The sequence below is a fragment of the Candidatus Eisenbacteria bacterium genome (genome assembly GCA_018831195.1).
Lineage (GTDB): Bacteria > Eisenbacteria > RBG-16-71-46 > CAIMUX01 > JAHJDP01 > JAHJDP01.
Genome location: JAHJDP010000099.1, coordinates 57672 through 115342 on the forward strand (window position 1 = coordinate 57672; position 57671 = coordinate 115342).

Consider the following 57671-nt stretch of genomic DNA (forward strand, 5'->3'; position numbering starts at 1 on the left):
TTACAAAGAAGGCCGGGATCGCCACACTCGCCTATTTTATCATCGGTTCCCCCACCGAAACCTACGAAGATATCAAGGCGACGATGAAGCTGGCGCGGGACCTGAACCCCGATTATGTCCATATCACGATCATGACGCCCTTCCCCGGAACAGCGCTTTACATTCAGGGGCTGGAAGAGGGTGTGATTGAGCGCGATTTCTGGCGAGAGTTTGCGGCGAACCCGGCACCTGATTTCAAGCCCCCTTATTGGGAAGAGAATTTCACCCGTGATGAATTACTGAAAATGATCGATGAAGCCTACCACAACTTTTATATCCGCCCGATCTACATTATGAAAAGGGTGATGCAGGTGCGCTCATGGGGGCAATTCAAACGGCATGCGCGGGCCGGCTTGAAGGTGCTCAAGCTGTAGCTTGTCCTGTAACCCTCAGGCATTCAACATGTTGCGAGCGCGGCGCTCGGCCGCACCTCACAGAAACCTCTGTATTTTTGCCTCAAGGTGTTATATAATTAGGTGTTAGGTGGATTTGAGCTTCAACATGGGTCGGCATGACGCCTTGGGAGACAGATAATGCCACAACCTGTTGCTGTACAGCACGCCAAAGGTCTTTTCCCAACGCGATATTCTGGCAGTCGATTGATAATGCAGCTCTTGCTCTCCCTCGTGATCCTCCTTGCCGGTTCCCTCGCGGTCGAGGCCGATCCCGACACGCTTTGGGTTAATACGACCTGGGTGGCCCACAGCGATGTTGAGCTTATCAATTCACTCGTCGTCGCACCAAACGCCACCCTGACGATTGAACGGGGCAGCACGATTCGTTTGGGAAACAGCACCGAAATCCTTGTCCTGGGGGGCCTGATGGCCCTGGGCACGGCCGGTGAGCCGATCGAGTTTACACGGCTCTACTCTCATTTACCCTGGCAGACCATTGCGGCGGACGATCCGACCGGCGACTTTGTTTTTGATCACTGCATCATCCACGGCGGGCAGGGAATTGATTGGGGCTGGGTCGATCGGGGGATGCTCGGTATTCGTTATGGATCTATAACAATAATAAATTGTGAAATATATGACGGCTTGCAGTGCGCTCTTCTCGCGGTGGGCGCAGGTTTATCACTGCAGAATAATCATATTCATAACATCGGGGATGTCGGCTGCAGCATCCGGTATTGGTGCTACGGCTACATCGTGGGAAATACGATCCATGATATGATCGATGACGGCCTCAATATCGACGGATCGGACATCCACGTTCTCGATAATCGCGTCTACAACACCTATGATGACGGCATCGATTGCGACGGATCGACCGGGCTTGTCGCCCGGAATATTGTAAGCGGGGCGGGGGATTGCGGCATGACCTTTGCCGGGGATGAATCGGGTCTGCGTCTTGAGAACAACCTGATCTACGATTCCACCAAGGGCATGGAAATCAAACAGAGCTCCAACATCACTATTATCAACACGACGATCGCCGACAATGGCATCGGCATCAGGCTTTATGAAAACGCCCCCGGCAACGGCGGAGGCATCGGTGTTCTGCGGAACACGATTCTCTGGGGCAATACGACAAGTTATACATTAGATGAATATAGCGATTTATTCGCGGTCTTTTGCGACATTCAAGGGGATACCCTGCAGGCCGGAGCGGGCAATATCAACGCCGACCCGCTCTTTGCCAACCCCGAGTCGGGGGTGTTTAAACTGCTGAATTATTCGCCTTGCATTGATGCCGGTGTGTCGGGTGATTCACCCGTGACCGATATCGAAGGGCATGCCCGCTGGGATAATCCCAATGTCCCGAACACCGGCTCCGGAACCTATACATACTATGACATCGGGTGTCATGAGTTCCAGCCCGGCTCATCGGATGCGCCGGCGCCGGAAGGGCGGCAGACGCGCCTGCATTTAGGACATCCGTCACCGAATCCGTTCCATCGCCAGGCGCTTGTATCCCTGGACCTGCCGGTCGGTATGCGCCTCGACGCCTTCATCGTCGACCCCTCGGGGCGGAGAATCCGTTCGTTGGGATCAGAATTGTATCCCGCCGGGTCGGTGCGCTGGGTTTGGGATGGGCGCAACGCATCCGGCGCCCGCGTCTCTTCAGGGCGGTATCATCTCGTCGTCAGAACGGAAGATGGGATTTCCTTATCCAGGTCTTTGCTCTATCTGCGCTGATCAGGATAACCGGTTAGCGAACCTTTTTTACTTCGGCGATCTTCCCTGTCATCTCCGGCATTCCCGTCATGCCTACCAGGGGATGATGCTTGTCTCCAAGGCGAATTGTATATATCCGACGGGTGGGAATAGATCGTTGTCGAATCCTTCCTGTGTTACGCCGTTACCCAGACGGAAGCCTCCGGTGATATTGGCGCCGAGATGTATAAATCTGGTCTGCAGGAAAGTCGCGCCCATTCCCGCGCAGAGGGTATAAATTTGAAGCCGGTCGCCCTTGATTTTTCTGGAGTCTCCGCCTTCGATAACCGTAATCGGGTTGGTGAAGGAAAATGTCATCAATCCCCACCGAAAACCGACGAGACAGTACAACCCCATAAAGGTATGATCCTCAGTTAAATAGAAGCGCCCGGTCGCATCCAAACCGAATTCGCTTGGGGAGCTGATCCCATCCGCATGCCCCAACATCGTTCCCTTTGTATGATCCCCGTAGTAAAAACCGCCGGCCGCCCTGATTCGGGGCTGGGGGCGGGCGCTGTAGCGGATATAAAGACCGTGAAATCCATCACTCTGGTGGCCTGAGGGATTTGTATAGAAGAATCCGAAGTCGATGCCATTCCGATCCGGACCTGAGTTTCTATGGAGTTCGCCCGAGAGGCTGAGATCACCACGCATCATTGCGGCTGAATCACCGCCGGCTGCGGACTCCCCGGCGCTTATGGACTCGGCGCCGGCGTCTGCACCCAAGAAATCGCCGAGGATCGCCTCGTCCTCATCTTCATCCTCATCGGATTCATCGGCCGTGATTTGACGGATAGCTCTTTGCTTCTCCGGTTTCTTCGCAGCCTGATCCGCAGCGTCGGATAAGCTTCCTCCACGCCGCTGTGGACCCGCACATCCGCCGGCGAAAATCAGAATAAGGATAGCGAAAAGAATGAGAAATAGGGCAGAGCTTGCTTTGTGCAACATGTCCACGTCTTCCTCATACCAAATCGTGGTTCCGCTGCCCCTCTGCGTCACTGTCTCTTGCCGGCCGGTCCGGGGAGCCCTCTAAGCTCCTGCGTCAGGCCTCCTTGCTCACATCAGTGGAAGGAGGGACCCCTTCGCTGCGCCACCCACCCGGACCCGACCGGCTTAGATATAAGAACGGATCCAGGCGTTCATTTCAACGATTGACTTCATGCCGGATGGCATTTCTTCCAAAGACCGGCTAACGAGTCTTCCTAAAAACAGCTAACGAATCCTCCAAAGAAAGGCGCCCTCGAGAATGGCGGGATCGACCCATTCGACCTGTCCGCTCCGCGTCATCAGGGGCAGCGATCTATTTGGCGTCGCATCACCGGTGAGGAACCCGGCCGCTATTTTCAGCAGCGCAGGAACAGCACCTGCAGCCATATCGCCTTCCTCGAGGATCCTTTCGATGAACGATTTTGGTTTTGGAAAATGCTCGATCTTGACCTCTTCGTTGACCGGTATACCGGCCTTTTCTTTAACGAGGGCCAGGGCGACATCCAATCCGCCAAGATGGTCAACCAGCTTGCGATCGAGCGCTTGCTTTCCAGTCCAGACGCGTCCTTTGCAAAGGGTGTCCATCACGGCGAAATCAAGATTCCGGGCCGCGGCGATCCGCCGGACCCAATCCTCATATGATTTGTAGTGGTGTGACCGGATGATCTCCCATTCTTCCTCAGAAAAATCACGGTAATCGGAAAAGAGATCGGCCATGGGCCCGATCGTCAAAAAATCTTTTGTGATGCCGAGCTTGTTATACAGACCACGGACATTGAATTTTCCGGTGATGGAGCCGATGGAACCGGTGATCGTGTGCGGCATCGCAACGACGGTGCTGCACTGGTAAGCAATCATATAGCCGCCGGATGCGGCGACATCGACCATCGAGACGACCGAGGGCTTCTTCTCATCCAGACGAAAGAGGGCATGGCCGATATCATCGCTGGCGATTGATTCCCCGCCGCCGCTGTCGATGCGGAGAATGACGCCGGCGATTCCCCTGTCTTCCTGGATGCTCTTGAGGACCTTTGTTACCGATGCGGCGCCCATTTTCAGACCGAACGGAAGGACATACCCATCCTCCCCACCGGCGATCACGCCCTGGGCGTGGACGACGGCGATGCGCTTCTTGCCGGTGAGGCCCAGTTCGGAGCGCTTTACGGTTGCGTAGTCGTCGCCTGAGATGGTTTTCCATTTGCCGTCATCGCCCAGGATCTCCTCCAGATCGTCCCAATAAACGACCGCGTCGAGCAGCCCATCTTCATAGGCCTGAGGCGCGTTAAACAATGCTGTACTCATGAGCTCCAGAACGCGGTTCCTGGTGACGCCGCGGTTATCGGCGATCGTGCCGACCATGTCATTGAACAATGCCTCGAGCAGCCAGGTGAGATTCTCGCGGTAGGCATCCGACATCTTATCCATGAGGAAAGGTTCCGCCGCGGCCTTATACTCCGCTATCCGATCCAGATTGGCCTTAACGCCGATGGCATCGAGGGTGCCCTTGAAATGCATCGCTTCGGCGGCCAGGCCCTTGATCTCCAACACACCTTCCGGGGGTAAGAGGATCGAATCGCAACCGGAGATCATATAGTAGTTCCCTGATGTGAGGAACCGGGAATAGGCATAGACCGGCTTTCCCGCCTCCTGAAGCTGTTTGATGCGCAGTCTTATTTCGTCTTTCTTGGCGAATCCGAGATCCGATCCGCCCACCTGCAGAATGACGCCCCGGATTCGATCATCAACCCGCGCTTTTTCGAGGTTCTCCAGAATCGCGGTCAGATGATTGTGCTTGTCTCCAATAATCGGCAGCGCCGTCGATGGGTAATATTCGGGAATCTCACCGGAAAGAGTCTGGATCAGATAGGTGTTTTTGTGCACCTGCACCGTTTCCGATGTGATCATCGCCGCAAAGATGAAGAGGAGGACGATGCCCCAAAAGGTGAGAAACAACGATGCAAGGATAACCGCAAAGAACGTGCGGAAGAATGACTTCATGAGAACCCCCTTCTCAATTCCCAGAATGTTGGCCGTTGCCGGAAAGCGCTGGAATCTTCCTTATTCTAAGAAACGATGCGACTCCCAATAGACAGAGAAGCCCTCCCCGAAGGAAATGTCCATAGAGGATATGCCCCAAGCCGAACAGCGCGCCATAGATGAGAATCAGGGCCAATAAGACCCCTTCCCATCTCTGTCGGGTCGGGAAATGGCGTACATTGGTATACGAATCCGATGAATCGTCTGTTTCAGCTTTCCTAAAACGCCCTCTCACAGGTCGCCAGAGCCCGGGCGGCCGGGTCCGCTTGTAGAAAGCCTCCAGCACAGGCCATGGGGTCGGTTTGGTCAGATACGAGACAGTCAGCCAAACAAGCCCCGAGAGAAAGACGTTGATCGCCATGATTTCGTGCGAAGCGAAGGTGTGGCCGATCCATCCCCAGCGATTGGATAGATTCAGCAACGTGGCGACGGTGAGACTCGAGATCATCGCCGACAGCTCACTCCAGGCATTCAGACGCCACCAGAACCATCTGAAGAGAAAGACCGCCCCGGCGCCCGAGACGAGCTGGAGCAGAAACTCAAAGAGACCGCGGATCGAGGTGTTAAAAAGAGCGATCAGCGATCCAATGATAAGAAATCCCAAACCGGATGCCCTGCTGATCCAGAGGTAATGGCGTTCCGAGGCGTTTCGCTTCATGAAACGGCGGTAGATGTCGTTCACGAAATAGGACGAGGCCAGATTCATATGGGTGTCGATCGTCGACATGAAGGCGGCCAGCATCGCGGCGAACATCAGCCCCAGCCAACCCGGACCGAGGAAGGTTGACATCATCTTGGGGTAAGCCGCCTTGTGATCGGTCAGATCGGGAAAGACGGCGATGGAAACGAGCGCGACGACAAACCAGGGCCATGGTCGCACCGCATAATTGAGGAATGAGAACCAGAGCATGGATAGGGTTGCGTGGCGCTCATTTTTGGAGGCCGACATCCTCTGAATCAGCACGCCACCTCCATCGGAATACTTCCAGGACCACCACTGGATTGATATCGCCACGATAAATCCCCAAAAAACGCCTTTCGCCGCGCCGGGGCCGCGGAAGACCGGGGGCATCATCCGCATAGCCGGTTCGCCCGATGAATCCATCAGTGAGGGAATGAGTTTGGCGAAACCGCTGAGTCCCCCGACATGATCGATGGCGAGAACCATCAGGAGGATCGATCCCAGCATCGCGGTGCAGAACTGGAAGAGATCGGTCATCACGACCCCCCACAAGCCCGAGAGGGAGGCGTAGACCGTTGCGAGGAGGATGCAGGCGCCGATCGTTAGGAGTTTTGGGAATCCCAGCACCTCTTCGGAAATGGTCGCCATGGCGAGAATCACCCAGCCAAGGACGACGCTGTTGGTCACAAAGGAGTAGAAGCCCCCCTTGAAGCCGCGGAGAAAAGCCCCCTCGCCGGAGCCATAACGGAGTTCACAGAACTCCACATCGGTTACAACCCGTGCGCGGCGCCAGAGGGCGGCGAGGAAGAAGGTCGTGAGGGCGTGGCTGATGGCGAAATTGAACCAGATCCAGTTGGCGGTCACGCCACCGGACCGGACATAGGCTGTCACGACGAGGGGGGTATCGGCGGCGAAGGTTGTCGCCACCATCGAGGTCCCGGCAATCCACCAGGGAAGCTGCCGGCCTGAGAGAAAGAACTCCTCGGTGTTTCTCGAGGCCCTGCGTGAGTAGAAGATCCCAATGCCCAAAACGAGGATGGCGTAGAGGGCCAGGATGAGCCAATCCAGGGTAACAAGATTCATGATGGCATTAAATAACGGCGGGAGGATCTGATAAAGGGAAACCTCTTGCCGGATACAGAGGAGCGCGCTTCATGGATCCCTCCTGTCGCTAGAAGATTGTCCGAATCAGCATCTCCACCACAAAGAAGAATCCCGCTGTTATTCCCAGCAAGAAGCCCAGCCAGACAAAATAGGCCAGTATGGCCAGAAAGTTCTTCTTCCAATCGGGCCAAGGATTGAAATCCTTGTCCGGCAGGTTTTCCGCACCATAGGTGCGGCCGAGGATGAAACGAAGGGAGCGGCTGTCTTTCCAATAGGCGAGATGGGCCAAACCCGGTATCCAACATGACCGAATATGGAAGTTCGCCGGTGGGTCGTTATGGCTGATCAGGTCCGAAGAGAGAACGCCGGATACGGGATCCAGCACATGGTAGAAATTGATCCACCATTCATCATCCGATCCGTTTCGTTGCTCCTTCGGCCAGGGACGCAGGGTCTTTCGGCCGAATAGAAAGGCGATCTTATCAAGCGGGCTCCCAAGGGTGACGAACCGGCGCAGCGAGTCATGCAAGCGATCCACGCCGCGGATCTGCTCGTCATCTCCATTTACTTTGATGTTCTTCGCGTGCAGAAAAAGATCCGACAGAACATTGTAGCTGATCACCGTTCCCAAGCTGTGGGCGACCCAGATGATCCGGTTGAAGTCCACCAGCTTCCCGGAACGGGAAATGCGTTCCGGCCACGGGAGTTCACGAAATTCCCAGTCGAGATTGAGCATTTTTAGAAACTCAGAACCGACCCTGCGATCGATCCGTTGTACAATCGCTTTTTCAATTTCTCCCTGGGGATCGCAGTAGAGCCGGACATCGGCCAAGAATCCCTTGATAATCGCCGGCCGGCGCAGCCAGGCGAAGAACAGGGTCACGGTGGCGACAATCTGCAGCGGGATGTAGAGCAGATAGGCCGCTCCAACCTTCGGTATATTGCGAGGATGCAGAAGTGAGAATTGCCGGCGCAGAAACCAGATCAAAGTTCGCGAGGAAGAGACGGGGCGTTTGCCCCAGAGTTGTTCGAAAAAATCGCGCTCTTTATCGCTCATATCCCGGCATTCCGTAGGGAATGTCGCTTTGAGGTCGGCATAATCAGCCCAGTAGCCCTCATAGATATAGGGTGAGGGAAGTTTTTTTATCTGATTGAGGTCATAGGGAAGAGCCGCGGTCCTTAATGTTGCATCCTTCCTTGCGCTTTCACCCTTCGCGGCCTTTGCGTTCTCACCCTCCTGCCACTTGTATATTTCTTCAAGGGCGTCTTCAAAGCCCGCGCGGAGGCCGGCGGCGGTTTCAGCCCAGTGTTGCTGTCCGATTCCATGAACTGTAAAGATAGCGCAGCGGTGTGCGGGATGGAGTTCCTGCATCCCATCTTTCTCCCACATCCTCGGCGCACGGCTGCTATCCCAGATGATCGGCTCTTCGAAGGCGCGCGGGCGGCGGGTTTCAAAATCTGGTGATTTCACGATAGCAACCCTCCCTGGTGGATTTCGTGCGAGTTTCAATCTGTCTCAATCGAATTTCAAGAGTTTTAGAGGCCGCGGATCGGGTCAGCGGATATACCCCAGAGACCTCAATTGCTCGCGGGTTTGGGGATCGAGCTGCAGCTCTTCTTCATGGATCTCCTCACGCTTTGCGGATTCGGCCTTTTGGAGGATATTGGCGAGGAGCCGGACGGAGCCGGGTTGCGATCCGGCGAGATTGTTCTTCTGCCCGGGGTCGCTTTCGAGATTGTGCAACAGGATGGTTCCGTCGCTACCCGCGGTCAGCCGCAGATTTCCAACACGGACCGTTCTCCAGGCGGGCGTGAACCGCCGCATATCAAGCGAGGGGTTTAGATCCTGCAACATTTTTAAAAGAACACGGCTGGGATCGGAATAGTCGGCGAAGAGGGGGCGTTCTTCTGTTCGGGAGGCATGATCTTTCAGCAAAGACAATCCCTGGGATGGGAGCGACGCGTAGGAGATACCGGCGAGATCCAAGATCGTCGGATAGAGATCGGTGAGCATGACCGGCTCAAGCCGAATCCCATGCGGCAGGGTCGATTCCGGGGCATGAATGACAAGGGGAACGGCCAGCAGCGTTTCATGGATTGAAAATTGGTGCTCCACCAATCGATGCTCACCGAGATTTTCGCCATGGTCCGAGGTGATGATGAGAACGGTCTCTTCATACAAGTTCATCTGCTTGAGGATATTGATCAATTCGCCCAACAACCAATCGGCATAGTTGACATCGCCGGCATAAAGGTCCCAAATGGCCTGCCAGTCAACCGTATCATCAGGATGCAGCTCGGCGTTGTACTCATGGGCCCAGGCGATGGGTACACCCGCATCCTCGGGAAGATGCGGCAGATATCTCTTGCGATAATCAGCCGGCGGATCGTAGGGCATATGCGCTTCGAGAATGTTAACAAAAACAAAGAACGGCTCACTCTTATTTCGATTGTGCAGCCAATGGGCCGCATTGCGGATGATTTGGCGTCCGCCCTGATCCCCTTCGTCGCCGGTTAACTTCGTCAATCCTCCGATGGGGGTTTCCTGCCGTAACTCGAATCCCCGAAGCAGGCCCGTCGTGCGGTCGGTAAGCCAGGGGTTGCTGAAGAAGGCGGCGGTCGCATATCCGGCATCCGCCAATAACTCGGCCGATGTCGGGCCGACCTTGCCGAGCTGGGGATGCTTGGCGATACAACCGTGTGTCAGAGGGAGGAGCCCGGTAAAGATGGAGGCATGGGAGGGAACGGTCCAAGGGGCCGTGGCCCATGCATGGGGATAGGCCGTGCCCTCAGCCGCCAGGCGATCGAGATGGGGGGTGAGGTTTTGCCAGCGGCTATTCTCAGAACCAAGACCGGTGGCGTCCCGCCGGACGGTATCGAGGACAAAGAGGATAATATTCGGTCTTGAGGATTTTTGGCCGCAGCCCAGCAATGTCGAAGAGAGGATGCAGCACACACAGGCCAGCAAGAGGTATTGCAGTGTACGATGGCGGCGAAGATTAAACTGTGGGTGACGAAACGAATGTGTAAGGGAATATCTCATCGGATCGAATTCTCCTGCGGACCGGCCCTTAATCCATTTAAGCATAACTCTCAGACTGGAATTTTGCGAGGCCAACCTCAAATAGGGTATTTTCATGGCCGCGCCTGCGAATCTTGATCCTACCTCTCTTGAATCTATCGGGTCGATCTGATAGCGTCCGCCGATCCCCAGGCGAATCCATCGCTGGGGACTCAACAATCTTTTTTGAGTCCTGATCGCGGTTTTTAGAGCAGCAAGGAATCCCGAATGCCCTTTATAGACACCCTACCGGTGTGGGTCTTGGCCCTCAGCATTTTTTGCCTGCGGATCACTGATGTCTCCATCGGAACACTCCGAACGATCTTTGTTGTACAAGGACGGATACGCTTTTCGGTTCTTCTTGGATTCTTCGAAGTTCTTATCTGGATCACGGCGATATCGCAGGTTTTTTCCCATGTCAGGCAGCAACCCTATCTGCTCTTGGCCTATGCGGGGGGATTCGCCGTGGGAAACGCCGTTGGGATCTTCATTGAAAGGAAGATGGCCTTGGGCACCTGCGAATTGCGAATTATTTCTGTGAATCGGGGGGGGGAGATCGCCGAAAAGCTCAGATCTATTGGACATACCCTGACCACATTCAATGGCGAAGGGCGGGACGGCCCCAGGGTGTTGCTTAATATCATCTGCTCCCGCCGGGAGGTCGGCTCCATCCTTAGGGCTGCCAGGGAGATAGATATGGAGATGAATTATATCGTGGAACGGGTTAGCGACAGCAGCAGCGTTCTGCCGATACCTCATATGACTGGCTGGCGTGCCGTTTTTAAGAAGAAATAACGCGCGATAAAATTTATTTTTATATCTTTTTCCTCTCCGCTCTGTCATCTGATCCCAAAAATTTCCGCAATCCCTTGTTAGATAATCGAATAGGAGATCTTGGGTCTGCATTGCCCCCCCGGCCGCGGTGAAAAAAAATACTTGACCATTTGGGCGAAACTGACGATAGTGTCAATATCGTCGCTTGAATCAGTTTGATTGACTTCAGGCAAGGAACTCTAATCGGCGACGGAATCAGATGGCAATCCAGCTGGAACCTCACGGTTCAGCTGGATTTCTGACAGGTGGGTCATTCATAGGACCAAATCACTCATTCTGGCTGTTTTGGCCTTGAAGAGGAGAAATTGGAATGAGAAAAAAGACGGCATTGAATCAAGCGCTACGATCCAGAACTCGTCGTATCGTTCATTCTGCCCTCGATCCAATAAGTGCGAACACCACTCCTGAAGAGGGGCCTTCCCCTAGCTGGGGATTGGCCACGAGCATAGATATCTATAATTGCGATCCTTCGACAATCCGCAATGCAGAAGAAATCCGCCGATTCGTCGTGGAGCTGTGCGAACTGATCGAGATGCGCCGGTTTGGCGAGACTCTGGTCGTTCATTTCGGCGAAGACGAAAGAGTCGCTGGATATTCAATGGTGCAGTTGATAGAAACGTCCTTAATTTCGGCCCACTTTGCGAATCAAACGAATGCCGTTTATTTAGATGTCTTTAGCTGCAAACTCTATGACCCGGACATTGTTGCAGAATTCGCCACGAATTTCTTCAAGGGCGAGCGATGCATCACTCATTCAACGGAGAGGCTTTAGGCCGTGCCATCAATCCACAAAACAACGGATATTGGGGAGTGCCGCCGGTTGTGGGATGCATTGATTCCCCGGGAGTCAATATGGGATCTATGGGAAGTGAGACATTGTTTTCATTCTCACTTTCAGAGGCCTCTCCACTTTTTCGCTGAAAAAAAGGGAAAACGGGTCGTCTCTCTTCTTCCACTCTGCTGGGTGGAGGAAAACCAATCCTATGCCTATTTCCCGGGGGAGGCATGGGAAGGGAGAACCTGGCTCGAGGGAAACCGATTACCTCGAATGCATCCCTTTCTTCCAGAAATCTCACAGGCCTCCTTCGGCGCCTGTGATATCCGCTACCTGGTTCCCGGTGGCATGGGATTCGATGAGCCCATGGAGATTGATGACCATGGGTACCATTTCGTCCCTGAAAAGTATGGATATAACCTGGATAACTATCTCCAGGAGTTCTCCCACAAATCGATGAAGCGTCTCGCGAAAGAGCTGGCGAATTTTGATGAGCGTGGGTTCAGTTTGCGGGTGAACCACCTGGCTGATTTTGATCATCTGATTGGGATGAATATCTCAAGATATGGGTCCTCATCCTATTTTTATGATGTTAGATTTTCAAACAGCTTCGCCGATCTGTTGGATCTGTTGAATCGGAACGGCTGGCTTCGCCTCACAACGGTCATAATGGATAACCAGCCGGTGGCTATTGATCTCGGCTGCATTTATAATGGAACATATACATTGCTGGCCGGGGGGACGCATCAGGATTATCCGGGAATCGCAAAGGTCATCAACATGCATCATATCCGAACGGCGTGTGAAGAACGCATGCGCGATGTTGATTTTCTTTGCGGAGCATTCTCCTGGAAGACTCTTTTCCATCTTGAACCGCGTCCTCTTTATCGATTCGCAAATCAAGCTTCGATGTCATTGAAAGGATCGGCTCGTCCTGTTGAAAAGGAGTCGTGGATTGTCAGCGCATAAACGGCTCTTGGTTGTCGGTACGACGACTGACTATATAAAATATATCGAGAAGATCCGGCCGGGTGAGTGTCTTTTTTTGACGGATGTTCGGGAAAGGCAAAAGAACCGGGAGCCTTTGCCCCTCGGCGCCCAAGAGCTCGTTTGCGATCTTCTCGATGTTGAAAAAGTCATTCTGTCCCTAAACAAGTATCTCGACAATCCCAAGATGATTTTGTCAGGGGTTGTTTGTTTCGATTGCGAGTCCATGCACGTCGCGGCGAGAATCGCCCAAAGCTGTGAGCTTCCATTTCCTGGAATCCAAGCTGTCGCATCTTGCCGCAGCAAGACAAAAACGAAACAGCTCTGGCGGGATGCCGGCGTGTCAGGTCCGAAGGCCGGCCTTATCCGATCGGCCATGGGGGCGGTTTCCTTTTACCGAGGTGTTGGAGGAGCGGTGGTTTTAAAGCCCCTGACCGGCAGCGGGAGCGAATTGACATTTCTGTGCCACAATGAAAAAGACTGCCGGCGCAATTTCAATTTATTAAAGGAGTCCTTAAAAAGCCATCATGATGTCAGGATGTATGCGCCTATCTTAATAGGGGGCGTATTGCACAATCCGAGAGAAATCTTCTCTGTTGAAGAATTCATACAGGGAGAGGAATACAGCTGTGATTTCATTCTGGATAATGGCGATGTCGATATTATACGTATAGCAAAAAAGATAAAGTATCCTGGAAAAGTATTCGGTATCACCCAATCCTACATTATCCCCGCTGATTTGCCGGAGGGGATATCACTAAAGACCTTTAAAAACGAGATCGCGAATGCGGCGCATGCTCTTGACTTAAACAGGACGATGGGCATGATCGATTTCTTTTTTAAAGACGGCAAGATTTGTTTTCTTGAGATGACGCCGCGTCCAGGCGGCGATTGCCTGCCGCAATTGATTTTTAGGAGCAGCGGTTTCGATATGGTCGCCGCCGCTCTTGATTTTTCACGCGGGCGCAGGCCCGCGATCCCTCCACTCAGTGAGTGGAAGAGGATGGTGGCCGTTCGAATTTTCTCTTCAACTCCGGGCTGTCTGCGCCGTTTAGATGCAAGCCGGATTCAAGCGGACCCCCGGGTTCGTGAAGTTTCGTTTCGTTTCAATCCCGGGCATCTCATTGTTCTTCCACCGGAGAACCTCGATTCATGGCTCTTGGGATATGTTATATTTGAACCTGGGAGTCAAAATATCGAAGAAGAATGCCGGGAGTTGTCATCCAAGGTTATAGTTGAGGTGGAGGCGCCCCAATGCCCGCCGATTCTGAGTTCCTAGCACAGATTGATAGAATCGCTGCTGAGAAACCGCCTCTACTTCAACAAAGGCGCTTAGAGGCGCATATTGCGCCCTTTGTCGAACTCAATGAGTTATTCCTAGAAGCTGCCGGCCGGCATGGATCGCCTTTGTACATTATTGATGAGGATATGCTCCTAAAGCGGGTTCATGAATTTAAAAGCGCGTTCGAGTCGTTTCTTAATGATGTCAAGATATTTTATGCCCTGAAGAGCAATAATCATCCAAGTATAATGCAGTCACTGGTTCGAAATGGGCTGGGAATGGATGTATCAAGTGGTTCGGAAATGCTTCAGGCGCTGGTTTGCGGCTCAGACCGGATAATGTTCAGTGGTCCCGGAAAGACCCGGGAGGAATTAGCGCAGGCGGTATCACGATTTGAAAAAGTCACAGTCCTGTTGGATAGTTTTGGGGAACTCGATCGTCTTCAGCAGGAGGCCGCCAGGGCGGATATAAAAGTAGTCGCCGGCGTACGGATCGCCGTCGGGAGCAACGGTCCCTGGCGGAAATTCGGCATTCCCATGGAGCGATTGCCTGATTTTCTAAACAAGGCGCGAAAATTGAGCAATGTATCCATCCGCGGCCTGCAATTCCACTCCAGCTGGAATCTCATGCCGGATAACCAAGTTAAATTTCTTCAGCGTTTGGGGGCCGTGCTCCATCATCTCGACCCCGCCCTGCGCCGGGGCTTGGACTTCTTAGATATTGGCGGGGGGTTCTGGCCGGCGAAAGGGGACTGGAATCAAAGCCGGGGTACGTCCGCCGGAGAATTATCGCATCACCTTCGACTGGAAACGGAATCTCCGAAGGTTCACTATAATTACCCCGCCGCACCGATCGGCCATTTCGCGGAGGAGATCGCATCGGTGCTGGAACGCGAAATATTTCCGCTGATTCAATGCAGCATTCACCTCGAACCCGGGCGGTGGCTGTGCCAGGACGCCATGCACATTCTCATGAGAGTCGTGGATGTAAAAACTCCGGATCTCATCATCACCGATTGTGGTACAAATGCCATAGGCCGTGAGCGATGTGACTTCGACTATGCTCCCATTATAAACATGTCCCGACCGAGTTTAAATGAACAGATCTGCTGGATTATGGGGTCATTATGCAGCCCCCATGACATTTGGGGAGAGACCTATTTCGGCGATGGTATCCAAGAAGGAGATTTGTTATTAATACCGGCGCATGGCGCCTATACTTACAGTCTGCGCCAGAATTTTATTAAACCACTTCCGCGATCGGTGATTTTCCGAAAAGGGCGGATTGAGGGGGCTGATGCCGTAAAACCCCGAGAAGAAGAACGGTAATGATTGCGCTCAAGAAATCCCGCCAACAAAGGCGGACACAGGTAACTCGCAAGAAGCTTATGGAAGCGGCCCGGCAGGTTTTTGCCGAAAAAGGCCTGGATCTCACTAATGTCGGAGATATTACGGAGCGGGCTGATGTGGGCAAGGGGACCTTCTATTATCATTTCCAAACAAAAGAGAAGTTGATCCGTGAACTCATCCGGATCCTGCTGGCCCAGCTGAGCAGCGACTTGCGGCGGGAGTGTGAAGATATTACGGATCTTGGACTCCTTCTGAATCGTCTCATCAGCGTTCATATTGCTTTTTTCAGCAACCGCTGGGAAGACTTTGTCCTATTTTATCAGGGTCGAGCCGATCTCACATTAGAACAAGGATATGCGGGTATTGAGACGACATTTATCGAGTATTTGAAAACCATCGAAAATCTCATTGCGGAGGTCATCCATCAGCCTTTATCCGATGCCGCGCTGAGGCGGATCGCCTGCGCCGTGGCCGGGTTTGTATCGGGTTACTACTCATTTGCCGTCATTGCCGCCCCTGAAGACGAGGTGGGAAACGCATTGGTGCCGATGCAACAAGCCCTTGTCACCGGTTTGGTTCGGTTCATTGCGACGGCGACACAGCAAGAAATCTCAAGCGGTGGGAATGGGTGATGAGTTTCGCCCTCGGATGCGACTGAGCCGGCTCCCGGGGGAATCGGGCTTGAGTCGTTCCGAGACCGGTTTTTATTGATTCCTGCGCCTATGCTGACGATAATTTTGATATTGCTGAGCGGTGACAATGCCGGGTCCGGCTTCAAGGAATTTCAAACAGTTTGAAATTATATCTGGGGTGACACCGATGAATACTCAATTTCAGTATCAGATCTCAGAATATGATTGCGTTCCGATAACTTTCATCAATGCCATAGTGCAGCTATTCGATCGAAAGGAAGTCCCACCCATCGTCCTCCAACATATCTATCTGTACAGCCTTGATACCGTAACCAGAGGAAATCGCTTGGGAAGAGCGGGAACCAGCAAGTTTGCCGTGCAACTCCTCGGGAATTGGCTTGCATCCTATAGAACGAAAAATTTCTCCGTGGCGACCAAATTTCTCCGACAGGATACGATCCACATGAAGCCCAAGAGCCGGATCATCAGGGCGTTGCAAACGGATGGGGTTGCCTTGTGTAATATCCATTTGGGACGTGGTGAATGGCATTTCATTCTGGCGTTGGAAATCAAAGGAAACCGAGTCCTCTTCTTTGATCCCTATTATCGAACCTCCGTTCGGGGGCTTCGTGGAGTGGTCGAGGTACTGGCCGAAAACGGGAAGCCTAGATCTCCCAATTTGGCCATTGATATCGATTGGTTTGATCGAACGGATGAGAGATCCCGCTTCTGCATGGGACCGGTTGATATGCGGGAATGCCTCCTGATGTGGAAGAATCGGTAGGGCCGTTCAACAAGAAAGATCTTTCCAGCGAATTGTTGGCGCATGCGTTTCCGGGGTCATCATTCGGGCAATGCCCGGATAGTTCCTTTTCGGTGGGGGCGGAGCTCTGTTATGAGAACACCCACCAATACAATAAGCCCTCCAATAACAAAGGGAATACCGAGGGGTTCGCCGAGAATGAAATAGGCGGCTGACGCCGCGATGATCGGTTGTACATTATGATAGGCCGCGACACGCGAGGCTTCCGTTTGCTTGAGAACCCAATACCATAGAAGATATGAAATCACGGATGTCCCCAGAGCGACCCAAAGCAGGGCGATCCAGGCTTTCATCGGAACGGGCGTGTAATCGAAGGTGATGGCTCGATAGAGGCCAAAGGGCAAATAGCTGATCGCTCCAAATGTCAGGGCATAGGCCGTGACCCGTATGGCTCCATATTTCATGACCAGAGGCTTACCGAGAACAGAGTAGGCGGCCCATGCGAGGACCGATTCGAAAATAATCAAATCCCCCAGCAGGTGCTCCGGTCCAAATCCAACCGCGCCCCGCAAAATAATAATGACAACACCGCAAATGGCGATTCCGATACCCAGGCTTCTCCGCCAAGTCAGCTTTTCCTTGAGGTAGATTCTGGCCAGGACGCAGATCCAAATTGGGGTTGTGGCGAAGAGGAGGGCTCCGTCACCGGCTGTTGTCATCGATTGGCCGACAAGATAGGTTGTCTGGTTTAAGAGGATGATCAATATTCCCAATCCGGCGATCCGCCATAGATCTGTTCTTGTAACGGGAATGTCAAAACGCCGGAATTGTACAATAGTCAAGAGAATGACCGAGGCGATCATAAACCGGTAGAAAGCGAAAGTAAAAGGTTCGATCGCCGCCAAGCCGATCTTGGCGGCGGGAAAGGTGAGGGCGCCGAAGGTCTGCTGGATCAGGAGAACGCCGATGATCCATCCCATACGGATATTGCTCTTTGTCATCAGCTTGCGGGTGATCAGGTTTTAGGCCGTTCTTCCCGCTGTCCCCCCGCTTTCTTCCTCCGCTCATCGACAGCGCGTTGAAGCAGAAATTCGATCTGTCCATTAACGCTGCGAAATTCCTGCGCCGCCCACCGGTTCAGCTCTTCCCACAGGGCAGGGCTCATCCGTAGTAGGATTTTTTTCCGCTGAGCCATGATCCTGCGGCTACTGGTAAAGCGTACCCGTGTTCACGACCGGAGTGGCGGATGACTCACTGCAGAGTACAACAAGCAGGTTGCTGACCATAGCCGCTTTCCTCTCTTCATCCATCTCCACTACCTTCTTTTCCGATAGTTTCTCGAGGGCAAGCTCGACCATACTCACAGCGCCCTCGACAATCTGGGTCCGCGCGGCAACCACCGCGACAGCCTGCTGACGGCGCAGCATCGCTTCAGCGATTTCCGGAGCATAAGCGAGGTGGCTGAGCCGGGCCTCGATGACATTGATACCGGCCCGTTCGAAGCGCTCGCTCAATTCCTGCTCGAGGACATCATTGACCTGCTCTTTGCCCGCCCGGAGCGTCAGCGTTTCCTCGTCATCATCTCCGAAGGTGTCGTAGGGATAGGAGCCGGCGAGGTGCCGGATAGCGGCCTCGCTCTGTACAACGACATAGTGTTCAAAATCATCGACCTCAAAAGAGGCTTGGAAGGTGTCTTCGACCTGCCAGACGACGACCGCGGCGATTTCGATCGGGTTTCCGGCCTTATCATTGACCTTGATATGCTCGCTGTTCAGGTTTCTTGCCCTCAGGGTAATCCTCTTTTTTGTCAGAAAGGGATTGGCCCAGAAGAAGCCGTTCTTCTTCACCGTTCCCTTATAGGTTCCAAAGAGAACCAGCACCCTGGAATCATTGGGATTGATGACAAAGAGGCCGGTCATGGTCAGGAGGCCGACGATGAAGCATCCGACGACCCCGATGATCAGAAAGCCGTTTTCCGTCCGAATCCCCTGAATCAGACAGAAGACGCCGGCAGCAAGAAGAAGAATCGCCAGGAACAGCATTGCGTACCCGGATTGCGGGGAGTGAGTTTTTTCAGATGCCATGATGGATCTCCTTTTTTTGAGTGACATCAATATGATATCATATTGATAGCTCCTGTCAAGGGAGATCGAGCGATCCGCGGCGTGTTTGTATCTAAACCCATTCTCCTTCCCGGACTTGATCCTTCTTGAGCTTGTTTCGCAATTGAATAATCCGGTCTGGGGTGACCGATTCGTTTTCCGGCAAGGGATTATCGCCCTTGGAACGGCCCATCTCCATCACACTTTTAAGCTTCTTCAGAATCTCCGCGCCTTCCATCGCCGTCGCGGCATCATCGTAGTAGCTGAACCAGGGATATCCGGCATCGGTATACTCACGCGCTGTGAGCGGTGTTGATGGCGGTTGTTCGCCTGTTATGGCCCGCCAAACCAAGGAATTGGAGATGTGGACAAAACACCGGCTGGCCTGAGCTGTATCCCAATCCTCAAAATCGAAGGGGTCATCATAAATCTCTTGTTCCATCCGGCCGCCGGGCGCAAGACCCATGTTGGGTAACGGCGCTGAGAGACATTCGCACAAGGGTTCGGCCATGGAGGCCCGCATCATCTTCGCAAGACGGATCTTCGGGAATCGTTTCTCGAATACCTCGCGCTTCATCGGATAAACAATGATCTGGAGTCCGCCGTATTCACCCTTTCCGGTGATTTGTTCTTCGGCGCTGAAACCCGATCCAAGGGGCATGGCCACAAACTGACGGATGATCCCCTTTTCGATGCAATACCCGTCAAGCCAGGGTTGCGGAGGAGCGACCATATAATCCTGCGGTTTCTTATGGATCGCGTTTGTCCATTCTTTGCCCGTTACGGCGTCGATTTTTCCCGCCGCCACTTTTATGGCGAAGGGATAGGCGGCGCCATGATCTTCCACATACTCCGAACCAAAACTCAGCCACATCGCTTCCGATTGGTACATGGGAAGAATGACTCCCCCGAATTTGATCCACTGAGCGGGCACATTCTTGGCATAGTCATCGACATGCCGAAGGGGGAAGGAACCCAGCCCCGGCGGGAGGGAATAGGCGCTGCCGTCATCCGGTATCCGCAGGGTTCTCTGAAAGTTAAAGTGTAGACTTGCTTGTGGGTGTACTTTCGGAAAGGTGAAGTTTAAGGCATCATTTTTAAGTTCGATCATCACTCTGTCTCCTTATGTGGACGGCTACCATTCACCGTCCCGCACTTCGCGCGCCAATCGAATCACGGATTGATCGGGCAACCTCTTCAACTCGCGAATCAATTCGCCAAAAAGAACCGGCCGTTTCCTGATGATCTCCTGTAGATCACGCGAAACCTTTCCGGCCAGGGCCAGGAGAACGTCCGGATCCTCCTTGAGGTCGCGAGCCAGCGCGCGAATCTTGAGTTCGGAGGGGGGGGGCTGCTCACTGCGCTCGATCTTGCTCAGGTAGGAGGGCTCCAGACCGACTCGGACGGCGACCTGCCGGACCGAGTAAGATCGATCACTCTCCTTGAGCCGTTCCCGGACTGCTCTGATGTAGGGGCCGAATTGATCCATCTCACCACCTCGCTTCTTGGTCTCATTTCTTTGTTATGTATAGTATGTAGTACTTACTACACACATTCAATAAAAAATTCCGTTTTCGATGATAATTTTCTAACTGTAATGTTTGCAATTAGTTAGAAATCAGACCCCGATGCGATCCCGGTCGATCCGCCCCGATGCCCCCGGTCCCACAACGGCCCGGACCCCGCGGTCTCCTCGGTTCCACGACAGATTCCAGGCGTTGACTCCGTCCGGCGGCTTTGTGTAATATGCCACAGGTGACATAAATTAAGCAGAATCAACTCAACAAAAAGATTGCCGAACCGGAGATAGGGAATGCCGCGCCCGAACCACCTCCGCCCTCAAATGAGGATCTTCCTTCTCCTGCTGTTTTTTTCGGGTTGTGGGAAGGATTCGTATCTGTCGGAGTCGGCGGGTCCCACCGCTTCGATCGAATTTGGAGAGGGCATTGAAGTTGTTACACCGCATGAAACGGTTCTCCGAATCTTCGATGATTTCACTCCGACGACGCATCAAAATCGCCCCGCCCTTCCGTTGCGGGAGCTTGTCGGCGAAGATGCCGTCGTCAAACCCGACCTTTATGGCTACCGCTTCATTGGGACGGATGGTTTTTATCCCAACATGCCAGGCAAGGGATACGGCGACAATACGTGGGCTCAACTCCAGTACGGTTATCTCGATCTTGCCGACATTCGCGTTGATTTTGATACCGAGCGGGATCCGGAGCTTCGCAACGGCCACAATGTTAAATGGCTTATCCAGGTTCAGCTGCTCCGTTCGATTGATGTTCAGTGGAGCGGCGGCCGAAAGCTGGCAACGCTTCGCGAACTCGATGCTGAGATCATTCCTGACGCTTATCAACAGGCCGGGGAGGAAGGCCTGACACTGGCTAATGTTGTGATCTCCGCCGCCCCGGCTGATATTGTTTATGAGAGTTTTCTTTACCGTGTTCTATCACGGGAGAATGAATCGCTTCCCCGGCTGCTCACCTGGGAGGAAATGAGCGCGACCTACTATGTCTTGGAATCCGATAGTGTCGTCATGCTCGAGGCGCTCGGTCCCACCTATCAAATCAGTGAGCCGAAATCGATCCGGATGGAGGCGAAGTGATGAAAACAGGGGGTTTTCTCACGATCGTTTCTCTGGCGATTCTCCTGACGGCCAGCGCCGCAGTTTCCGGGACAACAGCGGATGAGTCTGAGAAAAAGCCCGACGAGAACGGCTTTGCCTCGAAACCGATCGTTCCCCCCTGGCGGGCCCGGTCCGCGGCCTGGTCGGATTCTCTCGATGCCTATCTCTATCTCGGGGAGATCATTGTTACCGGTGACCGCTGGCGGGAGGGGCATCATGCCCGCACCGAGGTCGTTGCATCTGAAGATATCGCCGCGCAACCAGGATACTCCGCGGGGGAGGTTTTGAAGTCGGTCCCGGGCGTCGGGGTCAGCTCGGGGCGCAAGGATGAATCGAGCATCACCATCCGCGGTTTCGATTCCCGCCGGGTGTCGATCATGGTCGACGGCCGTCCGGTGAACCTTCCCTATTACGGCACCTTCAACATTTCTTCGATGAGTCTCGACAAGCTCGAAAAAATCATGGTTGTTCGCGGACCGACAAGTGTCACCTACGGCCCCAACGTGATGGGCGGCGTCGTGAACTTTGTCACGGCCCGGGGGAAGGATCATCCGGGCACGCGTTTTCGCTTCCTGGCGGGTAATCATGATACCGGCGAAGCCCTGCTCACACATGGAAGGATCCTCGGCGATTGGGATATCTATGTCAGCTTCCGTGGTGGGGGGAGCGATGGATCGGTGATGCCCCGGAGTTTTAAGCCTATCGGTTATATGGGCATGGAGGATGGTGGTTTCCGCGATAACAGCGATTACACCGAGTACGATCTATTCGGAAAGGTCGGTTATTCGGCGGGGGCCAGGACCGACCTCGCCTTCTCCTGCGGCTATCATACGATTGAGAAGGGCGTTCCCGCCGCCGTCGACGAGGAGCGGTATTGGAGATTCACCGATTGGGTGCGCACTTTCGCCGACGTGACGATGAGGCGGCAGATTCGGCCGCATACTTATCTGGAAGCGAAGGCCTACGGGGATGTCTTTATCAATACGCTTGTCGATTATGAGGACGCTTCGTATGACCCGGCGGCTGTTTTTTACAACAGCACACACCGCAATTGGGATGTCGGCGGTATCGCCTCCCTCGAACATCAGTGGTCAACGCGCCTGCATGGAACCTACGGGTTGAATCTGCGTGAGGATCAAATCAAAAAGCGGATGAATCCCGAGGAACCGTGGCTTTACCACCATCAAGTCACCGGATCGCTCAGCGCTGAACACCATGGCAGGATCACCGACAATCTTTGGGGTTCGTGCGGCATCTCCGACAATTTCATGATTCATAATCATATGAAAGATGTCGATCAGATCCCCGGCTTCTCCGCCGGAATGACGCTTGAACTCGAATCTATCTGGAGTCTTTCCGCGTCCACTGGACAGGGATCGCGTTTTCCCACCCTGAGCCAGTTATGGGGCGACCGTTCCGGGAACAGGGATCTTCGACCTGAGATCACCCGGCGGTACGAGTTCGGCGTCAATGCCAGGCCCGCCGGCGGTTTTCAGGGGGAGTTAACATTTTTCTGGAATGATCTTCGGGATCTCATCGATCGTGACGCCGCCCGGGCCGGGAAATATTACAATATCCAAACAGCCGAAAGCCGGGGTTTTGAATTGGCCGGAAGAAAGCCGCTCTTCGAGTGGCTCGATTTTCAGGCGTCCTATACGTACACGGGCACAAAAAACCGCCATACGGGGGATCCTCTGGATCTCATCCCCGAAAATAAATTGGATGGCAGGCTTATTGGATATTCCGCCGGGCGGGATACCCGGTGGGTGCTTGTCATTACCCATGTCGGTGAGCGTTTTGACAGTGAATCGCTAACCAGTCACCAGACGCTCGGCGCTTACACGACCGGGGATTGTCTCGTCAGCACGCACCTCAGCCGGCATCTTTCTTTGACTTTGGAAATTTTAAACATCAGCGACCTCGATTACGAAGAGGAAACGATGTATCCGGCGCCGGGAAGAACGGTTCTCGCCGCCGCAACGGTCGATTTCTAAATGGGAATCGTTTGCAGCCGTATGAAACATAAAACAACCAGGAGGAATCACAACATGAGGATAACAAGCATCACTTGTCTTGCCTTGGGCTTGATGTTCCTAGCCCCCCAGGGCGCGCCGGCGCTCACCATCTACGATATTCAGTATTCGTCGCCGCCCGATTACGAATCCCCGTATGTCGATCAGTTTGTCGATGTGACCGGCGGCGTCGTCATAAAAATTTTCGTAGGCGGCCGCACAAAAATAGCGATTCAGGATCCGACGCTCGGCGATGCTTGGGCCGGTGTGCAGATTGTCTTTGATGAGCATGAAATGGCGGCGGGAATCTCCCGCGGCGATCGCATTGATCTTTACAATGTGGAGGTGTACGAATCGCGTGGAAACACGCAGCTCGGCTTCAGCGATACGAGTTCGGTGGTGATCGTCAGTTCCGGCAATCCGGTCGATCCACTCGTCGTCACACCGGCTGATATTCCCTATCCAACAGACAACGATATGAGCGAAAAGTGGGAGTTCATGCTGCTCCAGCTTGAAGATGTCTGTGTCGGCGCCATGGATCTCGGCAGCCACGCGGACAACTATGAGCTCTCCAACGCCTATGGAACCTGCTGGGCTTCGGATTATGCGAACTACGATCTCCCCCCGGGCTCGGATTACTTCGTTACGCCGAGTGAGTGCTTCATCAGCATCACCGGGTATCTCGAGCAGTATCTCAACACAGACGACGGCTGGGATTATTACCAGCTCCTACCCCGGGATATTGAGGACTATGTTCTTCCGGTCACGCCGACGCGTGAAACGACGTGGGGTGCCGTCAAGAGCGTGTACAAGTAATGCGCCTGTTTGGCTGGGGAATGAAGCGGATGGTAGCCTTGGGCTGTGTCGCTGTATCCGTGGCCTGTCACCCCCATGGGGCGGCCGCCGACGCCCTCACAATATACGAAATTCAGCAATCCTCGGCAGAGACGGACTGGAGGTCCGCCTATGAGGGACAGAGGGTATCCCTCACGGGGGGTATTGTTACACACACTATTGGTTTTCGTATAACACTCCAGGATCCCACGCTCGGTGACAGCTGGGCGGGGATTGAAATCCGCGCCTTCGAGAATGATGCACCTCTTGGAGTGGTGAGGGTGGGGGACCGTGTCGATTTCCACGATATCCTCGTGGAAGAATTCCGTGGGGGGACCATTCCCCAGTTCAAATCCTACAGTACTTTTGAGGTGATCAGTTCAGGAAATGATCTGCCGGAACCCATCATTATTCCTGTAGAAGAATTGAGTTATCCTCCCCATCGTGAACAGTGTGAGAAATACGAGGGAATGCTCGTTGCGGTGGAGAATGTCCGTGTCGGGCAAATGGATTGGGGGAAGGCGGAAGACAATTATGAGTTGATCAATGATACGCACACGATGTGGGCGTCGGATTACTGCAACTTGGATCTGGCCGTGCCGCCCTTTCCCACTTACGCCGTGCGCCGCGGTGAGCGGTATGCCAGGATCGCCGGGATCTTCCAAGAGTACCTGTATCCGCTGGAAGGCTGGGATTATTACCAGCTCCTGCCCCGGGGGGAGGCCGATTATGTCATCTCGGATATCTATACCATTCGCGATATCCAGGAATCGACATCCGAGGACGGCTGGGGCTCTCTCCTGGCCGGAACCCGGGTCGCTCTTCAAGCGCTGGTTTCAGCCGAACGATCCTCCCGGGCGCTGCTGGCGCTTCATGATCCATTGCTGGGGCTCGAATGGGCCGGAATCAGTCTGAGGGATCCCCACGGGGCTTTATCCGCCCTCGCAATAGGCGATGATGTGCAGTTTCAAAATCTCCTCGTCACCGAAGAAGAGGGCCTGACAGTTCTTCTCTATGATGAAGAGAGCGCACACGATGTCGCCGGCACGGGGCGGCCCATCATCGCCGCTGCCATTCCGGCTGATCGCATCAGCTTGAGCGCACCGCCGGATCTTGCGGAGCGGTTTGAAGGGATGCTAGTCAAGATCCTCGGCGCAAACGTGATCCGCCGGGCCGTTCCCGAGGGAAATGATCTCTATTATCTCTCGTCGAATACTGATCTGGTTCTCTGCACCGATAGGGATTGCCCGGCTGTTCCTCCGGATAGCACATTTTTTGTTCGAGCAGGTGATTGCTTGGGATTTATCCAGGGCATTGTCATTGAAGAATCCATCCCAGGCGGCCGGGCCTATATCCTTCAACCCCGCACAACATCAGATTATTACTTCACGGCCGGCTCTCAATCCCTCACAACCTGGGGACGGCTGAAGCAGGCTCATCATGGGGAGCGACAAAGATGAGGTTTTATGTGAAAGAGATGACGGCGTTGACAGCGATCTTCGTTATGGCTTGGCTTTTCACCGGATCCGCATATGCTGATCGAGAGACATACAATATCTACGAGCTTCAAATTTCCGATGCGGGGAATGATTGGAATTCATATCATTATGCAGAAATCGTCCGATGTGTGGGCGGTATCGTCACTCACAAGTTTAAACAGCGTTTTACGCTGCAAGACCCCAGCCTTGGAACGGAATGGGCCGCGATTGAGGTGCGGGGCTATCCTGTTTATCCGACCGGTATTGAAGTCGGTGATCAAGTCGACTTCGATAATGTTTATGTCGACGAATATGCCGGCGTCACGGTTCTCCAATATTACGCTGCCAGCAGTCATGTCATCAATTCCAGCGGCCATGTAATTCCCGATCCTGTGCCCGTTGCTCTGCGCAATATTCGCTATCCGGCCCATCCGGAGGATTGCGAACGGTACGCCAGCATGCTGATCTCCGTGACGGAGGAAATGATGATCGGCGCGATGGATCTCGGCAAGGCGGATGATAACTATGAGCTGATCGGCGCAGCCGATACGGCTTGGGCTTCGGATTACGCCAATACCGATATTGATACGACCTATATTGTTGAGAGTGGTGAGTGCTACGGGCGGTATATTGGAGTCCTGCAGCGATACTATACTGAGGGTGAGTGGGATTATTATCAGTTATTGCCCAGGGGCAACGACGATTACACACCCTGTGGGACGGATGTGGGGGACGGGATCGATGATATCTGCAATACCGCCGGGACCCTCTTCCCGTCACCGAATCCATTTCAGGTAAGGACGCGCATTCCCTTCATGCTCGCCGCCTCATCCGCTGTTCGGTGTGACATTTTCGATCTGTCAGGCCGCCGTGTCGCGACGCTCATCGACGGAGGCATGCAGCCGGGATACCACGAGGTTTCCTGGAACGGATGCGGCCGAAGCGGCCGGAAGCTGCCCACGGGCGCTTATCTCGTGCGGATCCGGACCAGGGATAATGATTTCTCGGGGAAAATATCCCTGGCCCATTAAGGAGACAAAGGGGCGCTTGAAACCGCCGTCTCCGCACCGCCGTCTCCGCAGCGATCGGCCGGCCCGCCCTTCAGGGGCGATCGTTTTCGCCGCTCATTCCATCTCAGCGGATCAAAACAATACGAATTTTCCCTTCACTTCCCGACGCGGTATGAAGTTTAACAAAATAGATTCCGCCGGCAGCCGGTTGACCGCCGGCCGCCCGGCCGTCCCAAGTCAATGTATTCCATCCCGGGCCGGCCGATGTGGTGGAGAGAGATCGGATCGTCCGGCCGGTGAGATCATGAATTGTAAGTGTAACATTATCGCCATCGCCGGAACGGAACCGAAGCGTCGCCGTATCGATAAACGGATTGGGCCATGCCTGCAGGAGCGCGCGGGCTGAAATCAAATCCGTCTCTGAAACACTTGATGTGCTTGTGGGGATTTTGAAACCATGCTGGCTCGTGTTCCAGTTGTCGTGGAAGAGACCGCCCCATTCGATCGCGTCATTCGGTGCGATACCGGAAAAGTCCCACAGGGCGACATCGCCTGTCGTCATTGTCATCGCCATTTCCAGATCTCCGTCGAGATCGACATCGGCGATTTCAGGGCTGTTCGGTCCGCTCCCACCCGGCTTGGGTATGGGGAAATCGGCGGCAATGGTTCCGTCGACATTATGGCCGAAAATCGAACCAGGGCTCCAATTGTCGCCGATCGCGATTTCGTATCCCGGGATTCCATCGAGATTGGCGATGATCGCTGAACCTTCCATATTCGGATCGGCGGTCACCGGCCATCCCGGAAGCAGGGCGCCGGTGTGATCCCAAGCGTAGAAGGCGTTACCGTCTATCTTGCCGGCGTTCCAAAGCTCGAGATCACCGTCACCGTCGATGTCGGCGAGCACGGGGCAGGAATAGGTCTGAGCGCTCGGATAGGTGACCGGGAAATTGGGCAGCAGGGTGCCGTCGCCCCGGTAGGCGAAGATACTGGTCGAAACACCAAAATTATAACCAACCACCAGCGCCTCTCTGGAGCCATCGCCGTCAAAGTCGCCGATCGAGGGAGCGGCATACGAGCTGGAGAGGCCGTAGGTGACAGGCCATCCGGCTGTGCCCGATCCGTTGCTTCCTTGGAGGGCATAGAGCAGTCCCGCGGTGGTGGTGACGAGGATTTCCGGCAACTCATCCCCGGTCAGATCACCGGCGGAAAGGGTCCCGGAAATAGTGCCGGTCACGGGCGCCTGCCAGAGAATCGTTCCATCAGCTTCCCACGCTTTGACGGTCGATCCCCCCCCGACCAAGATCTCGGGGCGTCCATCGTCGTCGATGTCATAAATCAAGGGAGAGAGAAATCCAAAAGTCAGGCCGGAGGGCTGAGGCCATCCGGTCATCGACGTGCCGTCATGGTGGCGGACATGCAGCTGCCCGGAGCAGACCGCGATGATAATTTCCAGATCGCCATCGCCGTCAAGATCGGCCACGGCGGCCTTTGATTGGATCCGCCCGCCGAGATTCACCGGCCAGCCGGAAAGCAGGACGCCGTTATGATGCCACACGCGGAACTGATTATCGGTGGATCCGGCCAGAACTTCCTTATAGCCGTCGTTATCAAGGTCTGCGAGAACCACACCGACAGGGGAATAAATGGGATTAACCGCCATTGTCTGAGGCCAGCCCGGCATCATCGGTGGAGCGGGCCGGTTGTTCCCGGCGGCCTGGTTATCAGATCCATCCCCATCCGCCGGATCTGACGCCTCCACATTGATGATGGTCATGCCCGGATCGGCGGCGTCGACCGGCGCCGTCTGAGTCGCCGGCAGGGCCTGAGAACTCATGACAACAAGGATGAAAAGACAAACCGGTACAAGAATGTTAAAGGATTGATGGTGGCTGCGATTCTGTGACATGATGCCTCCCGATTCATGGAGATGCAGATTATGGAAACAGAGTTTCTCATAACGCAGACGAATTCACCGCACGAAGACTGCGTATAATACAACACGTTTCCAGCCTGATTTTCAAGACCCATTCGCCGGCGATCGGCCCGGCCGGAGCTTCAGAATCTGATCCTGGACTGTTTACACCCTGTGTGGTAGTCTTGTTGTGGTGCAGAACAGCGATCTCATAAGCGGGTGAACGCCGCCCAGGGGGAGGAGAGATGCGTCGCATTGCATTGTTTGTCGCTGCGTTTCTGTTGGCGCCGGCATTGGCCGCAGGCGCGGCGGATAGAGAAGTGTTTCTTGTCAAGCCGGATGGAACCGGTGATTTTCCTACAATTCAGGCGGCGATCAGCGCCTTGGATGATGGGGCGATTATCGAATTGGCGGATGGAACATTCCGCGGTGAGGGGAATCGGGATCTCTATCCCGAATGCCGGGATCTATCGATCCGGTCGCAGAGTATGAATCCGCAGTTGTGTATTATTGATTGTGAAGGATCTCAGGAAGATCCGCACTGGGCTTTCGCGTTCAGCTGCGGCGGGGGGCTTCCACGCTGGCCGTTTACGCTCGAGGGGATCACGTTTCGGGGCGGATATGGGTATGCCGGCGGCGCCCTCCTATCCTACGACGGGTATTGCTATGAATGCGTGAATTGCATTTTCACCGAAAATACCGCGGAGCAAATGGGGGGGGCGGTTTATGTCGGTTGGGGAAGCCCGAACTTCACCGACTGCCTCTTTTATAATAATTATTCCGGTGACAAAGGCGGAGCCTTGTATTTTGTGGAATACTGCAATTCCATTATTAAGGGTTGTACAATTGTCGACAATCATGCGGAAGGCGGCGGGGGAGGCATCTTCGCCTATTTTAATTCGCAGATCTATCTCGAAAATACGATTATCGCCGATAGTTTTTCCGGGGAGGGTATCCTCTGCGAGTGGGACAGCGGCGCCGCGTTGCATTGCTGTGATATTTATGGAAACGCCGGCGGGGATTATGTGGGGTGCTTGGAAGGTCAGGAGGGAATCAACGGGAATATCCATGAGGACCCCCTCTTTTGTAACTATCTGAATCAGGATTATCGTTTGAGTGAGGAATCACCCTGTGCGCCGCTCACAGAGCCGAACACTGAATGCCCGCTCATCGGCTCCGAGCCCGTTGGCTGCGGCTCCATCGTCTTGACCTATCCCAACGGCGGGGAGCTGTTCTATGTGGGTGATCATGCGACGATCCGGTGGGATATTTATGATTCCCACGGCCTGTTTATCAAAGTCGAGTTGCTGCATAACGATGAAGTCTGCGCTGAGATTTATAATGCCGTCGGTAACGATGGTGAAATCGGCTGGGTGGTCTTCCAGTGCGGTCCATGGGAATCCGGCTATAAAATCAGGCTGACGGATCTCCTGTTCAATTATTCTGAAGAGAGCGACATGCCTTTTAACATCATGCCGGAGTTTGGGATCTCGTCTATCGAGGATATCGGCAATGATCAGGGCAGGCAGGTCAGGCTCACTTGGCGGCGATCTCCCTTTGACGGTCCCGAGCAGCCGGTGATCAATGGATACGAGATATACCGGCGGCAGGATGAATACAAGACCGCTGAGACGAATCAACGCGTGGAGGGCTGGGATTATATTGCAACCGTTCCGGCCCACGGCGATGACATCTATCAGGCGGTCGCTCCAACTCTCTGCGACTCCACGGAGCAGGGAGGGATCTGCTGGTCCGCCTTCTTCCTTCGCGCCGTAACCCCGGATCCTCGGATTTTCTTTGAGACGGCCGCCGACAGCGGCTATTCGATCGACAATCTTGCGCCTTCCGCACCGGCGAATTTCCGCTTCCTGTCCTCGAGTGTGCTGGGTTGGGATGAAGCGCCGGAAGCGGATTTTGACTACTTCACGATTTATGGTTCCGAGAGCGGCTATCTCGGCCCTGATGCCGTTGTGATCGGTTATACCACGGGAACAACGATGGATGTCTCAGATCATTCCTTCAATTACTATCACGTCACAGCGAGCGATTTCGCCGGAAATGAAGGCGAAGAGTCGACGGTGACGACATCGGGGGTGGGCGCTATGGAGGCGGGACGGAGCCTCATCCTCTATCAGAACTATCCCAACCCGAGCTTCAACGCCACCACGCTCTCTTTTTATCTGCCTGCCGAAACTGATGTAAAGCTCGACCTCTTTGATATTGCCGGCCGGGCCGTGCTGACATTTGTCAATGGCCGGATGGGACCGGGATTACACAATATCCGCTGGGCTGGAATCCTGCCCTCAGGTGAATCAGCGCCGATGGGGGTCTATTTCTATCGCTTGACGGCCGGAGGTTCGATTCAGACAAAGAAACTCATTATGAGCCGATAGGCTGGTTGAGACGTCAGCGGATAGACGGATAGTCCCTGCAGGCGTCTTATCCACGCCCATTTCATATAGATCAATGCATCCAATTCCATCTTGGAGTCCCACCGAAATCGTGGCATTCTGGTATTCGTGCGAGCCCATCAAGATAAAGGGAGGATCATAATGCAGAGACCGCTTTTCTCCACGATCTCGTTTTCTGAGTTGATTCCAAAAGTTTTGTTCTTCTCTCTCTTCACCATTCTACTGACGGGATCTTCAATGGTCTCTGCCGGCGCGCCGATCACCGATTCCTCAGAAGATGGGTATTATGCGCGCTTCCGTGACCGGGAGATAGATCTGGAGCCGTTCCTCCTGGGGTATCCATTTAGCGGCGCCAAGGCTTCTCTGGAAGACGGCCGATTGCTCTATTTTGAGACAACACCGAAGGGGAAGTGGCTTCGGATCTTCAAGTTAAAAGGGAATGAAGAAATCAATCTCACAAAGGGACGCAGGGTGGGAGACACCGATTGGTCAACACGGAGTTGGTGGGATGAAAAGTTTCATCAGCCGACGAATATGCTATACATTAGTTCCGACGAGAAAAATGATGAACATATGAATGTCTATGCCCTGAATCTCATGAACGGTGAAATCAAACAGATAACGCACAACGATTATACCTATGCATGGGCCTTCTCCGATGATGACCGCTATCTCGCCTATATATCCAGATCCGGACTGCACGAGCCTTTCAACAGCTGTCTGTGGATCAGGGATATGGAGACCGGCGCGGAGCGGAAGATTCTCTGCGATAATGGAGGGGAGGATCGGTTTACCTGGAGTCACATCGCTTTCACCGCCGACAACAGCAGTGTCATTCTCACGATCCAACACGATGGAGATCGGCGGATTTTAACACCAGCCTTGATTCGCCTCGACAATCCGTCTTTCGATTATTTACTCCCGCCTCGGGTGGTGAGGTACGGATTCAGCCTGCTCGAGGAATGGGTCACTAAAAACGAATTCCTATATGTTTCATCCGAATCCGGATTTAAAAACCTCTACCTGTTCGAGTTGGAGAAGCGGGAGTCGAAACAGCTCACCTTCTATGACGAGGATATTCGCACGGCCCGCTTGATGCGGGCCGATGGCCCGATAGCCTTTATCATCATCCGCCGTCCCTATGAATCAGAGATTCATCTGATGGATATTAGGACCGGCCGGCGGCTCTATTGCGAGGTTATCAATGCCTCGGTGGATCTCAATGACGCCTATAAGAATGGGGGAATCCTCTCTCTTTACGACCTGACATCCTCCCTGCGACTCGAGTGGTTCGGCCTTCGCCGCAATGGGGAGAATGGGTCGGTGGTGAGAAGCCCGATGGCTTCGATGCCGGAGGATTTGAGGAGAAAACTTGACCATTGCAATGTCGAGAGAATCTCCTATCCGACCTTCGATAAAGCCAAGGATGGATCCCAAAGAATGCTGCATGCTTTTTATCTCGAACCTAAAAACCCCCCCGAAAATCCGGAGGACCGGCTCGTGCTGATAACCGCCTTCTATGGCGGAGGAAACTATTTTGATAAGAAGAGCCATATTCTGGGCGCGGCCGGTATAGCCTCTCTCAGCCCGGCACCCCGAGGAGGTGACGGATTCGGCGCCGAATTTTCAGCCCTCAATGACGGCGATCTCGGCGGCGATGAGATTATTGATATCTTCTATGCGGCCAGATGGCTGATGAAGGAGAAGGGGTATAAGGCCCATCAGATCGGGGTTCACGGTGGCAGCCATGGGGGATATGCCACGATGCGATGCATGACCTTCCCGCCTGAGACCAACGGCCGCAATGAGGATTTTGATTTCGGTTTCGGAATCAGCCATGCCGGTTTCTCGGACATCCTGACCTTTTACGATTCCTGTAATATTCCCGATTGGGTTCTGCTCGAAGCGGGCGATCCCTTCACGGAGCGTGCCAAGCTGGCGGACCGATCACCGATCAACCATGTCGATAAACTCCGGGCGCCGATTCTACTGACGCATGGAAAGAATGACTGGCGCGTTCCGGTCCAGGAGAGCCGTCGCTTTGTCGAAGCGGCCTCTGCCCTTGGGAAACCGGTCACCTATATCGAATTCGAGGGCCAGGGCCACGGAATTGGCGGATTGGATAACCTGATGGCTTTTTATCAAGGGATGTTTGATTTTTTGGAATCTCTTGATAACGGCTCCAGATAGGCGCTGGTACACAATCGGTAGAACGACTCATTCACCTGCTCCAGTTCAGTCTTGAGAAGCGACAGGGCTTCCCCTAAATCCTGATCCTGAAGCTGCCGGCTGAAGGGTGCGATGCGGAGGAAGACCCATGGCATCATGAGGCCGAATGTCATAAAGACAAGCATCGTGGCGATCAAGATCAGCACCTGGGTTCTCGACGAGGTGTTCATCATCTCGAGATCTTTTTGAAGCTCCGTGGTCATCTTCTCCAACCCGGCATTATCTCCGATCTGCTCGGCCGTCACGATGGAAATGCTCTCCCTTATGGAATGATCAACAAGGCGGTTATGATGCTGGAGTGATTGGATGCTCATCAGTCCGATCATTATGACCGGTATGACGGAGATGGTGATGACGAGAAGAATGAACCGTGTGGGAAAGGGGATCCCTTTGGGGGGATTCTTCTTTTTGTTCAATTGTGCCAGCATAGTTTATCCGTCCGTTCCACTCGATCGTTGTTGATGCTTCCGGGTATCCGTCCCGTCCCATGCCGGCACGGAGGGAGCCGGCGGGCCGGAAAGTTTCGGAGTCACTGAGAGCTGCCGCCGCATTCTGATTTTGCGGGAGTAGACAGCCAAACACCCTCCTGCGCAGATCCCTGTCACCAGGGAGGCGGCCAGCAGGAATTTGGGCACCAAAAAGAAGAGGAGCATCGCAAATCTCCTTTGGATGGGTATCGGCGGGTTCCCGGTTTCTTGTAAGATGGCTCGCAACAGGCGGATTTCCTTAGGGATACCCGATCAGCCCGACATTAGAATCGTCGGCGGGGATGGGGCATTCCTTGAGTTGCCTCTGGCAGGCCTGGGAGTGGGCGATGGCTCCCCTTGTATCAGGAGGCGTTCCATTGCAAACTCCCAGTAAATTAATGGGTAAAAGGGGGACCTCCATGCCTTACAGATCAGCCATAGTGATAGCCCTTCTTCTCATGCTTCCTCCTCTTTGTGGAAGCTCCGCCCTGGGGGATGAGTCAAAGGAAATGAAGCCCGGCAGCACTCCCATGAAGCCGATGGAATTTGAAAGGCTGGAGCTAACCAGCCCTGTCTTTGAAAATGGGAAGACGATCCCGATTCTTTTTACTTGTGACGGGGTCGATGCTTCTCCACCACTGAATTGGGACCGTGTTCCCGAGGGGACCAGAAGCTTCGCCCTTTTCTGCGATGATCCGGATGCGCCTCACGGTAACTGGGTTCATTGGGTGATTTTCAATATACCACCCGATAGCACATCCCTTCCGCAAGGACTTCCGCGGGTGGAGATTTTACCCGACAGCACCCGACAAGGATTGACGGATTTCAAGGTGCCGGGGTACGGCGGCCCCTGTCCGCCCAGCGGCATCCACCGCTATTTTTTCCTACTCTATGCCTTGGATACAGTTCTCGAGTTTGAAAAGACGCCGCACAAGCCGGATGTTGAAAAGGCGGCACAGGGGCATGTCATCGGCAAAGGCTTGTTGATGGGGACCTATACCAGAGAATAGCGGAGAGCCGCCCGGGAGTGTTCCTGTGGATAAGGTGAACCTGCTCTTTGTTTGTTCCTCCGGCGGGGCGAGAAGTCTCATTGCGGCCGCGTTTGCGAATCGGCTCAGCCCTGGACATGTGGCGGCTCTTGGCGCCTGTTTCGACCCCGACCGGATTGGATCTTTGCCCATCGCCGCCGCCAAAGAAATCGACATGGAGATACCATCGGTTTCCCCGAAATCCGTGTATGATTTGTACCGGGAACAGGCCGTATTCGATCATGTTGTGTCGATGTGTTATCAGGTTGATTATAAGCACTGTCCCATCTTTATGACGAATATAGATCTTCTCTTTTCGAAAAAGGCCGAGGTGCACAAGTGGATGATTCCTGATTTCAGATCGCTGGAGGGCTCTGCTGAGGAGAAACGGCTCAAGGCCGCCGAGATCGTAAATCAGATCGGAGAAAATGTAGCCGAATTCCTTGTCAGGATCGGTGTCGCCGATAAGGTCATCCGTCATCGTTGAATGGAAGGGGATCATGGGGCTTGTTGGTTCACAGGATGAGCTAAAAACAACATCCTCCAGTCTTGAGGCCCTTCCATTTCTTCTCATCACTTCCGGAATCGGCGCCTACTGGACGGCGGCCGGCGGAGGGCGGGTCGCTGCCGCGGGACTGGCCCTCGTATTTTTCGGCGATCTCTTCCGCCTACTGCTGAGGGTTCGAACGGGACCCTTCCCGCGCCCGGGAGCATCGAGTCTCTCATCGACGCCCTTTGTCATCTTTGGGATAGTGGCCAATGAAGGGCTTTGGCGATTGCTGTCACTTCAGCCGGCCGAGCCGTTGGTCGAAGGATTGCGTCTGGCGGCGGGTCTCTATGCGATCGCCATCCTTTGGTCCGCGCCGCCGGGTGAAAAGAAAAATATCTGGGGCCGGATTCTTTGGCTTCAAGCCGGCATCGCTCAATCGCTTATCCTTGGAATCCCCTTGTCGTGGCTCGTCCGCCCCATGTCATTAGTCGCCGGACGACCGGAAGTCGCGGGGTTGATTTCCGTTGTGGCGGGGGGGCTGTGGCTGCTCTGCAGCGCAAGAATCCTTCATCAAAATCGAGTCGGTCTGCGATCCGGAATTTTCATTCTCATGATTTCCTTTTTTGCTTGGCTGCTGCTCGGCTGGATCTGGTGGGCGTTGCGAATTCCCGTACTGGTTTCCTGGGATGTCGATCTTCGGATTCCGGCCTTCATGGCCCTTGCGATCGCTTCCATCGGAACCACGCTTCATTGGGCTCTTGTTTGGCGCCGGACACCGGGCGCCATTCAGCCCTGAATTCCGGGCTTCTGCCGCCGCCGGCTAAGGCAGCACGAATCGAGCGATCGTAAAATATAATAAGATCCCCGAAACGTCGACCAATGAAGCAACGAAGGGCGCCGAGGCGATAGCCGGATCCAACCCAACGCGCCTCAGACCCAGCGGAAGGATGCTGCCCGCCAAGGCTCCCCAGAAGACAATTCCCAATAATGTTAAACCAACAACGATGGCGATCGGAAAACCGGTTCCCCAGAGCAGGGCCCGAGCGATTCCGAACAGTCCAAGGAAAAGGCCAAGGGCCATTCCGGTCCGCGTTTCTCTCCACATGATGTGGGCCCAATCCCGAAGGTGCACATCTCCAACGGCCAGGGCCCGGATAACGAGGGTGGCGGATTGTGAGCCGGTATTGCCGCCGGTTGAAATGATCAAGGGGATAAAGATCACCAGCGCCGGAAGGAGGGCGATAGCGTTCTCATAATGCTTAAGGGCCGTTCCGGTGAACATCGTGCCGATGAAAAGAGCCGCCAGCCATAATCCCCGTTTGCGGATGATCTGCCAGAAACTGGTCTCAAGGTACGAATCCTCCAGTGGCGTCACCGCGCCCATTCTCTGAGCATCTTCAGTCGTTTCCTCCTCGATAACATCAATAGCGTCATCATGGGTCACGATTCCGACAATCCGATTCGCGGAGTCGACGATCGGCATCGCCAGGAAGTCATAATGGGCGATCTTGCTGGCGACGAATTCCTGGTCGGCCTCGACGGGCATAGAGATGACATCCGGCACCATAATGGAACGCACGGAGCTTTCAGGATCGGCGAGAACGAGGTCTTTCAGCGAAAGAACACCGATAAGCGTCCGATCGGGATTGGTTACATAGATGAAATAAATCGTCTCCCGGTGCGGAGCGACTTTGCGAAGATGGACCAGCGCCTCAGCCGCCGTGGCATCCGCCGGCACCGAGGCCCACTCGGAAGTCATGATGGCGCCGGCGGTTTTCTCCGGGTACTTTACGAGCGCTTCGACATCCTTCTGTTCGGGACGCGGCAGCTCCTTGAGCAACGCATCAGCGAGACGAGTCGGTAGAGATTGTATAAGGTCTGCCCGGTCATCGGAGGCCATCTCTTCGACGATGGGGATCATCGCCTTGGCGCCGACAAGATGCAGCAGGCGCTCTTGTTCGGTTTCATCCAAATGCTCGAAAATTTCAACACGTTCATCTTCGATGGATGCAAGGAAGAGCGTCTTCGCATCATCATCCTCAATCTCTACGATGATGGCGGCGACGTCAGCCGCATGAAGATGCGCGAGGGTCTCGCGCAATTCAGCGATATCTCCCTTTTCGAGGAGGCTCTTCACTTCTGGCAATATGAGCAGTGCCGTTGGCTGCATGGCCTACCTCCCGCGCCATCAGGGGCTGAAGTTCTGAAATACTCTCCCAATCATTCTAAACCGTTTCGCGGGACAGTGCGTCCACATCTTCTCTCCGCCCAAAAACAATAATACGGTCGGCGGTATCCAGTTGTGAATTGCCTGTCGGAAGCGAAAAGCGAGCTTCTCCCTGGGCGTTGGGTTTTTCAATGAGGATAATCTGCACGCCGCGATCCTGGCGCAGCCGCAGCGACTCCAAGGGTCTTTTGCTGAGATGCGGCGGCGTTTCCATTTGCGCGAGCACATATCCGCCGACGGTTTCCCAAGTCCGGAAACGGGCGGCGGATGCAATACGCGAAGAAAATGACCCGGCGAGATCGACCTTCAGGATCTCTTTGTTATAGGCCCTGATGACATCCTGCCGTTGGATGACCCCGATCGGGTTCATTGATCCGCCCGTGGGAAGGACCGGCAACTCCTCGAGGGTCTGCTTCTCGAATTGCTGCATCGCGCAATCAAGATCGTCATTCTCACGAAGGTAGATTAAGGGGCCTGATATCAAATCCGCGGCGATGGCGACATCCTTAAGATCTTCGAGATGGGGGAGATTGCGACGGAGGTCATCGACGCTGATGGCTCCCAACAAGTTCCCCTCTTGATCGACAACAAAGAACTCATAATGCGGCGATTCCACCAGAAAGTGGTAGAGCGCATCGAATTTTGCGTCTTGAGAAACCGTCTGGATATCGCGGCGCAGGATATCCCTGACTTTGATCTGCCGAAGAACATTAACTTCGCGGCCGGCGAAAATATTGATGCCGCGCCGGACGAGCTTGATGGTGTAGATTGATTCGCCGCACAAACGCTGGGCAAGAACGACGCCGATGATACAGGAAATCATCAACCCAAGAATCACGCGATAATCGCCGGTGAGCTCAAAGATGATGAGGATCGCCGTAATCGGCGCATGGGTCGCGGCGGCGACCATGGCGCCCATGCCGACAACCGCATAAGCACCGGAGGAGGCCATGGGGAATGGAAGAATCATGGCGGCGAGCCGGCCCACAATGCCCCCCAGGGCCGCTCCCATCAGGAGCGACGGGGCGAATATCCCGCCCGATCCGCCGGAACCGAGGGTGAGATTCGTCGCCACGAGTTTGGCGACGAGGATGGCGATGAGGATCCCCAGACTGAGGTGCCCTTCGAGCGCGGCCGTGATGGTATCATATCCGACGCCCGTAATCTGAGGCAGGACCAGCGCGATCACGCCGATTCCCAATCCGCCGATCACGGGCTGGAGAAAATCGGGGACCCGCCGGAGCCTGTCAAAAAAATCCTCTGACCAGTGCAAACCCCGGATGAAGACGACCCCGGTGACGGCGGCGAGGAGGCCGAGGATCACATAGTTGAACATTTCCGCGGGGTGAATGATCGCATAGGTCGGGATCTCAAAGGCCGCCACATTGCCGAGGAGTGTGCGCGAGATGACGGTGGCGCTGACGGAACTGACCACAACCGAACCGAAAGATCCGACACCAAACTCACCAAGAATGACCTCGGCTGCGAAGAAAGCGCCGGCAATCGGTGCGTTAAAGGTCGCCGCTATGCCGGCGGCGGCCCCGCATCCGACACAGGTGCGGATTTTTCGTGAGGACAGACGAAGGAGCTGGCCGAGGGTGGAGCCGATGGCCGAGCCGATTTGCACAATGGGACCTTCCCGCCCGACCGAGCCGCCCGCCGCGATACAGATCGCGGAAGCAAAAGATTTGGCGACGGCGACGATGGGACGGATCACACCGCCGAGGCGCGCCACCGCGTACATCACTTCGGGCACACCATGGCCCTTGGCTTCTGGAGCGAGGAATTTTACAATCAGACCGACGAGAAACCCTCCGAGCGAAGGGATGAGAAGACGCCAATACCAGGCGGCTCGGGTGACTTTTTCAAGCGGTGTGCCGCCACTCCCCCAAGCCAAATCTTGAAGCGCGCCGATCAGCCAACGAAAGAAGACAGCGCCGAATCCACCCGCAATGCCGATGAGGGTGGCAAGAAGCAGCATGCTTGTCCGATCACCAAGCCGAAAATGAAGCCGCCGGAGGATGGGTGTTCCAGCTCTGAAAACAGATGTGCCTCGCTCCCCGGCGGATTTCATATCTATATCATCCAAGATGCCCACGGGCTCGTTTTCATATTCTCCAACACCATAATGGGGAGAGTGACTTTGCATGATTGTGCACGGCAAAAAGTGTTATGCAAACCGGGATTCCATCATCGTATGAACTGTGGGGCGGTAATAATAGAAAAACCCCGGTGTCTTGCGGCACCGGGGTTGAAGAAATGGTTCTCCTCAATACAACATATGGGACGTCTGAGAATCCCTTAGAGACCGAGTTTAGACTTCTTGTCTTCCGCTGTGGGCAGAGGATCCATCTTTTCGGTCACCGTTTCGAGGCCGGGTGCTTTATCCGCATTGATCTGAATCCATTCCTGCATGTCGTCAGGAACATCCTCTTCGGCATAAATCGCCTCGACGGGGCACTCAGGTACACAAGCCCCACAATCGATACATTCATCCGGATCGATGTAGAGCATTCTATCGTCGCCCTTGAAACAATCCGCAGGGCAAACCGTCACGCAATCTGTGAAGCGGCAATCTTGACAATTCTCTGTGACGACATACGCCATAGGTCCATCTCCTTCCACATCCCAACGCCGGCGCGTTCTTCATCCCAAGGATTCAAGGCTGAAGCCTAAAAATCCAGCGACAATCACGTCCCCCAACTTATCCTCAAATGATCCTTTGGTCAAGGTTTTGCCGCCTTGATCTCTTGCTTCCGAACCGGGTCTCCCCTAGGGTTTTATGGGGAAATGAGTTCCAGTTGCTGCTACCCTGAGGCGGCGGGCCAAACGGCAAGTTGGGGAACCGGCCGGGTAGCAGGCCAAGTGGCGGGATCATGAGTTCAAACCTTCGTTCATAGGGGGACGATCGGCTATGGGACGAGAATCAGGTGCTGGAAATGGGTCGCATCAGGCGGATGGGAGCCCGACCAAAGCGATCAACTTGCCGGAAATCACGGTCAAAGCCCTCGTTTTGGGCGTTCTCTTGTCGGTGATCCTTGCCGGCGCGAACGCCTATCTGGGCCTCTTCGCGGGGATGACGGTCAGCGCCTCGATCCCGGCCGCGGTGATCTCGATGGGTGTCCTGCGGCTCTTTGGAAAAACCAATATTCTAGAAAATAATATCGTCCAGACCGCTGCCTCGGCCGGTGAATCGCTGGCCGCCGGTGTCATCTTCACGATCCCGGCCCTGGTGCTCATGGGGTATTGGACGAATTTTCCCTATCTCTGGGTCACCCTGATTTGCGGATTGGGCGGTCTTATCGGTGTTCTCTTTACCATTCCCCTGCGGAGGGCTCTCATCGTCGAGGGCTCGCTGAAATTTCCCGAGGGTGTGGCGACCGCTGAGGTTTTAGAGGCCGGCGAGCGTGGGGGGCGTGACGTCACCTATATCGCCATGGCCGGTCTTGCGGGGGCGATCTTCAAATTCGGCGAGACGGGGCTCAAGATCTGGCCGGGTGTCGTTGAGGGGGCCCGCCGGATGGGCACCTCGATGGCCTATTTCGGGAGCAATCTCTCACCAGCCTTGATCAGCGTCGGCTTTATCGTCGGTATCAATATCGCCGTTCTCGTTTTTCTAGGCGGCGCCCTGAACTGGCTGGTGGCCATCCCCATTGTGGCCGCCACCGCCGTGAAGCAATACGGGTGGCCGATCATCACCGAGGTCGCCAACAGCGGCCTCCCCCAATGGATGCAGTTCACCGGCACCGGTGCCGACGTTGGCACCACTGTCTCCGCCGTCGATTGGGCCAACGAGATCTGGTCGGGGCAGACGCGCTATATCGGCGTCGGCGCCATGGTCGTCGGGGGATTGTGGGCCTTGATCAGTCTCCGGGGCGCTCTTTTCCAGGGGATCACCTCGGGTCTGACCGCCTACCGTTCGGGGAAACTCGAGGCGCCGGTCAAGATCCCCCGCACAGAACAAGATGCGCCGATGAAGTGGATTCTCTTTGCCCTTGTTTTGAGCCTTATTCCGATTTTCGCCCTTTACCAGTCGGTTGTGGGTTCGGTTGGGATCTCCCTCACGATGGCGATTCTTATGCTGATCGCCGGATTCCTCTTCTGCGCCGTCGCCGCCTATATGGCCGGCCTGGTCGGATCCTCCAACAACCCGATCTCGGGAGTGACGATTGCGACCATTCTTCTCTCAAGCCTGCTGTTGCTGGCGATGATGGGGAGTGGGAACACGCTGGGGCCGCCCGCGGCGATTTTGATCGGAGCGGTTGTCTGCTGCGCCGCGGCGATCGGCGGCGATAATATGCAGGATCTGAAGGCGGGGCATATTCTCGGCGCCACGCCGTGGAAACAGCAGGTGATGCAGGGGTTGGGGACGATCTCGGCCGCCTTTGTGATGGCGCCGATCCTCATGCTTTTACACACGGCCTACGGATTCGGACCCGCGACGGTGGAGCATCCCAATGCCCTGGCGGCGCCCCAGGCGACGCTGATGCAATCGGTCGCGGAGGGCGTTTTTGCCGGGAACCTTCCCTGGACCTTTATCATTATCGGCGCGATCGTCGCCGTGGGGATTATCAGTCTGGATCAGTTCCAGAAGAGGCGGGGCTCGGCCTTTCGCTTCCCCGTGCTGGCCGTCGCCGTCGGGATTTATCTTCCATTTGAGCTGTCGGTTCCGATTCTCGCCGGCGGCCTGATCGCCGTCGCCGTCGGCAGGGCGCAGCGTCGGTTCGCCGCCGATTCAGAGGCGGTCACCACATCGAAACGCCGCGGGCTTCTGTTCGCATCGGGTCTGATCACCGGCGAAGCGCTGGTCGGCATCCTGATGGCGATCCCGATTGTCGTGACGGGGAAGGAGGATGTGCTCGCCCTCTTCTCGGATCCGCCGCTGAAGGCCTGGCCGGGTGTTCTTTTGCTGGCCGGTGTGATAGTGTGGCTTTACCGGGTCGCGACGAAGTCGCTGAGGGAAGCGCGGTAGTTATTGAACAGTTCTTGCTGCCATCCTGTTAAAGGGATGCGGTGAGCCGAAAGAAAGGGCGCCTCCAGATAACTGAGGCGCCCGATCTTTATATCACGAAACCTACATCCCCCGCTCATCACCAACTAAATATCGATTGCTGAAATGATCCAAGAGTCTTCATCGGCAACCCAAACTTGGAGGCGACATGGAACAGATCCTAGAGTATAGTGACACCTCTTTCCCTTGCGGGCCATTTGTGATAGATCAAACCGCCTATACGCCACGACGCCGCGAGGCGACGAAAGGACTCACGCAATCCGCCGTCGGTCCGGTTAATACTGTACGACCAGCGCTCCGGCACATCGGATGCATGTGGCTTGATGACGGGGATGAGAATCGCCGCTGCGGCAGGCAGGTTGCTTGGACAGTCGGCATCTCTCTCGCCTGGCCGCGCGTCTATTGCGAGAAGCATGGGCGACTCATTATGGACCGCCATGATCAGGAGATCGTGCGCCGTGAATTAGGACGGATGAGAAAAGTTTCTCAGCGCCGGCCGATTGAAAGAATCGCCGACAGCGGCCGGGTGCTTCAACCGGCCTAATCAGCTGGTTGTTTCAGGCCGACAGCGCATCGGTATTGAATGCCGGGGACGGCATTTGATGTGGGCGCCGGTTGGGAATAGTGCGTGCTCTGCAAAAAAGATCGCCCCCGGTGTTCGGGGGCGATCTTTCTGATCCTTCCAACAGGTCTGGTCCGGCGCTACTTTAACATGACCATCCGTCCGGAGAGTTTCTTGTTACCCACCGTCAGCTGATAGAAGTAGATGCCTCCGCCGACCGGTTTGCCGGATCGATCGCGGCCGTCCCAGGAGGTGTTATGGAAGCCGGCGGGTTGCGGCGTATCGACAAGCGTGCGGATGAGGCGCCCGCCCGCGTCGTAGACTCGCAACGAGACGAGGCCGCCGGAGGCGTCCGCCGGGATCGCATACTCGATACGCGTCGACTGCCCGAATGGATTCGGCCTATTCGGCGCGAGGAAGAGCTTCGTGATGATTTCGGAATCGGCCGGTGTGTCGGGTACCTCGGTGGCGGCCGGGCAGGTTTCACGGAAGACAGTGCCGATCGTCGATCCCGAGAGCCCATCGAGCATGCTGCCCGGCGCGCCGGCGAAATCGATCTGATAGGTAATGTCAAAGAAGGAGTCGACGGCGAAATTGCCGTCATCCAGCCGTGACAAGGTCGTGTGTCCCGGGCTGGGGAGTCCATAATCGGTTCCGGCGGTGAGCTGAAGGAGATCAAAGTCAGGATCGCCGAAAACCTGTCCGGTCAGCCGGAAGAGATCGGCGGGGAAGAGCTGAACCGGATCACCGGATGTTCTGGGGCCGATATGGATTTCACCCTCGACCGGCATAATGATGTGGCGTGTGAAGCCTGCCAGACTCCCGGTGCCGGTGAGGTCCCAGGTCAACTGGGCGTTGAATGTACAAATCTCACCACCGAGAGTGCCGCCCGGAATGTTTACCACATTGAAAAAATTCTCCATCGGACCGGCGAGTTCGATGGTTGTTCCGGCCGGCAAGCCGCTGATGATCATCATCGGATCCGGTCCGAGATAGGGGCAATCCGGCGGGAAATCGATTGTACCGGCGCCGTTGTCGGGGGCGATGCAGCAGATCTCCTCCTGTACGGTCATCTGGCCGGCGTTCTCCGGCTGGTAGCCGTCAGCGCTGCCGCCGCCGCCGTCATCAGCGTAAAGCCAGGTCAATCCGCCATCCCCTGAATAGCGGTAACAGAAATCATAATCACCGGGGAGCGGGGGCAGGATGAGTTCGGCTTGATATTCATCGTTGTTCGGTTCGCCTCCATCGTTCCAGCCGGGATTGGCTTCCCCTTCGAACCAGGTCCAGCCGCCGGCGGAGGGATCGCTTCCGTCAGCACCGTATCCGACCTGGGCGCGAACGATGCCGGGGATGGGATCGGTGCCTGTGGAGCGTGTCGTGACACCGTCGATAAAGACATGTCCGTAGACCGTTTCGATTTCCCCCGGGGAGCCATCGATTGTCAATGGCCATTGGAGTTTTCCCCAAGCGACATCGTAGGTATTGCAAGTGAAGCGGCGGACGGTGCCGGTGGTGAGGCCCGCATAATCGTCAAGGGGGCTGCCGGGGCATCCCTCGAAATCGATTTCGTAGGTAATGTCAAAGAAGGAATCGACGGCGAAGTCGCCGCTGGGCAGCTCCGTGAGTGTCACATAACCGGGAGAGGGAAGGCCGAAGCTGTTTCCGGCCCTGACGCCCAGTGTGCAGAAATCGGGGTCGCCGAAGAGATCTCCGGTGAGGCTTTCAATTCTTGCCGGGAAAGCTTGCAGAGGATCGCCCAAGGTCCGCGGTCCGATATGGATCTCGCCCTCGAGTGGCATGTAAATTAGGCGGGTGTAGCCGGCCAGAGCACCGGTGCCGCTGACAGCCCAAGAAAACTCCGCGTTGAATGTGCAAATCTCGCCGCCGAGGGCGCCTCCAGGTGTGTTCACCACATTGATGAAGTTTTCAAACGGTCCGTCGAACTCGAGGGTCGCTCCGGCGGGCAGCCCGTTAATGATCAACATCGGATCGGGACCGTCGAAGGGGCAATCCGGCGGGAAATCGACGGTTCCGGCGCCGTTATCGGGGGCCTGGCAGCAGAGGTTTGAAATAACGGTCATCTGGCCGGCGTTTTCGGGCTGATAGCCGTCACCGCTGCCGTTGTCGAGATCGCCATAGGTCCAAAAACCCCCGCAATTGCCCGAGAAACGGTAGCAGAAGTCGTAAGCGCCCGGTCCGGGAGTGATGAGATCCGCCATATACTCGTCATTGTTCGGTTCGCCTGAATCGTTCCAGAAGGGATTGGGGACGGCATCGATCCATGTCCATCCGCCGCCGGCGGGATCGCTGCCGTTGGGACCGTATCCGGCCTGCGCCAGAACATTCGGGTGCGGATCAGTGCCGGTTGTCTGATCGGTCAGGCCGCCAATGTACAAGTGACCGTAAGTGGTCACGATAGCGCCCGGAAGCTCTTCGATCGTGCGCGGCCATTGGAGGCGGCACCAATCGATATTAAATGTCTGCTCTGTCTGGCGGCGGACGGAGTGCGTCGTGGAGCCTGATAGGCCGTCCAAGGGACTCCCGGGGGCGCCGGCGAAATCAATTCTATAGGTAATGTCAAAGAAGGAATCAATCGCGAAATCGCCGCTCGGCAATTGTGTAAGGGTCGCATGCCCGGGTCCTGGAAGGCCGTAATCGGTGCCGGCGATAAGAAACAGCTGGTCAAAATCAGGATCACCGAAAAGCTGGCCGCTTAGACGAAACATATCCTGATCGAAGGATTGTACGGGATCGCCCGGGTTCCGGGGCCCGATGTGAATTTCACCCTCAAGGGGTAAAGTGATATTGCGATGGTATCCGATCAAATCACCGGTTCCAACGAGGTCCCACTCAATTTCAGCATTAAATGTACAAATCTCACCGCCCAGTGTGCCGCCGGGGAAGTTTTGCACATTATAGAAATTCTGAATCGGACCGCTAAGCTCCATGGTGGAACCAGGAGGCAATCCGTCGATAATCATCATCGGAAGGGCTCCGTCGAAGGGACAATCCGGCGGATAATCGATCGTTCCCGAGCCGTTATCATTCGCCGTACAGCATTCCCCCAAAACGATGACCGGTGAGATGATCGCGAAGATCGCGATCGCCGCCAGAAGTATGAGCATCCTTTTCATGGTGTTTCCCCTCTTCACCGTGTGAACGATGGATTCAGCAAGAGTTTTGAACGTGGGCATACCCTACACGAAATATTATAAATGATCTCGTAAACATTTTCCAGACCTGAAGACATCAGGCAGAGTATACAGGGACAAATCAATAACAGGATTTTGGACGCCGCCTGGGAAATATTGGCTAACCGACAGTTATTTAAGGAGTTACAAAATATTAAAAATATTGAAATATTGCATTGATTTCTCTACTGATAATAACGATAATCATTATTAGTTAGGGCTAGGAGAAAGAAATGAAACTCAGACGATCCCGGCAGAGAGAGGCCATCCTCGAGGCGTTGCGCTCCAGCAGAACCCACCCGACGGCGGTGGAGCTTTATGAGAGGGTGCGGCGCCGGCTGCCGAAGGTGAGTCTCGGCACGGTCTACCGGAATTTGGATTTGCTGGCTCGGAATGGAATGATCGGCCGGCTGGACACGGGTTCGGGCCAGGCCCGTTTTGATGGCGAAACCGAGCGGCATCATCACGTGCGGTGTGTCATCTGCGGCCGGGTCGATGATGTCCATCCCTCCCTGGTCGAGTCCATGGGCGGGGAGCTAAAGAATCTCGCCGGTCAGGAGATTCTGGGAATCCGCATAGAGTTTGCCGGGCTCTGCTCATCGTGCGGAGCAGGAGTTCCGGAAGAGAAAAAATCCCGGCTGCGCCGGGAATGGTTGGTGACAAGTTGAGGCGGCAAGTAACCGGGATTGAAGGATCCCGTTTTTGAAACGAAAGTTAGAGGAGGTTGCAAAAATGGCGTTTCTCGTGACAAAGGAAGCCCCCGGATTCAAAGCGCAGGCCGTTATGGCCGACAATTCCTTCGCGGAATTGGATCTGTCCAGTTACCGGGGCAAGTATGTCGTTCTGTTCTTTTATCCGTTGGACTTCACTTTTGTCTGCCCTTCAGAGATTATCGCATTCGGCAAAGCTCTGAAAAAATTCAAAGAAAAGAAGACGGAAGTGATCGGCGTTTCGATCGATTCGCACTTCACGCACCTCGCTTGGAAAAACACCCCGGTGGAGAAGGGCGGGATCGGCCCCATCCAGTATCCCTTGGTGGCTGATTTGAACAAAACGATTTCCCGGGATTATGGCGTGTTGACGGAAGGCGGTTTTGCCCTCCGCGGGCTCTTCCTGATTGACAAGGAGGGGATTATCCGCCATGCGCTCGTCAATGATACAGGCTTGGGCCGGAGCGTTGATGAGACTCTGCGGATTCTTGACGCCCTCCAGTACACCGAAAAGCACGGCGAGGTCTGCCCGGCGAATTGGAAAGCGGGTGACGAGGCGATGAAGCCCACCACCGAGGGTGTTGCGGACTATTTGGCCAAACACGCGGGTTAATGATTCAATGTGGGGGGATGAGCTGCGGCGCGCGCCGCGGCTTATCCGGCCCTTTCTTAGGAGGATACAATGACGTCACGATTGGAAGTATACCGGTGTGAGATCTGCGGGAATATGGTTGAGGTTCTTCATAGCGGCGGTGGGACACTCGTTTGCTGTGGAAAGCCGATGACACATCTCGAAGAGGGCGTGACCGACGCGGCGACAGAAAAGCATGTTCCCGTTATTAAGAAATCGGGTGACACTGTTACGGTGACGATCGGCGAGGTTCTTCATCCGATGGAAGAGAAACATTATATCGAATTCATCGAGCTCATTGCCGACGGATCGGTCTATAGGAAATTCTTGAAACCGGGGGATGCGCCCAAGGCCGTTTTCAAGGTCACCGCGGACAAGCTCTTCGCCCGCGAATTCTGTAACCTTCACGGGCTCTGGAAGGCGTAGGGATTCATCGCGGATGATTGTTGAGGGACATATGCGGTAACTGACAAATTGAGATGCGATGCTTGAGATGGCCCTCGGGCGATCTTTTCAAAGGCGCTTGTCCGACGGAACGGATAGGCGCCTTTTTTATTTGGTGCGCCCGGCAGGGTGCACCGACTAGGAGGTGCAAGTCCTCCACAGACCCGACAGGGGGAACTGTTAGCCAAACGGCAAATATAATAATGACCTGACTCAAGTGTCCAGTGGAGAAGCAATGCTTCAAGCTGTAGCCTTTGGATGTGACAATCGTTTTGCTCTCCAATCCCCATCGCGGTGGGGAAGAACTCCCAACAACCTCCAATCAGGCTTCTCCATTGGACAGATTTCCTATGATCTCACCTTTGAATTCTGTCTCACAAATAGATCATCTTGGACAGGACATCCATTCGAATTCAAGCGAGTCTGAAGTCGCGGGTCTCTTTGGATGTTTATGACATCTCCGGTAGAAAGGTAAAGTCGCTTGAAAATCGGATCCTGGAACCGGAAATTTATTCTACGCCCTGGAGCGGCGGAAGACTGGTTCGGGGACGCAATCAAGACAGTACTTCCTGAAGAACCTGCGAACTTGGCATTTGGTTACTTCAACCCAGATACATTGCTCGATGTGGCTTATGTGACGGGAACATCACACCTGCATATTTTGTTCAATGCTGGGAATGGTCATTTCAGCTACTCAAATATGTATGTGGCAGGAAAGTCAGATTTAGCCGCCGGAGATCCTGATCATTTTGGGGGCGACGATATAATCGTTGTTGGCTATCCTGGGGAAGTTGAGATGCTGATGTACCTCAATGAGGGTAATGGGCTATTTGAACCACCAATACTTTTATCTCCACCAGCCGTTCTAAATCATATAAGGATTGGCGATCTTGATTCCGACGGTGACAACGATGTAGTTGCATTTGGGGTATATTCACAATTATGTATCGAAAGCATATTTATCTTTTGGGGCAATGGTCAAGGTTTTGATGCTGAGCCAGATATTTATGAATGTTAAATCGATCCAGAGTGCCCGGAACTATGTGATACGGCAATCATAGAAATGAAAATCGCCGATCTCACTGATGACGGACGCAAAGACGTTTTGGTTGGGGCCTTTAGCGATGGGTATGACTGTTTGGAGGAAAGAGGTATTGCGTTACTAAGGAGCCAGGGTGATAGGCTTTTTAATTCTGTTGAGTGGGTTGTGCGCGAAGCGGGGGGCTATCTGGCGGATTTCGATACCGGGGATCTCAATAATGACGATTTGCTGGATTTGAGCTTTGTTTATACTGGACCAAGAACATTTTTGAATGTAGGTGATGGGCAATTTGAAGAAGGCTATCATATAGAAGATATGCCGCCACAGTATATTGTAATTTAAGTTTTAAATCTCGATGGATATTCCGACATTGCTACGTCTGACGATCTATTTGGGTAGATAAGCGCGGTTGCCAAGGGATTTGGAAATGATACCTCTGAGGTAGTCCAAACGATAGAAACACGGTTTCGTGATATGTCAGCTTCTGAGCTTGATGACAATCCAGGGCCGGAAATAATCGGATATAATGAGTATACTCTCAATGTCCTTCTCAATGTGACTCATCTGGATCCCTCTTCAGTATATGAGGCATCTGCAGCGCTTAGATCTAGCTTGCAAGTTATACCTTTTATGGGTAATAGAAAGGTGGTGTGGGAGGGCGGGATCGCGAGGTCCCGTCCTACCCGATGGGTGTCGGCAATACGACAGTATTTCGGCCTACTGCCGGGATCGTTGTGGAACACCTTGGCTTGTAAGGTTTTATGTTAAAGGTACGAAAGCTGCTACCTGTAGGTTCCCGCTATCACATCCAGCAACGGCACCAGTGCAATGACGGCGATGTTGCCAAATGGCAAGATGGAGGGAACCAAGTGATGCGGTATATTTTTCTGTGCTGGTTTTTGCAGCAACTGATATCGGGGTGGTTTTTGAATTCAGCCGCCTGTGGTGATGAACTGGAACTTGTGCCCCCGAATAGTTGTGTGGACATATCCATTACTGGATTTGTAGTCGATATTGAGAACCAAGTTCCAGTGCCCTTTGTCATGGTGTGGTTGATCCTGGCTGATGAGGATGGAAGTGAGAATGGGAACGGGAACGGTGATGAACCGGATTACCCGTCGCGGATGCCCATTGGATGGAAGAAGGCGGAATGGAACGGCTGGTTCGAGTTTCATGAATCCATTCCCCCTGAGTATCTAAACGGGGTGCAAATTCTGGTTTTAGCCGACGACTATCTCCCCATCCTCTTTCCCCTGCAACCCGACGAAATCTCTGCAGATTCGCATGATCTGCTGCTTGAATTGATTCGGAGCGATGAATGAAACAGTCAATGATGCGCGATGAGGGACGGCTAGGCCTCATCATATGGATCTTGCTCCTTCTTGTCGGATTTGGTGTTTGTTTCCTTCCGGTGGGGGCTCTTGGGGATGGATCTGTTCCGCCGGCCTGGGAGAAATTAGATCTCAATCGAGTGGGGGATATCCTAGATAATCCCCCGGGCCGTTTGCCGAGCCGGATGGAACTCAAGTCGCATTTGGGATCATGCGCCGAGCCGCTGGCGTGGGAATGGGATAGTGTGCAAGCGGCGGTCGATCGGATCACCCATCATTTGAACGGGGAGGATCCGGAGGTGCCCATCTGCAGGGCGTCGGCGCTGGTGCTTTATCAAATTCTGACACAGCTACGCGTTGTTCTCCCCCAAAATGTCTGTGCGCCTGTTGATGAAATCGAATGGGGGTATCCGGTGCTCACATTGATTGGGCAAATGCGGGAGCAGATATTGAAACTCGTCGGCGAATACCCGGAAGATCCGGCTGTTTTCATGGCGCTTCTCGCAGCAACCGCGCTTCGGGTCGAAGGGTCCGCCTGGTTCCCTGGGATAGACCGGCAGCTCGCCCTGGTGCCTCCTCATCCTGCCTGGGCGCGGATCTGGTCGAGCGAACTGGCGCGGCAGATGAAGGGGATTCAGGATCCCTTGCTGGAATTGGCGATCTCTGAACGCGTCCGTGTCATGCTTCCGGAGAAACGATTTTCAGACGATCAAGAAAGCAATGCTGTCGTTCAGGTCCCGCGCCGGATGGGACGGGAGTTGGAGCGGCAGTTACTAATTCAGTTTTCCGCCTATAGATTGCGTCATGGCCGATACCCCGATGAGATATTCGACGCATCGGGCGGGCTCGTTGATTGGTTGCGGGCGGCTCTCGAGGGTGATGCGCTCTGTTGGATCACTGCGATGCCGGGATTCCGGCTGTCCGGCTATACATTGCAGCCGTCCGGCTGTTCCTGCGAACTCATCGGTGTGGGTTTTGAATATCACCGGACAATAGCAGCACAAGACTAAATCCGTAAAAAGATCAGAAAATTTATTACGACCACAAGGAGGTGGTTTGTCATGAGGAAGCTATATCTTGGAATCATCTGTGGCGCGGCGCTGTTTCTTGGTGGGTTTTTTTCAATGGCGTGGGCTGGAGCGATTTCAGTGGAGGATTATCTGCCGGTCATCCGCTATGACGCTTCTTACGAGGTGTTTCCGCTGAGAATGACCGCTCTGCCTGAGTTTTACGGATTGGGCGATTATATAGAAATGAATTGGGAGCTTTACGAGCCGGGGAACACCTATTATCCGCAAGATTTGTCCGTCAGTGTCCATGTAACTGAGGATTGGGATCCTGATTTTACCTGTGAGCCCAATCCGGGAGGCGCCTTTCATGTCATCCAATATCATTACTACTATGCCCGTAATGACCATTGGTTTGATGTCTCCGATCATGAGCACGATTGGGAGTGGATCTATGTGGTTGTTTTTGATAACGAATCATGCGGCCATATTCCCTATGCCGTCTCGCTCAGCTCTCATGATGAGGATAATCATCTTAGCGATGTCTATTTCTATCCATGGGTTTCGCATGGCCCGTATATTGAAGTGGAGGATGGGACACATCCTGTCGCTTATCTTGAAGCAGGCAATGCCTTTTCAAGTACCGGCTCTGGGACGGAAACTCTGGATTGGGAGGATTTCTTAGCAGGCTATACCATGGAAGATGGATCGATGACCTTCTCCTCCTGCAACGGGGATGAGGTTGTTTTTAATGAGACATTGGCCTACGGCATTGACGGATACTTTGAATGCCGGATCATCCGCACACCTCCCTGGTCAAGGATCCACTGGGAAGATTCATTCGCTCTCGGGCAATTGTCGACAGATAAATTAGACAATACGCCGGAACCCTGTCTTCCAATTTGCGATGATTGGTGCTGCTATCCCGGATGCACCTGGGGGCAATTGAGGTCTTGCTCCGAGCAGCCCTATCATTCATTCGGAAGGAATCCGCGGGGCCGGTCGCGCCCCTCCGGCATCATTTCGACATCGGCGGGGAATCGGCTCTTCTGGGAGGATTGGGACGAAGCAGGAGTCGAATTCGCTGTTCTACGCAAGGATGTGGGCGGGAGCGACTGGGATACGCTCTCCGTCATGACCGATTCAACCTATATCGATCCGTACCTTTCTGGGGGAGACCGGATCCAGTACAAGATTCTCAGCCGTGAAATCGATGCGTCACCTTCCCGTCTTACCCCCGTGGCCGCCCAAGGTGTCATGGAGGTGCGTTCCCTTTTGGATTTGGAAATACCACTTGTACAATTAACCCAATGTGGTGACTGGATCTTCGGATTTTCCTATGATGGATTTCTGCATCGGCTCACCGTGGCGAGCGACGAGTCAATACAGCTGATGTCATCACACGACCTAAGGGACTGGGGATTGTTCGAAGGATTGGCCGATGTCCCCACACACATGACCAGCGAGTTGGTCTATTTTGGGCATCGGGATGAGGATTACTGGTCATCTTATGTATTGCTAATGGCGATCCCGGGTCGCGGGGTGGCTGTCTTTCTGGTCGATCAAGAGTCGGGACAGCTCACATTTCAATCCGTGGGCCCGCCCGAGGCGTATGAAATGGCGGTTGTGGAGGATAGAGTCTTCACGGCGCAAAGTGACGGCCTGGGTTCCTGGAAGTTGGTGGAACCGGAGCACTCACCCGTAATGTTAGTGCAGCAGCAGGAGCCCTTTGTCCCGGTGGGGATGTATCCACACTGCCGTTCGGTCTATGAGGGCCCGGGTTATTCAAGAATCACCGCCGTTTTTGACGAGCCGGGCGAAGAAGCGGATGGGGTCTATATTCTTGGGAGTGTTTTCAATGATGGGTGGGTTCCCCTTGGTAGTTTGCATGGATGCCCGCCGACCGAATCGTGCGAACTCACTCCAATGAAGTGGGAGATTGAAGATATTGATTCCGAACAGGGTTTGATGATTCTGCGCGACATCTCCGGGCATCATTGCTATGCGCTGGTGGACGTTTCGAACCCTGAATACCCCGGCTATTTGGGCACTTTGGAAAACGATCTATTCTCATTTGTAAGTTTTGTGGGGTGGTGGAATGGATCAACGGCGACGCTGCTCCCTGGTGGGTACCAGTTGCTGGCGGGGCATACTTTTGTTCGATATGGGGGATCGGATCAATTGCGGATTTGGGGCGGATTAGAACTGTACAAGAGTCCTTTGCTGAATGATCCGTACGGCTTCCAATATATAACGACGATTGCCGATGAAGGGTTTAATGCCCTTGATAGGCTGGACCTCATGCCCACCGATTTGCTCAGCTGGCCGGGAGCGGATGGGAGCCTCATCCTGGTTTCCTATTATGACCCGTTTGAAGACACGGATGCATCCGGCCGCCTGGTCCTTTATGGCGCGGCATCCGATCTGCCCAGCGCCGGGCTTGATCGCCGGGAGAGTGGACCGGTTTCGTTGTATAAAAACCCGCTGCAATTCGGCCAGCCGTTCCCCAATCCAACAATATCCGGCGTGGAATTCCCGATCTCTCTCTCTCGGCCGGCGGACATCAGCTTGCGTGTCATTGACCCCTCCGGCCGGTCTGTTTGTGTGCTGGCCCGGGGGCGGTTTCCATCGGGGAGCCGGCAATTCCATTGGGATGCAAGAAATGGTAGCGGGTTGAGAGTCGCTCCCGGAATCTATTTCATTGCAGCGATTGTCGACGGCCGGATGGCGGGAGTCCGCAGGACCGTGTTGGTTCGTTGACCGCCGGAATTACCGTCAGGCCGCTTTGAGAGATGGCGGACGATCGATGAGGTTGTTGAGGATCTTGAGGACACGAGGTGTCTTTTGTACAAGAGCTGCTAACACATCCTTGGAGATTCCAATCCTCTTCATGACCGCAACTACCGCCTGCGGGGGGTGGTAGGCCATCGCCTCGAGGTTGAGGGTTCTCGCCGCCAAAGTGTGCGCGACCGTGAGGAGTCCGGTTTCCTTTGAGATGTCACGGTTTGGATCCCGGTCATGAAATTCAATGACGGCATCCGCGATCGTTCTGTCGAACCCCCAGCCGATGATCAAATCATGCGCGAGCCGGGCATGATCCGCTTCAAAGATCACCGCTTCCGGCACCAGGGGATCTATTCCGCAGGTTTTTGAAAAACGGCGGATTTCCCCCATGAGGGTTGGTTGGTCTTCCAGACGGAGGAGCAATCCCACCTCTTCCAGCAGGCCGAGATGGGCTAGGTGGCCGGGTTGGGGATATTTGAGAAGCCGGCCCAATTCCTGGGCCCACACCGCCATGGCGAGCATGGAGTAGCGCAACTCATCCGGATCCATGGCGAATCGAAGAGGTGTTTTAATGTTTCCTGACAATCCGGTCTGATACGAAATCTGCATGTTCGATGGTGGATTCATTTCCAAAGATGATGACACTGGAAGGACTCCATCCAACCATTTCGGGATCGCCTTCCATTCGGAATCCGTCAGTTCGGTTCCCCGGCCGGCTAGACCCGGAGGGGGCGGAAGGAGATAGGTTCGATCATGTCCCCACAATTTAAGGATGCCCGTTGTTGAGAAATTCTGATCTTCAGCGTGTTCCTCTATTTCTTGTTGGATCCCATCAGAGATTGCCGCCGCCGGGAAATAGTGCAGCCTTTCCGGTCCCATGGCTTCCAATGTGCGGCGGAGACCCTCTTGGAAAAGTTTGAGGGGATCACGGGCTGATGGGGTATTCGACGGAGCCTGTGTTTCCTGCGATCGCTGATGTTCCGGGTTTGGCTGGGGTGTCGACTCAAGCGTGGGCAAGAGCCAAAGCGACGAAGGCTGATTGACTTTCACTCGAACCGATGGCGGCCGGCTTCGATCGAGATCCGCCCAACCCATGACATCCCCGGCATTCATCGCATGATTCAGCGCGGGTCCGGAGCCGGCGGTCAGTTTTCCATTGCCGAGATAAAAGAGCCCGGTGGTTGGCAGTATGGGTGTCAGATCGTGCTCGCCGACATCGATAGGCAGGACAACCGCGTCGGACAGAATCTCGATCTGCTCTTTACGACTCATCTTTTTAAGAAGACCCATGGCCACCAGATTGTGGAGGATTCCCCGGCCGGAGATGGACAAAGCTTGAAGCATCATGGCCTGGCTGAAACCGGTGGAGTAGGCCAGATCATAGTAGACGCAGCCACCGGTCAGAGAAGAACGTTCATTTCGTAGACACCGCGTGAGAATGACTTTGGGAACGGAAGAATGAATCCGGATCGCCGCGATGGCTTGAGAGGGCAGGGCGGCGCCGCGGGCATCACCCATCGGCTGGGCGGCAAAGCCGTGGCGGGACAATCCCCGGCCTCGGAGAGGAATCCGCTTTCCGCCTCCCTCCGAAACGATGAAGACGTCAAAGGGATGGGGATATTTCAAACCGTGATTCTGTGGAAGGAATGCATCCTGATGGTGCGTCACGTTTTGGCCTCAACTTGTTAACTGCAGTGATAAGAACCTGATTCTGCGCATCTTGTGGTGTCTCCAGGAGTCATCGGATCCCCGGCCTGACTTCCTTAGATGACGGATGGGCACCCCAAAGCCCGACGTTCGCGGGCATTGGCCGGTGCCGGGCATGAAAAGGGTGTGTGGCGGGAGGAAGGTAAAAATAGCTTGAAAATATGCCGCCACAGCCGTCAATATTAACTAGAGGTCGGTCAGGAGGCCGGCCCGATATCAATACTATCCTGGCGCTCCTTCCGTGGGCGCCGCATGAGGTTAAGACCATGCTTAGTCGAATTCACATCGTACCCAACAGGTGCGGGATGTTCTCAAGCCGGATGGCGATTGCCGATTCCATTAAGAATTTGGATTGCCAGGGCGGCGTATATTCCTGCTCTGTTGTCCCGACGAATTGCAGACAAACGCAATTGCCGGGAACAGGGGGCCTCGAAATATGAGGTTTCTTGATGGGTACAGCTGGTGGAGTCAACGGCTGAGCGTGGGAGGACCTGCTTCCCGTTAGTTCTCTTCAAAATCAGCCTTTCACTCTGAGCGCACGGAGTTTCCTGAGTCCTGCGTTGGGATAAGTCTTTTATCCCTCGACGGATCTCACCCTCCGGCCATTGCGTTCGCTCCACCGGCTCTGAAATGAGTCATTCAACCAGGGGGCGGCACGTCCCTGATATATCCGCTCAATCGGTCTCGCACCGGTTCCTTGGCGGGTGGTGGAGGAGGAGAGGAGATGTTTGCCCACGGAGTGAGTAACGAATTGTTAAAGAGTCTTTTTGACCTCAGGGATCCGGTCGTTCATTTTCTTGAGGGTAAGGGTGTTGTTCGTGACGATGCCGAGGATATCTTTCAGGATACACTGTTGGCGTTCCAAGAGGGATTGGGCCGGTTTGATCCCCACTTCGGAGCCTCAATGGGTCACTCTGTCAGCCGGCATCGAGGCCTTGTTAAAGCAGGCTCCCCGTGGATTCGGAAAGAATGTGTGGTGGAGAGCGTTTCACCTGACCTGGTGAAAAGAGCCCGCCGCTGGTTCTGGGGTATTCTTAGAAACAAGGTCCGGGCGCACTATAGACATTGCAGCCGATGGATCCGTGAAGTTCCCGAACAAACAGCAGATCCGCCGGATTATCTTGTCATCCGACTGCCTGAGCTGCTGAGCCGTCTCACGGATCAGGAAGCAGAGGTTCTCACCCTGAGATTTATGGAGGGTGCTGATCTCGCCCGGGTGGCTGAACATTGTGGTGTCAGCGTTCCTACGGCGCATCGGCGGGTGCGGCAGGCATTGGTCGCCGCCAGGGCGCAGATTTAACAATAATATTGCCGGCAATAGGATGCCGGCGCATAACCTCAACCCCCGGATCCCGGTACTTATGGGATCCGGGGCTTTCTGTTATCAGCGCAATCTGACGAGTCTCTGGGTCTTCGATTCGAGGCCCAGGGTCAGGCGCGCAAAGTAGACGCCCGATGCGATCTTGTCGCCATGATTATCCCGCCCCGACCATTCGAATGTCTTTTGGCCCGCAGTCATCCGTCCATCGATGAGGCTGGCGACCCGGCGACCTTGTACATTAAAAATCTCAAGCCGGGCCTCTTCATCACGGGGGATGGTGAATCTGAAGAGGGTTGAGCTCTTAAATGGATCGGGTTGGCAGGGGCTGAGGGTCAGCCTCCAGACCGTATCCGGGGTCACCACTCCGGTCCCCGCGCCATTGCTGGCGCCCGGCGTGGGGATGCTGA

General features: G+C 54.5%; 50 protein-coding genes (2 of these 50 cut by a window edge). 30 read left to right on the forward strand and 20 right to left on the reverse strand.

Going from position 1 to position 57671, the window contains the following annotated elements; all coding sequences use genetic code 11:
- Positions 1–413, forward strand: the final stretch of a protein-coding gene (locus KJ970_17550; GenBank protein MBU2692725.1) for a B12-binding domain-containing radical SAM protein. It extends 1000 nt beyond the left edge of the window; the window shows 413 of its 1413 coding nt (coding positions 1001–1413); the start codon falls outside the window, past its left edge; the stop codon is at positions 411–413.
- A 159-nt stretch (positions 414–572) separates the two neighbouring features.
- Entirely contained in the window at positions 573–2180 is a 1608-nt protein-coding gene (locus tag KJ970_17555) for a right-handed parallel beta-helix repeat-containing protein (GenBank protein ID MBU2692726.1), read from the forward strand.
- 72 nt (positions 2181–2252) lie between these two features.
- Here the strand turns inward: KJ970_17555 and KJ970_17560 are convergent, their stop codons facing one another.
- The 5 genes from KJ970_17560 to KJ970_17580 all read right to left on the reverse strand — a co-directional run bounded on the left by KJ970_17560 (position 2253) and on the right by KJ970_17580 (position 10051).
- A complete protein-coding gene (locus KJ970_17560; GenBank protein ID MBU2692727.1) occupies positions 2253–3146 on the reverse strand; it encodes a hypothetical protein in 894 nt (297 codons plus the stop codon).
- 264 nt (positions 3147–3410) lie between these two features.
- Positions 3411–5183, reverse strand: a complete 1773-nt coding sequence (sppA, locus tag KJ970_17565; GenBank protein ID MBU2692728.1) for a signal peptide peptidase SppA — start codon at positions 5181–5183, stop codon at positions 3411–3413.
- 13 nt (positions 5184–5196) lie between these two features.
- A complete protein-coding gene (locus KJ970_17570) occupies positions 5197–6987 on the reverse strand; it encodes a Na+:solute symporter (GenBank protein ID MBU2692729.1) in 1791 nt (596 codons plus the stop codon).
- 88 nt (positions 6988–7075) lie between these two features.
- Positions 7076–8479, reverse strand: coding sequence for a hypothetical protein (locus KJ970_17575; protein MBU2692730.1), 1404 nt, complete (start codon positions 8477–8479; stop codon positions 7076–7078).
- A gap of 84 nt (positions 8480–8563) precedes the next feature.
- Positions 8564–10051, reverse strand: coding sequence for a sulfatase (locus KJ970_17580; GenBank protein ID MBU2692731.1), 1488 nt, complete (start codon positions 10049–10051; stop codon positions 8564–8566).
- Positions 10052–10297: 246 nt separating this feature from the next.
- Between KJ970_17580 and KJ970_17585 the strand changes: the two genes are divergently transcribed.
- From KJ970_17585 to KJ970_17615, 7 genes are all read left to right on the forward strand, one after another.
- The gene (locus tag KJ970_17585; protein MBU2692732.1) at positions 10298–10864 is read left to right on the forward strand and encodes a hypothetical protein; all 567 of its coding nucleotides are present in this window, start codon (positions 10298–10300) and stop codon (positions 10862–10864) included.
- 349 nt (positions 10865–11213) lie between these two features.
- Positions 11214–11675: an S-adenosylmethionine decarboxylase gene (locus tag KJ970_17590; protein MBU2692733.1), complete on the forward strand. Its 462-nt coding sequence runs from the start codon at positions 11214–11216 to the stop codon at positions 11673–11675.
- 192 nt (positions 11676–11867) lie between these two features.
- Positions 11868–12647: a GNAT family N-acetyltransferase gene (locus tag KJ970_17595; protein MBU2692734.1), complete on the forward strand. Its 780-nt coding sequence runs from the start codon at positions 11868–11870 to the stop codon at positions 12645–12647.
- The gene (locus KJ970_17600) at positions 12634–13944 is read left to right on the forward strand and encodes an ATP-grasp domain-containing protein (GenBank protein ID MBU2692735.1); all 1311 of its coding nucleotides are present in this window, start codon (positions 12634–12636) and stop codon (positions 13942–13944) included. The genes KJ970_17595 and KJ970_17600 overlap by 14 nt, the downstream gene beginning before the upstream one ends.
- A complete protein-coding gene (locus tag KJ970_17605; GenBank protein ID MBU2692736.1) occupies positions 13920–15275 on the forward strand; it encodes an alanine racemase in 1356 nt (451 codons plus the stop codon). Before KJ970_17600 ends, KJ970_17605 begins: the two co-directional genes overlap by 25 nt.
- Positions 15275–15928 (forward strand): TetR/AcrR family transcriptional regulator, encoded by a 654-nt coding sequence (locus KJ970_17610; protein ID MBU2692737.1) that lies wholly within the window; start codon positions 15275–15277, stop codon positions 15926–15928. The genes KJ970_17605 and KJ970_17610 overlap by 1 nt, the downstream gene beginning before the upstream one ends.
- A 187-nt stretch (positions 15929–16115) precedes the next feature.
- Positions 16116–16712 (forward strand): hypothetical protein, encoded by a 597-nt coding sequence (locus KJ970_17615; protein MBU2692738.1) that lies wholly within the window; start codon positions 16116–16118, stop codon positions 16710–16712.
- Between the two features lie 59 nt (positions 16713–16771).
- On the opposite strand, the gene KJ970_17620 is transcribed toward KJ970_17615, so the two are convergent.
- The 6 genes from KJ970_17620 to KJ970_17645 all read right to left on the reverse strand — a co-directional run bounded on the left by KJ970_17620 (position 16772) and on the right by KJ970_17645 (position 20555).
- The gene (locus KJ970_17620; GenBank protein ID MBU2692739.1) at positions 16772–17692 is read right to left on the reverse strand and encodes a DMT family transporter; all 921 of its coding nucleotides are present in this window, start codon (positions 17690–17692) and stop codon (positions 16772–16774) included.
- Positions 17693–17706: 14 nt separating this feature from the next.
- A complete protein-coding gene (locus KJ970_17625; protein ID MBU2692740.1) occupies positions 17707–17886 on the reverse strand; it encodes an Arc family DNA binding domain-containing protein in 180 nt (59 codons plus the stop codon).
- Between the two features lie 10 nt (positions 17887–17896).
- The gene (locus KJ970_17630; protein ID MBU2692741.1) at positions 17897–18775 is read right to left on the reverse strand and encodes an SPFH domain-containing protein; all 879 of its coding nucleotides are present in this window, start codon (positions 18773–18775) and stop codon (positions 17897–17899) included.
- Positions 18776–18866: 91 nt separating this feature from the next.
- Complete coding sequence (locus tag KJ970_17635; GenBank protein ID MBU2692742.1) at positions 18867–19904, reverse strand: hypothetical protein; 1038 nt, start codon at positions 19902–19904, stop codon at positions 18867–18869.
- Between the two features lie 24 nt (positions 19905–19928).
- Positions 19929–20282 (reverse strand): helix-turn-helix domain-containing protein, encoded by a 354-nt coding sequence (locus KJ970_17640; protein MBU2692743.1) that lies wholly within the window; start codon positions 20280–20282, stop codon positions 19929–19931.
- 129 nt (positions 20283–20411) lie between these two features.
- Positions 20412–20555, reverse strand: coding sequence for a hypothetical protein (locus tag KJ970_17645; protein ID MBU2692744.1), 144 nt, complete (start codon positions 20553–20555; stop codon positions 20412–20414).
- A 51-nt stretch (positions 20556–20606) separates the two neighbouring features.
- Between KJ970_17645 and KJ970_17650 the strand changes: the two genes are divergently transcribed.
- The 5 genes from KJ970_17650 to KJ970_17670 are packed head-to-tail and all read left to right on the forward strand — an operon-like array spanning position 20607 to position 26777.
- A complete protein-coding gene (locus KJ970_17650; GenBank protein MBU2692745.1) occupies positions 20607–21401 on the forward strand; it encodes a hypothetical protein in 795 nt (264 codons plus the stop codon).
- Positions 21398–23416, forward strand: coding sequence for a TonB-dependent receptor (locus KJ970_17655; GenBank protein ID MBU2692746.1), 2019 nt, complete (start codon positions 21398–21400; stop codon positions 23414–23416). The genes KJ970_17650 and KJ970_17655 overlap by 4 nt, the downstream gene beginning before the upstream one ends.
- A gap of 54 nt (positions 23417–23470) precedes the next feature.
- Positions 23471–24250 carry a hypothetical protein gene (locus KJ970_17660; GenBank protein MBU2692747.1) on the forward strand — a complete coding sequence of 260 codons (780 nt, stop codon included), beginning with the start codon at positions 23471–23473 and terminating at the stop codon, positions 24248–24250.
- Between the two features lie 20 nt (positions 24251–24270).
- Positions 24271–25728, forward strand: a complete 1458-nt coding sequence (locus KJ970_17665; protein ID MBU2692748.1) for a hypothetical protein — start codon at positions 24271–24273, stop codon at positions 25726–25728.
- Positions 25725–26777, forward strand: coding sequence for a hypothetical protein (locus KJ970_17670; GenBank protein MBU2692749.1), 1053 nt, complete (start codon positions 25725–25727; stop codon positions 26775–26777). The genes KJ970_17665 and KJ970_17670 overlap by 4 nt, the downstream gene beginning before the upstream one ends.
- A 103-nt stretch (positions 26778–26880) precedes the next feature.
- Here the strand turns inward: KJ970_17670 and KJ970_17675 are convergent, their stop codons facing one another.
- Positions 26881–28665: a VCBS repeat-containing protein gene (locus KJ970_17675; GenBank protein ID MBU2692750.1), complete on the reverse strand. Its 1785-nt coding sequence runs from the start codon at positions 28663–28665 to the stop codon at positions 26881–26883.
- Positions 28666–28916: 251 nt separating this feature from the next.
- On the opposite strand from KJ970_17675, the gene KJ970_17680 reads away from it, so the two are divergent.
- Together KJ970_17680 and KJ970_17685 are read left to right on the forward strand one after the other, a co-directional pair.
- A complete protein-coding gene (locus KJ970_17680) occupies positions 28917–31064 on the forward strand; it encodes a T9SS type A sorting domain-containing protein (protein ID MBU2692751.1) in 2148 nt (715 codons plus the stop codon).
- Between the two features lie 159 nt (positions 31065–31223).
- Positions 31224–33272, forward strand: coding sequence for a prolyl oligopeptidase family serine peptidase (locus KJ970_17685; protein ID MBU2692752.1), 2049 nt, complete (start codon positions 31224–31226; stop codon positions 33270–33272).
- Here KJ970_17685 and KJ970_17690 read toward each other — a convergent pair.
- Positions 33224–33739 carry a hypothetical protein gene (locus KJ970_17690; protein MBU2692753.1) on the reverse strand — a complete coding sequence of 172 codons (516 nt, stop codon included), beginning with the start codon at positions 33737–33739 and terminating at the stop codon, positions 33224–33226. The two genes, KJ970_17685 and KJ970_17690, sit on opposite strands and share 49 nt — an antisense overlap.
- Before the next feature lie 3 nt (positions 33740–33742).
- Complete coding sequence (locus tag KJ970_17695) at positions 33743–33964, reverse strand: hypothetical protein (GenBank protein ID MBU2692754.1); 222 nt, start codon at positions 33962–33964, stop codon at positions 33743–33745.
- Between the two features lie 233 nt (positions 33965–34197).
- Between KJ970_17695 and KJ970_17700 the strand changes: the two genes are divergently transcribed.
- Genes KJ970_17700 through KJ970_17710 form a run of 3 tightly spaced genes read left to right on the forward strand, consistent with a single transcriptional unit; the run spans position 34198 to position 36092 of the window.
- Positions 34198–34788 (forward strand): YbhB/YbcL family Raf kinase inhibitor-like protein, encoded by a 591-nt coding sequence (locus KJ970_17700; GenBank protein MBU2692755.1) that lies wholly within the window; start codon positions 34198–34200, stop codon positions 34786–34788.
- Between the two features lie 25 nt (positions 34789–34813).
- Entirely contained in the window at positions 34814–35293 is a 480-nt protein-coding gene (locus KJ970_17705) for a hypothetical protein (protein MBU2692756.1), read from the forward strand.
- Positions 35262–36092 carry a hypothetical protein gene (locus KJ970_17710; GenBank protein ID MBU2692757.1) on the forward strand — a complete coding sequence of 277 codons (831 nt, stop codon included), beginning with the start codon at positions 35262–35264 and terminating at the stop codon, positions 36090–36092. The genes KJ970_17705 and KJ970_17710 overlap by 32 nt, the downstream gene beginning before the upstream one ends.
- A 24-nt stretch (positions 36093–36116) precedes the next feature.
- Here the strand turns inward: KJ970_17710 and mgtE are convergent, their stop codons facing one another.
- The 3 genes from mgtE to KJ970_17725 form a co-directional block, all read right to left on the reverse strand.
- Positions 36117–37466, reverse strand: coding sequence for a magnesium transporter (gene mgtE, locus KJ970_17715; GenBank protein MBU2692758.1), 1350 nt, complete (start codon positions 37464–37466; stop codon positions 36117–36119).
- 55 nt (positions 37467–37521) lie between these two features.
- Positions 37522–39597 carry a chloride channel protein gene (locus KJ970_17720; protein ID MBU2692759.1) on the reverse strand — a complete coding sequence of 692 codons (2076 nt, stop codon included), beginning with the start codon at positions 39595–39597 and terminating at the stop codon, positions 37522–37524.
- A 227-nt stretch (positions 39598–39824) separates the two neighbouring features.
- Positions 39825–40130, reverse strand: a complete 306-nt coding sequence (locus tag KJ970_17725) for a ferredoxin family protein (protein MBU2692760.1) — start codon at positions 40128–40130, stop codon at positions 39825–39827.
- Between the two features lie 307 nt (positions 40131–40437).
- Here KJ970_17725 and KJ970_17730 point away from each other — a divergent pair, with 307 nt between their 5' ends.
- Positions 40438–42495, forward strand: a complete 2058-nt coding sequence (locus KJ970_17730) for an oligopeptide transporter, OPT family (GenBank protein MBU2692761.1) — start codon at positions 40438–40440, stop codon at positions 42493–42495.
- Between the two features lie 187 nt (positions 42496–42682).
- Positions 42683–43078 (forward strand): hypothetical protein, encoded by a 396-nt coding sequence (locus KJ970_17735; GenBank protein MBU2692762.1) that lies wholly within the window; start codon positions 42683–42685, stop codon positions 43076–43078.
- Between the two features lie 158 nt (positions 43079–43236).
- Here the strand turns inward: KJ970_17735 and KJ970_17740 are convergent, their stop codons facing one another.
- Positions 43237–46230, reverse strand: a complete 2994-nt coding sequence (locus tag KJ970_17740; GenBank protein ID MBU2692763.1) for a hypothetical protein — start codon at positions 46228–46230, stop codon at positions 43237–43239.
- 290 nt (positions 46231–46520) lie between these two features.
- On the opposite strand from KJ970_17740, the gene KJ970_17745 reads away from it, so the two are divergent.
- From KJ970_17745 to KJ970_17780, 8 genes are all read left to right on the forward strand, one after another.
- Complete coding sequence (locus KJ970_17745; protein MBU2692764.1) at positions 46521–46955, forward strand: transcriptional repressor; 435 nt, start codon at positions 46521–46523, stop codon at positions 46953–46955.
- Positions 46956–47019: 64 nt separating this feature from the next.
- Positions 47020–47610, forward strand: a complete 591-nt coding sequence (locus KJ970_17750) for a peroxiredoxin (GenBank protein ID MBU2692765.1) — start codon at positions 47020–47022, stop codon at positions 47608–47610.
- A gap of 69 nt (positions 47611–47679) precedes the next feature.
- Positions 47680–48054 carry a desulfoferrodoxin gene (locus KJ970_17755; protein MBU2692766.1) on the forward strand — a complete coding sequence of 125 codons (375 nt, stop codon included), beginning with the start codon at positions 47680–47682 and terminating at the stop codon, positions 48052–48054.
- A gap of 499 nt (positions 48055–48553) precedes the next feature.
- The gene (locus KJ970_17760) at positions 48554–49090 is read left to right on the forward strand and encodes a VCBS repeat-containing protein (protein MBU2692767.1); all 537 of its coding nucleotides are present in this window, start codon (positions 48554–48556) and stop codon (positions 49088–49090) included.
- 45 nt (positions 49091–49135) lie between these two features.
- Positions 49136–49456, forward strand: a complete 321-nt coding sequence (locus tag KJ970_17765) for a hypothetical protein (GenBank protein ID MBU2692768.1) — start codon at positions 49136–49138, stop codon at positions 49454–49456.
- A gap of 527 nt (positions 49457–49983) precedes the next feature.
- A complete protein-coding gene (locus KJ970_17770) occupies positions 49984–50436 on the forward strand; it encodes a hypothetical protein (protein MBU2692769.1) in 453 nt (150 codons plus the stop codon).
- Positions 50433–51455: a hypothetical protein gene (locus tag KJ970_17775; GenBank protein MBU2692770.1), complete on the forward strand. Its 1023-nt coding sequence runs from the start codon at positions 50433–50435 to the stop codon at positions 51453–51455. The genes KJ970_17770 and KJ970_17775 overlap by 4 nt, the downstream gene beginning before the upstream one ends.
- Before the next feature lie 51 nt (positions 51456–51506).
- Positions 51507–54212, forward strand: coding sequence for a hypothetical protein (locus KJ970_17780; GenBank protein MBU2692771.1), 2706 nt, complete (start codon positions 51507–51509; stop codon positions 54210–54212).
- A gap of 15 nt (positions 54213–54227) precedes the next feature.
- Here the strand turns inward: KJ970_17780 and KJ970_17785 are convergent, their stop codons facing one another.
- Positions 54228–55904, reverse strand: a complete 1677-nt coding sequence (locus KJ970_17785; GenBank protein MBU2692772.1) for an HDOD domain-containing protein — start codon at positions 55902–55904, stop codon at positions 54228–54230.
- Positions 55905–56667: 763 nt separating this feature from the next.
- Here KJ970_17785 and KJ970_17790 point away from each other — a divergent pair.
- Positions 56668–57243, forward strand: coding sequence for a sigma-70 family RNA polymerase sigma factor (locus KJ970_17790; GenBank protein MBU2692773.1), 576 nt, complete (start codon positions 56668–56670; stop codon positions 57241–57243).
- 84 nt (positions 57244–57327) lie between these two features.
- On the opposite strand, the gene KJ970_17795 is transcribed toward KJ970_17790, so the two are convergent.
- Positions 57328–57671, reverse strand: the 3' portion of a protein-coding gene (locus tag KJ970_17795; GenBank protein ID MBU2692774.1) for a CotH kinase family protein. The gene runs 2125 nt beyond the window's last position; the window shows 344 of its 2469 coding nt (coding positions 2126–2469); its start codon lies off the right edge, out of view; its stop codon occupies positions 57328–57330.

Coding starts and splice junctions, on each gene's coding strand:
- KJ970_17555 (MBU2692726.1), top strand. CDS start 573: ATGCCACAACCTGTTGCTGTACAGCACGCCAAAGGTCTTTTCCCAACG.
- KJ970_17560 (MBU2692727.1), bottom strand. CDS start 3,146: ATGTTGCACAAAGCAAGCTCTGCCCTATTTCTCATTCTTTTCGCTATC.
- sppA (MBU2692728.1), bottom strand. CDS start 5,183: ATGAAGTCATTCTTCCGCACGTTCTTTGCGGTTATCCTTGCATCGTTG.
- KJ970_17570 (MBU2692729.1), bottom strand. CDS start 6,987: ATGAATCTTGTTACCCTGGATTGGCTCATCCTGGCCCTCTACGCCATC.
- KJ970_17580 (MBU2692731.1), bottom strand. CDS start 10,051: ATGAGATATTCCCTTACACATTCGTTTCGTCACCCACAGTTTAATCTT.
- KJ970_17585 (MBU2692732.1), top strand. CDS start 10,298: ATGCCCTTTATAGACACCCTACCGGTGTGGGTCTTGGCCCTCAGCATT.
- KJ970_17590 (MBU2692733.1), top strand. CDS start 11,214: ATGAGAAAAAAGACGGCATTGAATCAAGCGCTACGATCCAGAACTCGT.
- KJ970_17605 (MBU2692736.1), top strand. CDS start 13,920: ATGCCCGCCGATTCTGAGTTCCTAGCACAGATTGATAGAATCGCTGCT.
- KJ970_17610 (MBU2692737.1), top strand. CDS start 15,275: ATGATTGCGCTCAAGAAATCCCGCCAACAAAGGCGGACACAGGTAACT.
- KJ970_17615 (MBU2692738.1), top strand. CDS start 16,116: ATGAATACTCAATTTCAGTATCAGATCTCAGAATATGATTGCGTTCCG.
- KJ970_17620 (MBU2692739.1), bottom strand. CDS start 17,692: ATGACAAAGAGCAATATCCGTATGGGATGGATCATCGGCGTTCTCCTG.
- KJ970_17625 (MBU2692740.1), bottom strand. CDS start 17,886: ATGGCTCAGCGGAAAAAAATCCTACTACGGATGAGCCCTGCCCTGTGG.
- KJ970_17630 (MBU2692741.1), bottom strand. CDS start 18,775: ATGGCATCTGAAAAAACTCACTCCCCGCAATCCGGGTACGCAATGCTG.
- KJ970_17635 (MBU2692742.1), bottom strand. CDS start 19,904: ATGATCGAACTTAAAAATGATGCCTTAAACTTCACCTTTCCGAAAGTA.
- KJ970_17640 (MBU2692743.1), bottom strand. CDS start 20,282: ATGGATCAATTCGGCCCCTACATCAGAGCAGTCCGGGAACGGCTCAAG.
- KJ970_17645 (MBU2692744.1), bottom strand. CDS start 20,555: ATGTCACCTGTGGCATATTACACAAAGCCGCCGGACGGAGTCAACGCC.
- KJ970_17650 (MBU2692745.1), top strand. CDS start 20,607: ATGCCGCGCCCGAACCACCTCCGCCCTCAAATGAGGATCTTCCTTCTC.
- KJ970_17660 (MBU2692747.1), top strand. CDS start 23,471: ATGAGGATAACAAGCATCACTTGTCTTGCCTTGGGCTTGATGTTCCTA.
- KJ970_17665 (MBU2692748.1), top strand. CDS start 24,271: ATGAAGCGGATGGTAGCCTTGGGCTGTGTCGCTGTATCCGTGGCCTGT.
- KJ970_17670 (MBU2692749.1), top strand. CDS start 25,725: ATGAGGTTTTATGTGAAAGAGATGACGGCGTTGACAGCGATCTTCGTT.
- KJ970_17675 (MBU2692750.1), bottom strand. CDS start 28,665: ATGTCACAGAATCGCAGCCACCATCAATCCTTTAACATTCTTGTACCG.
- KJ970_17680 (MBU2692751.1), top strand. CDS start 28,917: ATGCGTCGCATTGCATTGTTTGTCGCTGCGTTTCTGTTGGCGCCGGCA.
- KJ970_17685 (MBU2692752.1), top strand. CDS start 31,224: ATGCAGAGACCGCTTTTCTCCACGATCTCGTTTTCTGAGTTGATTCCA.
- KJ970_17690 (MBU2692753.1), bottom strand. CDS start 33,739: ATGCTGGCACAATTGAACAAAAAGAAGAATCCCCCCAAAGGGATCCCC.
- KJ970_17695 (MBU2692754.1), bottom strand. CDS start 33,964: ATGCTCCTCTTCTTTTTGGTGCCCAAATTCCTGCTGGCCGCCTCCCTG.
- KJ970_17700 (MBU2692755.1), top strand. CDS start 34,198: ATGCCTTACAGATCAGCCATAGTGATAGCCCTTCTTCTCATGCTTCCT.
- mgtE (MBU2692758.1), bottom strand. CDS start 37,466: ATGCAGCCAACGGCACTGCTCATATTGCCAGAAGTGAAGAGCCTCCTC.
- KJ970_17720 (MBU2692759.1), bottom strand. CDS start 39,597: ATGAAATCCGCCGGGGAGCGAGGCACATCTGTTTTCAGAGCTGGAACA.
- KJ970_17725 (MBU2692760.1), bottom strand. CDS start 40,130: ATGGCGTATGTCGTCACAGAGAATTGTCAAGATTGCCGCTTCACAGAT.
- KJ970_17730 (MBU2692761.1), top strand. CDS start 40,438: ATGGGACGAGAATCAGGTGCTGGAAATGGGTCGCATCAGGCGGATGGG.
- KJ970_17735 (MBU2692762.1), top strand. CDS start 42,683: ATGGAACAGATCCTAGAGTATAGTGACACCTCTTTCCCTTGCGGGCCA.
- KJ970_17740 (MBU2692763.1), bottom strand. CDS start 46,230: ATGAAAAGGATGCTCATACTTCTGGCGGCGATCGCGATCTTCGCGATC.
- KJ970_17745 (MBU2692764.1), top strand. CDS start 46,521: ATGAAACTCAGACGATCCCGGCAGAGAGAGGCCATCCTCGAGGCGTTG.
- KJ970_17750 (MBU2692765.1), top strand. CDS start 47,020: ATGGCGTTTCTCGTGACAAAGGAAGCCCCCGGATTCAAAGCGCAGGCC.
- KJ970_17755 (MBU2692766.1), top strand. CDS start 47,680: ATGACGTCACGATTGGAAGTATACCGGTGTGAGATCTGCGGGAATATG.
- KJ970_17765 (MBU2692768.1), top strand. CDS start 49,136: ATGAAAATCGCCGATCTCACTGATGACGGACGCAAAGACGTTTTGGTT.
- KJ970_17775 (MBU2692770.1), top strand. CDS start 50,433: ATGAAACAGTCAATGATGCGCGATGAGGGACGGCTAGGCCTCATCATA.
- KJ970_17780 (MBU2692771.1), top strand. CDS start 51,507: ATGAGGAAGCTATATCTTGGAATCATCTGTGGCGCGGCGCTGTTTCTT.
- KJ970_17790 (MBU2692773.1), top strand. CDS start 56,668: ATGTTTGCCCACGGAGTGAGTAACGAATTGTTAAAGAGTCTTTTTGAC.